This window comes from Pseudarthrobacter sp. LT1, assembly GCF_035621795.1.
GTDB lineage: Bacteria > Actinomycetota > Actinomycetes > Actinomycetales > Micrococcaceae > Arthrobacter.
In genome coordinates, this window is record NZ_CP141830.1 from 3,524,780 (window position 1) to 3,581,524 (window position 56,745).

Below are 56,745 nucleotides of genomic sequence, written 5' to 3' on the forward strand. Positions count from 1 at the left end.
TGCCGCTTGGTTACTCCCGCACCACCCGGATGGTGCCCAGGGACGGATCGGCCGGATCGGGCAGGACCATCCCGGCCTTCAGCCCCGATTCCAGGTACTCAATGACGGCTTCGTTGATCCTTTCGCCGGGAACAACCACCGGGATGCCGGGCGGGTAGGGCGTGATCTGCTCTGCAGCGACCCGTCCCACGGCGTCCCGGGCGGGCACATCCTCTCGGGGACCGAAGAAGGCGTCCCGGGGAAGGGCAACCGTCTCCAGTTCCAGGTCCGAGGGCGAGGGCAGGGAAACCTCCGGCGGGGCCGGAAGTGACGGGGCGGCGTCGATAAGGGCCCGGAGCGCCGCCAGCAGCCGCTCTGCCGAGGCGTCGTCGTCGGCCATGGACATGGTGGCCATGATGCGGCGGTGGTCGCTGAGCCCCATGTCGATCCGGCAGTTTTCCCGCAGCCAGTCCGCCGCCTGGTAGCCGCTGATCCCCAGCCCCGAAAGGTCCATGAGGATCTGCAGCCGGTCCAGGTCGTGCGAGGATTCCTCGGCGAGGAGCTCGTCCTCGAGCACATGGATCCCGGGGAGCGCGTCGATGTCGCTGCGCAGCCTCCTGGCCAGGCCCAGGGCATTGCCAAGGAGTTCGGTCCCGTGCTGGACCATTTGCCGGCGCCACCCGTCGATGGCCGAGTACAGGATGGCGTTGGGGCTGGTGGTCATCAAGAGGTCCGCGCACTGGGACAGGTGCGCGGTGTCCACGAGGTCCCCCTGGACGTGGTAGACGGAACCCTGCTCAAAACCGGCGCCCATCTTGTGCACCGATACCACGCAGACGTCGGCGCCGGCGCTCATCGCCCAGGTGGGCAGGTCCTCGTGGAACGGCAGGTGCGCGCCCCAGGCCTCATCAACGATCAGGGGCTTCCCGCGGTCGTGGCAGATCTTCGCGATGGCGGCGATGTCCGCGCACGTGCCGTAGGGTGTGGGGCTGACGATCAGGGCGCCGGCCGCGTCCGGGTAGCGTTCCCACATCTCCTCCACATCCGCGGGCGACGGTGGGTGGGCGATATGCAGGTTGGGGTCCCAGCGGGGGCGGATCCAGCGGGGCTGGATGCCGGAGAACACCAGTCCGGCCGTGATGGATTTGTGGGCATCGCGGCTGACGAGCAAATCGCCTTTGCCGGCGGCCACGGCAATGACGGCTGCCTTCACGGACAACGAGCTGCCGCAGGTGGAGAAGAAGGCCTGGTCCGCACCCACGGCATCAGCCATCAGCTGCTCTGCCTTCTTCAGGTATCCGCCGGAAGAAGAGCGGTCGTCCAGGCCTGCCGAGGCGAGGACGTCCGCACGGAAGGTGTCGGGCCCGAGGATGTCCCGGACGCGGGGATCCGCGCCGCGGCCCTGCCGGTGGCCGGGCGGGGTGAAGCCGTAGCGGTCCAACTTGTGATAGCTGTCCAGTGCGTCCAGCAACGGCGCTTCGTTGTGGTCCATGCTGTTGTTCCTTTCGTTGGATCGGTCAGTAGGGTCGTGGTACGGGGTTCAAAAGGGCGCGTACGACGGCGGCAGTACCGTGCGGCGGCCGGGCTAAGCTCCGGTGAGGGTCGTCCAGACGCCCACGGTGCCTGCCACCACCATGACTGCCGCGGTGAACCAGCCCAGCGTGGCGGCGAGCCTGCCGTTGCGGTACTCGCCCATGATGGCTTTGTCCCGCGAGATCAGCATGGTGACCACCAGGAACGGGGCGGCGGCAATGCCGTTGACGGTGGCGCTGAAGACCAGAAGTCCAATGGGGTCGGAGGAGAAGAAGCTGATGAGGACACCGGCCACAATGCCCACCCCCAGCAGCGTGTAGAACATGGGGGCGCGCCGTGGGCTGAGGTCCAGGCCCCAATCCCTGCCCAGCAGGCCGGCCAGCCCCGCTGCCCCGGAGGCTGCGAGTACCGGAACGCCCAGGATGCCGGTGCCGATGAAACCGGCGGCGAACAGGATGGTGGCGGCCGGCCCCACGACTGGGTCCAGCGCCTTGGCTACGTCGGCAGCCGTATTCACCTCGGTGCCTTCCCGGCCCAGGGTTGCTGCCGTGGCCGCCATGATGGAGAACATCACCAGGACCGAGAAGACCATGCCGATGAAGACGTCGGCGCGGGCCTTCCGGAGGGTGTGGGCGGCGGCGGCAGCGTCAGGCCGGTCCTTCAGCCCCACGGCCTCGTCACCGCCGTGCTCCTCGGCCCGCAGTTCCTGGACCCGGTGGGCACTCTGCCAGAAGAACAGGTACGGCGAGATGGTGGTGCCCAGCACGGCGACCACCAGGCCAAGGTATTCAGGGGCGAAACTGAACTTCATGCCCAGCATGCCTTCAAGGACGTCGGGCCAATCCACGTTGGCGACGAACAGGACCGCGACGTATGCCAGCAGGGTGAGGCACAGCCATTTGAAGACCTTCGCAATGACGGCAAACGAACCGCTGATGAGCGCCACGGCAATCCCGATCCCCGCTATGGCGCTCCACAGGTGGTCCGGGCCGGCGCCAAGCATTTGCATGCCCTGCCCGATTGCCATGAGGTCCGCTGCGGCATTGAGGATGTTGCCCACCAGCAGGGCGATGATGAGCACGGCGATCACCACCCGCGGGCGGCGGGTGAACTTGCGCCGGGCCAGCCTGCCCAGGCTTTCGCCGGTAGCCAGCGCGGTCCGGTCGCAGATCTCCTGGACCGCCATCATCATGGGCAGGACCACCGGCGCGGTCCACAGCATGCCGTTGGAGTAGGTGGCGCCGGCCTTTGCATAGGTGGCAATGCCTGATGGGTCATCGTCGGCGGCACCGGTCACCAGGCCGGGGCCCAGGAGGGAACTGAAGCGGCGAAGGAGGGACTTGCGCGCTTCGCCAGGGGCCGTGCCCCCAATGTTGGGTGGCCCGGTGGTTTCGGCCTTGCTCATCCGGTCTTCTCCGCTCGCGATCGGCTGCCAAGCCCCCCACTACTAAGCAAGCTTAGGATTTGTAGCCCATGGTAGGGCATGAATCTGGGAAGGCAGCTTCAGGAAAGGCGGCTCAGATCCATTTGTTGTGCTTGAACGCCAGGTAGAGGGCCAGGCCCATGGCCACCATCAGGCCCAGCGCATAGGGGTAGCCGTTGGTCCAGGCCAGTTCGGGCATGTTGGCAAAATTCATGCCGTAGATGGATGCCACCAGGGTGGGGGCGAACAGGATGGCAGCCCACGAGGAAATGCGCTTGACCTGCTCGTTCTGTTCAAAGCTGGACTCGGTCATGCGCTGCATCTCGTCATTTTGCCGCTGTGCCACCAGGGCGGCGTTGACGGCGAGCGCGTTCTGGAGCAAAGCGCGGAACGAGGCCACCCGTTCGTTGAGCCGGATGACGTGGTCCAGGACATCCCGGTAGTGGTCCCTGAGTTCTGTGGCCCGCTCGCGGTCCGGAGTTCCGGCGATGAGGGCCTGCAGGATTCCCGCCAGCGGGCTCGTGGCCCGCTGGAAGGTGATGACCTGGCGGGACAACTCGTAGATCCTCCGGGACACGTCGGGGTCTGCGCCGAAAAGGTCGTCCTCGATTTCGTCGATATCGTTTTCCAGGCCGGCCACCACGGGCTCGTATTCGTCCACCACCTGGTCCAGGATGCCGTACAGCACGGCATCGGGTCCCAGGGCCAGGAACTCCGGCATGGCCTCCATGCGGCGGCGGACCTTGGCCAGGTCCGGCGACTCGGCGTGCCGGACGGTGACCACGTACTCATCGCCGACAAAAACGTGGATCTCGCCGAAGTCCACCTTCTCGACGTCGTCCCGGTACCGCGCCGGCCGGAGGACCAGGAACAGGCACTCCCCGTAATGCTCCAGCTTGGCCCGCTGGTGGCCGGCGAGCGCATCCTCGATGGCCAGGGCGTTGAGGTCGAATTCCTCGCCCACGGACTGCAGTTCTTCCGCGTCCGGCCGGTAGAGGCCGATCCACGCCATCCCCTCGCGCTGGCGGAGCAGGAAGTACGTCTCGTCAAGGTCTTCCGGATCCTCGGTGCGCAGCCCGTTCACGTAGACGGCGTTGTCGATGATGGTCACGGCTCCCCCTCCCGCTCCCGTTCCCATTCGTCCAGCAGTGCCGGCATCCGTGCTTTAAGGAAGCGGTAGAACCTGGCCATCTCCGCCACCCTGGCGCGTGCCGGGGAGCCCTCCGGAAGTGTTTCCGCCGTCGAATCGGTCAGTGCCGCCAGCTTCTCGTAGACGGGACTGTTCCGCATGGACACCACGTACCATTCGTCCTCATGCAGGGCATAGAGGTCGCGGCGGCTGCCGGGCTGCGAGATCCGGTGGACAAAGCCCACGGTCTGAAGGTACCGGACGGCGCCGGACACCGCGGCGGCGCTGGCACCCAGCCGGTCCGCGAGTTCGGCGGCCGTGAGGCTCCCCTGCTCGGAGGACACCAGCGCCAGCAGCGTCCGGGCGGGCATCTTGGGGAACCCTGCTGCGGCGAACGCCGCTGCAGTCCGTTCGGCCGCGGCGGCGGTGGAAGCCGCGGCGGCCAGCGTGTCCCTGGCAGCCGCCACCTCTGCGCCGGCACTCATGCCGAACCCACCTCCCGCCGCCGCATCACCGCAACGGCCAGCGCGGCGGCAATGGCGGAAATCAGCAGCATCCACCATGCTCCGCTCCAGTCAGTCGCGTCGCCGCGGGGCACTGGTGTGTGGGCGAACGGCGAGAGGTCGCGCAGGCTTTGGTCAATGCCCAGCATGGCCCCGAAAATGCCCAGCATCACCCCAAGGGCCAGCAAGGCCCAGCTGGCGGCGATGGTGGCGGCGGGCCACAGGACAAACACCAGCGCCGGCACCGACAGGTAGATCAGTGCCGCCGGCAGTTGGGCGGCGGCGGTCTGCCAGAGGGCGTCGGCAGGCATGGATTCATCGCCGGTGCCGGTGAGGGTGGCCCACGCGCCCACTCCGGCCAGGCCCACCACCAGCACCACGGCGGCCCCGCCGAGCAGCAGGTAGCCGGCCAGCCACCGGACCCGTCCCACCGGGGCGGACAGCATGAGTTCAGCGGTCCCTGCCGCTTCCTCCTGCCGCAGCCTGATCACCGCCTGCAGGGCGCACGCGGCAGCCAGGACCCCGGCCATGGAGAACAGCACCGAGACCATGAGCTGGGTCAGCGAGGTTCCCTGCGACTGGAGCATCGCGCGCAGCATCGCCGTGATGTTGGTGTCCGGGGTGTCGACGGCGGCAATCGCCTTTCCGAGCGAGCCCGCCAGCAGGCCCAGGGCCAAGCCGCTGAAGCCCCAGCCGGTAATGGAGCCCGCCTGCAGCCGCAGGGCAAGGGCCACGGGACTGCTCAGGCCCCGCCGGGCAGCTGCCCGTCCCGGCAGCGCTCCCCAGACGCTGGCGCCGCTGTCGGGCGTGCCCAGGAGGAACCACGCCGCCGCGAGGCAGCCTGCACCCAACCCCACCGGCAGCAGCAACGGCCAGCCACGGTTGCCCGAGTACGCAAAGGTCTGCTGGCCCCAGCCGATGGGTGAGAACCAGCTGACTGCCCCTTCGGTCATCGTGGTCCCGCTGGCGCCGGGCGTCCCCGTGGCGTCCCCGATCCCGCGCAGGACGTAGGCCAGGACCACCAGCGCGGCGGAGACGCCGTTCGCTCCGCGTGAGGTCCCCATGAACTGGCACACCAGCAGCCCCACGCCCAGGAAAGCGAGGCCGACGGCGCCCGTCGCGCAGCCGGCGAGCAGGGAACCCTGGGGCTCCAGGCCCTGGGACATGAATCCGGCAAAGACTGCGAGCGCCACCAGGATGTTGGCCGTGATGCCGTGCAGCAGGGTGGCGGTGTTGGGCAGCAGGCGTCCGGCAGGTGTGGCGGCCACCAGTTCGGCGCCGCCGCTTTCCTCGTCGGCCCGGGAGTGGCGTACCGCCAGGAATGTGCTCATCAGGCCTGCCAGCAGGGCGAGGAACGCGTAGATCAGGAAGAACGTGAAGGCCCCCTGGTCTGCGCCCCGGGGCAGGCCGCGCAGCATCAGGATGGCGGGGGTGGCGATGGCCACCTGAAGGATCTCGGTCCGGCTCGCCACGTTGCCGTAGGTCTGGGTGACGGCGGCGGCCGCGAACATGGCAAACGCACCGATGGCCACCACCCAGCTCAGCAGCTGCCAGCGGTCCCGGCGTACCCGCTGGCCCCACAGGACCAGGAGAACGCCCATGTCAGCTCCGCCCCCTCGCGCCGAGCAGGTGGTGCCGGGAGCCGGGGGTGGACTCGGAAGGCGTTTCGGCCGGGGCGTCAGCGCCCAGGGAGGTATCCCCGTAGTGCCGCAGGAAGAGCTCCTCAAGGGACGGCGGGACGATGGTCAAGCCTTGCACGCCCAGGGCGCCCAGGGCGGGAAGCACCTCTGCGATCCGGTCCGAGTCCGCGCTGAACCGGACCCGCCCGGCGTCGAGCGTCAGGCCATGCACCGCACCCAGCCGGGCCAGGGCCTCCGGGTCCAGCCCGTCCGCGGCGAAGGAGACTTCCGACCTGGTGAGGTGCCGCAGCGAGTCCAGCGTGCCGCCGTCGACAATCCTGCCTCCCCGGATGATGCTCACGCGGTGGCACAGCACCTCCACCTCGGAAAGGATGTGGCTGGACAGCAGCACGGTTGCTCCGCGGTCGACGGCGGCGAGCAGCTCCCGGCGGAAGACTTCCTCCATGAGCGGGTCAAGGCCGCTGGTGGGCTCGTCCAGCAGGTAGAGCTCGGCTTCGGTGGCGAGGGCGGCGATCAGCGCAACCTTCTGCCGGTTGCCCTTGGAGTAGGCGCGGCCTTTCTTCGCCGGATCGAAGTCGAACACCTGGCACAGGTGGTCCTTCCGTCGGCGGTACGCGGCCCCATCAGCCGTGCCGCCGCGCAGCCGCGAGAGCAGGTCGATGGTTTCACCGCCGGAGAGGTTGGGCCAGAGCCGGACGTCGCCGGGCACGTAGGCCAGGCGGCGGTGCAGTTCCACGGCCTGGGTCCAGGGCTCGTATCCCAGGACGGTTGCAGAGCCGGAGGTTGCCCGGGCCAGGCCCAACAGGACGCGCAGGGTGGTGGACTTTCCCGCGCCATTCGGGCCAAGGAATCCGTGGATCTCCCCGCGCTGGACTTCCAGGTCCAACCCGTCGAGGGCCCTGACGTGCCCGAAGTGTTTGTGCAACCCCACTGTTTGGACAACGGTGTTCATGGTCCAAGTCTTAGAAGTTTTCACAAGTTTGTGAAGGTACTAAAGTCCCAGCTATGACCCCCGACAGATCCGTGCCAGGCGCGCAGGCCACCCGCTCGTCAACGGCACCGCTGTATGCTGCGGGCTTCGTCACGGCTTTCGGCGCCCACAGCATCGCGGCGGGGCTGGGCGCGCAGAGCGGGAACATCGGCCTGACCCTGCTGAACCTCGGCATCCTGCTGGCCCTCTACGACGTGGCGGAGGTATTCCTCAAGCCGGTCTTCGGCGCCCTCAGCGACCGCATCGGCGCCAAACCCGTCATCGTCGGCGGCCTGCTCGCCTTCGCAGCACTGTCGCTGATTGGCCTCGGCGCCGCCGACCCGTTCATCCTGGCCCTGGCCCGGCTGGGACAGGGGGCCGCAGCGTCGGCCTTCTCGCCGTCATCGTCCGCCATGGTGGCAAGGATGGCCCGCGGCGGAAAGGCCGGGACCTACTTTGGCCGGTACGGGTCCTGGAAGAGCCTTGGCTACATCATTGGCCCGCCGCTGGGCGCCGTCCTGATCCTGGCCGGCGGGTTCCCCCTGCTGTTCGGCACGCTGTCCGCGCTGGCGGCCGCCACGGCCGTCTGGGCGCTGGTGTCGGTGCCGCACCTGGCGCCGCTGCCGCGCAAGCGGTACACCGTGATGGACCTGGCCCGGCAGGTGGGCGAGCGCCGTTTCCTGGTCCCGACGCTGGTGCTTGCCGCTTCGACGGGTGCGCTGGGTGCCGCCGTCGGCTTCCTCCCGGCGCTGGGCACGCGCCACGGGCTGGACGCATTCGCCGGCACGGCGGCGGTGAGCGTCGTGGCGCTGGGCTCGGTGCTCACCCAGCCGTGGATCGGAAGGCTGCGGGACCGGCACGCCGTCAGCGACAACAAGGGCACGACGGCGGGCCTGCTGCTGATCGCCGCCGGCATCGCTTTGGTGGCGGCCGCCCCGGGAGTGGTCACCATCTTCGTTGCGGCTGCACTGATTGGCTCGGGTATCGGCGTGGCCACCCCGCTGGGGTTCGCGCACCTGGCCGACACCACGCCGCCGGAGCGGATGGGCCGGACCATGGGCTCGGCAGAGCTGGGCCGCGAACTGGGCGACGCCGGCGGACCCCTGCTGGTGGGCGCCATTGCCACGGCCACCGCCCTGCCGTTCGGAATGGGCGCGCTGGCACTGCTGGTGGCCGCCGCCGCCGTCCCCCGGCTGGACCCGGTCAAGCCCACCGCCTGAGCGGCCTTCCAGCTTTTTGTGTCACCCTTAACCGCGATGACTTCTTCACGGCAACTCTCCACCAGGACTCCGGCACGGCCTGCCCCGGGCTCGGCGTTCCTGTTTGTGCTGTCCACGGTGGCGTGCATTACCGGGCTGGTTGCCACCTACTACTTCTTCGTCCAGACCACCACGGGCCAGTTCATCGATGAGTCCGCGCTGGTGGAAGCGGTGCAGATCCATGGGCCCGCGGGGAAGGCCGCCACCCAGTTCCTTGACTGGCTGCCCACCATTTCCCTGGTGATGGCCGCCGTCGTGGTCCTGTTTGTGACCGTGATCCGGCGGCACTGGGCGGAAGCCGGGATTGCGGTGGCCGCGTGCATCGGCGCGAACGTCGCGACGCAGGTGCTCAAGGATCTGCTGCCGCCGCGCCCGGACAAAGGCGTGCTGACCCTGGAGCTGAACTCGCTGCCCTCCGGCCACACCACCCTGGCGGCGTCCGCTGCCGCCGCGGTGTTCCTCATGGCGTCCCCGCGCTGGCGGCCCATGGCCGGCTTCATTGGCGGTTCGTTCGCCATCGCATCCGGGGTGTCCACCCTGATCAACCAGTGGCACCGGCCCGCGGACGTGGTGGCGGCGTTCCTGCTGGTGGGCGCCTTCATGATTCCGGCGGGCTGGCTGATCCTCCGGCGCGGGTCCTGGAACGAGTGGGACGGGTTCGGCGACCACCTCGGTTCGGCCCGGATCTGGCTTACGCTGCCGGTGCTGATCGGGCTAGGTTCGGCCGGGGTTGCGGTGTACTCGCTCATCCGGATTGCGCCCAGCCCGTGGCAGGAAGCCAGCACCACCAACTACTTCTGGGCCGGCATCTCGCTGATCGTGATCGCGGGATACCTGGCCACGGTGGCCACCACGTCCCTGTTCGCGTACGCCGCACGGCGGCAGGGCGCGTCCAGGCGGTAAGCGTTCACCTGGGGGGATCCCGGGAGTCCCGTCCCATGCTTTCCCCCATGGCTGCGGCAAGCTCAATGTCGTCGAGGTACCGGGCGGCAGGCCGCCCCGTGGCCTCGGCGAGCCGGTCCAGCGTGGCGAGGTGCTGGCGCGCCAGCTCGACGGCCAGCTCCTCCACGATGCTGGGACCGTTCCGGACAACGAGGTCGCTGAGGTACGCCCGGAGGCTGCCGGCCGGGCGCCCCTTGGCTTCAATGTCCGCGGCAACCAGCCTGGTAAGGGCAGCCGCGGCGAGTGCAGGTTTGTCGCTGAAGAGCTCCACGTTAATCCCTCTGTGGCGATGGGCTGCGATGGCAAACGCCCGCATGCGTAGCTACAATCTAGCGTTCCCGCGCCTGCCCCGTAAGGGTCGCGAGTCCTGGCTTAAAGGCTGGCACCGGCCTCCGCCCGGGCGGGCACACCGGCCCACGTTTCGTGCTCCGGCACGTTGTGCAGCACAGCGGAACGCATCTCCACGTTGGAGTAGTCCCCCACCGCCAACCCGTCCCCTACCCCTGCGTTCATGCCGAGGTGCGCCGCCCGGCCGATCCGTGCGCCCTCTCCTACGGAAACGCCGGGGAAAAGCGTGGCGAAATCACTGACCCGGACACAGCACCCCACGTTCACCTGCGGCTGCAGCAGCACGTGCCGGCCGATATGGGCCTGCGGAGCAATCGTGGCGTTCCGCATCACAATGCTGCCCGGTCCGATCCAGGAATCCCTTGGTACGCGCACATCCGGATCCACCACGGTGGCGTACCGGTCCTCGTGCACACCGAGCATTGCCAGCCGGTCAACCACGGCTTCCCTGTCCCGCCCGGAGGGGAGGCAAACCGTAAAAAGGGCCTTTTTGAAGGTATGTGCGTCCGAGAGCGAGCCCATCACCACTGTGCCGTCGATGGATGTACCCAGCAGTTCCGGGTCATCGTCCAGGATCCCCAGGACGTCGTATTGCCCACTGACCCGGACCGCCGCCAGTACTTCCTGCGCCAGTCCGCTCATGGCCAGCAACATCAACTCGCTCAAAGTGCGCCTCTTCCAGCCCCTGCACCGTTGCAGGAATATCGTCCGGCCCGTTCACCTGCTGCTTGATACCTGGCTGTCTCCAAACCCTATGCCGGACTTGGACGGCAGGAAAGGTTTCCCGGGGCAAAATTCAGGATGGCGCCCCGCGTTAGCACGATCAGGCGTCCTGCCGGGAAGTCTTGCGGCAACCTTGAGGAATTGGAGTCCCCCGCCTTGATCGGCGCGGTGAATAGTTGCAGGTGCCAGGGCGGCGTTTTGAAGTGGGCGCCGCCCGGCACTGCCCCTCGCGCCTTTTCCGCTGCGCGATCCTGTGTCAGGGATCGAGGCGCTTTCGCAGGAGGCAAAATTCGTTTCCTTCGGGGTCCTGCAGGACGTGCCACTGCTCGTCACCGGTCTGCCCCACGTCGGCCGGCCGGGCACCGAGGGCCAGCAGCCGTTCCAGTTCGGCGTCCTGGTCCCGGTCCACCGGGTTGACGTCGATGTGCAGCGGAAGCCGCCCCACCCGCGGGTTGCTGCTGGCGCTCAAGATGATCGTGGGCTGCAGGCCGCCGAACCCGGCGTCAGCCGGCCCGATCTCAATCATGCCGTCCTCCCTGTCCAGTTCGACATAACCAAGGACGTCACTCCAGAACCGCGCAAGCAGTTCCGGGTCGTCGCAGTTCAGGACCAGTTCACTGATTCGGCATGACATGGTGCCAGTGTACGGATCGCCCCACGCCACCGGCCGTACGGACACGGGGGAAGGCACGACGGCGGCACGCACCTTCGCTGGCCCTGCAACCCGATGATCCGTCCCCGGCACGCCTGCTCCCCTCGACGCGGAGATGCATTGGCGACCCGCATCCTGCCTCTCGCGGCCCCCATATCCGGAGCCCAGGGGAAGCGGCGGGTCGGACAGGAATATGCGCGTCGCCAGGGCCGTTCCCGGAACAGCCATCCCAGCACCCCCACTTCGCCGGCACGATCCAACGTGCCCAAAAACCCAAATAGCCAGCTCGGCGGGAGACGGTGCCACTGCATGGGGGGATGCAGCGGCACCTTCTTCCGCCGAGCTGGCGGGTGGAAACCTCAGGCGCAATAGATCTTCTTAAATCCCGTGCCGATCTCCAGGCTCACCTTCACGGATGCAGTGGCCTGGGCACCGCCTGCGAACGTGGCCACGATCCTGACCCCCGCCGGGGTGGTGGTCTAACTGAGGACCACTTTGCCCCGCCAACCTCAGGAAGCGAGGAGGAAAAACGTCAACAAAAGCTCAAGTTATGTGAAAATTCAACCCTCCTCTGACCTGCGCTTCTATCGCAAATGCTGCTCTTGGCGCCTCCCCTGCCGGGCAGCGCGCCAGCTACTGTTGCCGGCCCAGTTCGGCGTCAAGAATGTCCAGGGCGTTGGCGCGCATGGCACTGAATGCCTGGTCCGGCCGGAGGCCTGCTACATCCCGCAGCCAGACGTATGGTTCAATTCCTGCAACCGCACGAAGCCGCACGGCAAGGGCGGCGATGTCGATCCCGGATCCGGCGGCTTCCAGCGGAGACAGGGCGTCGCGGTACCAGCCCACAGCCCGGCCCCCGCGAAGAGTGGGGCGGGTGGTGCCCGGGGTAAGGGACAGCCGCAGCGATGCCCGCAGCTGCGGTTCCCAGGTCCGGATGAACTCGAAGTGCGCGTCCAGGGTGCGCACCAGGCGGGCACGGACGTCCGACGGCGGTTCCTCGCCGAGCAGCGACGCCAACCCGGTCTCGGGGAGGGCCGCGTGCAGGAGGGCTTCCTTGTCCGGGAAGTAGCGGTAAGCAGTCGTCCGCGATATCCCGGCAATGGCGGCGACTTCCGCAACGGACGGATCCTGCCCGTCCTTCAGCAGGTCCCGGAGCGAGGACACGAGCTCTTCGCGGGTGCGCGACTTCTGCCGGGTCCTGCCGGTCTCCAGATATTTTTCATTGTGGCGTACGGACACAGGGCTTATGATACAGACGTACCGTTATGGTACGGATGTCCCATAAAAGACTCACCGAGGGGTTTCCCGTGGCCGATCCGATTGCAGTGAATCCGCAGCACTACCGGCTCGTCTTCGAAAACGACCGGGTCCGCGTCCTCGAGTACAGCGACGGCCCCGGAGACACCACCGGCACCCATTCCCACCCTGACAGCGTGATGGTCACGCTCAGTTCCTTCGCCCGCCGCCTCCGCTCAGGAGACCGGGAAGCGGACGTGGAGCTGCAGGCAGGGCAGGCCCGCTGGCTCGACGCGCAGGAACATTCCGGGACGAACACCGGCTCCACGCCCACACACTGCCTCTTTGTCGAGCTGAAGGAACCCCGCCGGGAGAACCCGGGCGTGGATGAATCGCCCGCCCACACAGGCCGCCTTGGTCCTGCTGATTCCTAGCCGCCGGAAAGCCCCCTACGACCGATCCCCTGTCAGCAACAGCCTGCACCAGGCATCGGTCAGCCACTCAGCGAACTGCCGGTGCCCCCACCCCCGCCGGTCCACCAGGAGCACCCAGTACTCGGGCCCACTCATACTCCAGACCGCATCGGCGAGTTCGGCCGCGGGGCGGTCCGTTCGCAGCTCCCCGGTCGCAGCGAGGTCCTTAACAAAGAGCAGCATGTTTGCAGCGCGGCGGTCGGAAATCTCAGTCCACAGCGCAGCGCAGTCGGGATCGGTGCCGGCGGCGTCCCGCAGCGCCAAATAGACCGGCGCGAGGCGGGGCTGGATGCCGGCCAGAGCGTGTGCGTAGATGGAGATCTTCTCGGACGCCGCCTTCGCCTCCCGCAGGCGGCCCACGTAATCGCGGCGCTCCGCGGGTACCGCCTGGCCGGTACCCGAGATCGCTGTTTCCACCACTTCACGCAGCAAATCCGGCTTCCGCCCGATGGTCGCATAGATGGTGTCGACGGCGACTCCGGCCCTCCGCGCAACGCCAGCCACCGTGGTGGACCGGTACCCCTCCCCCACAAAGAGCTCGCGGGCGGCGGCCAGCACGGCATCGCGGGTGGCAGCCGCCTGCTCCTTCCGCCGGGGCGAGTGGTAGCGGCGTGCGGGGGCATTGACTTCACTCATCGCCGGGCCTAGCCTTAATTCATCCGAATGTCATTCGGATGAATTGTAGCAGGAAGTCCCGGACAGCAACGCACGGCATCCACGCAGCGGAACAGGGGCGGAAGGGCAGGACACCATGTCAGAGCATTTCGACACCGTGGTGATCGGCGGCGGCCAGGCAGGCCTGGCCATGGGCTACCACTTGTCCCGCGCTAAGCGTTCGTTCGTGATCCTTGATGAGAACCCCCGGACCGGAGACAGCTGGCGCACCCGCTGGGACTCCCTCAGGCTCTTCACGCCGGCCCGGTACGATGCCCTTCCCGGAAGCCGCTGCCCCGCCCCGCCCTGGTCCTACCCGTCGCGTGAAGAGTTCGCCGATTACCTCAGCAGCTATGCGGAGAAGTTTGGGCTGCCGGTCCGGAACAACGTCCGGGTCAACCGCGTCAGCCACAACGGAAACAGCTTCACCATCGAAGCTGGCGGCCAATACCTGGAAGCCGGCAACGTGGTGGTGGCACCCGGCTGGGACAGAACACCCAAGGTGCCGGCCTTCGCGCAGCAGCTCAACCCGGACATCAAGCAACTCACGGCGGGAAGCTACAAGAACCCGAAGGACCTGGCGCCGGGTCCCGTCCTGGTGGTTGGGGCCGGCAACTCCGGCGCGGACATCGCCCTGGAACTCGCCCCCAACCGCACGACCTACCTCTCCGGCCGGCACCCCGGCCAGATCCCCTGGCCCATCGATGCCGTGGCGGCCCGGCCCCTCACCCTCGCTGTCTTCTTCGCGTTCTCCCACGTCCTCAACCTCAACACTCCCGCCGGCCGGAAGGCCCGCCCGCAGATCCTTGCGCACAGCGGGCCACTGGTCAGGGTGAAGAACCGGGACCTGGTGCGTGCCGGCGTCGAACGCGTTCCCAGGACGGAAGGCGTCCGGGACGGCCGGCCGCTGCTGGCTGACGGACGAACGCCGGATATCGCCAACGTCATCTGGTGCACTGGCTTCCGGCCGGACCTGGCGTGGATTGACTTGCCGGTGTTCGGCCCGGACGGGGAGCCGGACCAGGAGCGCGGGGTGGCCAAAGACCAGGCGGGACTGTACTTCCTGGGAGCCACGTTCCAGCAGTCGCTGGCATCCTCCATGGTCCACGGCGTGGGCAGGGACGCAGCCTTCATAGCCCGGTGCATCGCCGCCAGAGTGCCACGCGGATCAGGGACAACGCAACTGCCAGGGGACGTCAGGCCGGAAGGTTCAGCTGCTCCACAATGATGCGGGCGGTCGCGGGGTCCCCGAGGATCCGAAAATGCCCGGCCACCGGCAGCTCGATGTTGGTGGCGCCGGGCAGGACGCTCCCCTCCGGAATGTGCGGATCGAACGGTCCGTAGAGGGACGTGATGCGGCTGTTGATGGTCAACTCGCGGGACATCTGGAGGGTCAGGGCGTTCCGCGGCGAGAAGATCCGAAGGCTGGGCAGCAGCATGTACCGGGCGTAGCGCGAGCCGGAAAAGGGCGAGCACACAGCGATCATGCGGTCGATCCGGTGCTCGGGATCCAGGGACAGCATGGTGTACTTGCCGATCAGGCCGCCCTTGCTGTGCGCCACCAGGATGGCATCGCGCAGCCCCGCCTCCTCCAGGTGCTGGGCCACCAGTTTGGCGGCGTCCGGCACCTTCAGCTTGTTGCGCTGGAGCACCGTGACCACATGCACCGGATGCCCGGCATCGTGGATGGCCTGGATGAGCGGCATCATGAACTGCCAGTTTTCGTACACGCCGGGGATGATCACCACGGGCGGCCGGGTCCCGTTGCGGAAGGACGCCGGCTGCACGCGCGACAGGAATCCGCGGACCTGCCAGCCTGCGGCATACACATAGTCCTGCGCCCACCACACAGCCTTCTGCAGCGGACTGATGCGGGCAGCGGCGCCGGGATCACTCATGAGTCGAGAATAACCTCGGCGGGGCGCCTACCCACCAACCGGGCCCGCAAACACGCCTCAGTAGTTGCGGCGGTGCTTCAGGCGGGGAATCACGACGGCGAACACGGCCGCCGCAGCGAAGCCCAGGACACCCGTGGCTGAGATCCCCGGGCCCAGGGAGGCGAGGGCCGTCACCCCGGAGAGGAGCACTGGTCCACCGGTGGAGCCGGCGTCCGCCATGAAACGCCAGAGGCCCAGGAACTGTCCCCGGCCGCGGTCCGGTGAGAAATCGGCGCCCAGGGTCATCACCAGCCCGGAACTGATGCCGTTGCCAAACCCGATCAGCAGCGCGGCCAGCAGCAGCCCCACAAATGACCCGGTCAGCGGGATCAGGAGCAGCGCCGTCCCCATGAGCAGCGTGGACGGAACCGCCACCCACTGCCGGCCCTTGCGGTCCATGAGTTTTCCCGCCGGGTAGAACACCAGCATGTCGATGGCGCCGGACAACCCGTAGATCAGGGACGCTGAGGTGGCATCCATGCCAAGGTGGTCGGACCAGAGCGGGATTACCACCTGCCGGGAGGAACGCAATGCGCTGAGCAGCAGGATGCCGATCCCCAGCGAAAGGAACACGCCGGCATGGGATACAGCGACGCTGCGGAGCGTGGGCTGGGGGCCCGCGTCCGCGCCCAAGTGGACGTCCGGCGTCGTGAGGTCCGGGATGGTGAGGGACAGCAGCGCGGCGGCCGCCATGGCCACCGCCCCCACCCAGTAGGCGCCGGCGATGCCGAAGAACTGCATCACCGCTGCCCCCGCAAACGGGCCGATGAACACACCGATCCGGTTGACGCCGCCCAGCGTGGACAGCGCACGGGCGCGGAATGCCACGGGCACGGCCTCGGTGAGGTACTTTTGCCGCGCCAGGCCGAAGACCGCGCCGGACATCCCGACGACGGTCATCGCCACTGCAAGGAGCCACAGTCCGTTGGGGGCCAGGGCGGAGGTGGCGGCGGCCGCCAGGGCCAGGCCGGCAGCGACGGCGGCGCCCACGATGGACCAGCGTTCACCGAAGCGCAGGGTCACCAGGGAAGCGGGCAGGTTGAAGAACCAGGACCCCAGCCCGATCAGGGTGACGATCAGGGCGGCCACCGCCACCGAGGCGCCCCGGTCGCGGGCGGACAATGCCACTACCGGGAGGATGGCGCCCTGCCCGATTCCGAAAAGCAGTGTGGGGCCGAAGGCGGCCACCGCAATACTGCGCAGGCTGAAGGGCTCGGTGTCATCCGGGGAAGTCATCGGATTTATCCTATGACCGCCGGATCCGCACCCCCTGCATCGCCGGCCGTCCGCGGCGCCTCCGGTTCTTAGCGGGCCCGCGGCTCCAGCCCGGCAAGGGCACGGAACAGATTGACCAGCTCAACAATGGCGCCGATGACCGAACCCACGATCCCAACAACCAGGAGCACCCGCACCACAACAGGCCAGCCGGACCAGCTGGTGCCGAAGTCGAACGGGAAGACCTCCCAGAGGCGCATCATGGCGGCCACGCCGATGCCCATGACCACCAGGTTTCCCAGCGCCAGGAGTGCCCTGGCGTGAATCACCGCGCAGACCAGGTTCACGATGATGCCCGCGATCAAGGATGCATTAAGGAGGTCCAGGGCGCGGGGCATGTCCGCCGTCAGGAACGGCAGCACCCGCCACCCGGGCCAGACGTTGATCCCGTACAGCAGCAGGGCGTTGACTATGGCGGAGCCAATGCTGCCGCTCCGGCTGATGGTCCTGTCCGCCATGCCCCTCCTCCGAGGTCGATGCGTTCCCATTGCCGGCCCGGATGGGCATCGATTGCTCCGTATTTGTCCTTTTCGGGAGTCAAAACGGCAGTTACCCAGCAATCGGTGCCGGGAATGGGTCCTCCGGGCGTCAACGGGCGCGAAACCAGAGTCGCGCAGGGCACGCCGCTGCGGGAAGTGCCGAAGGTCCCACAGAGCCCGGGCTCAGTAACCCGCCAGGACCTCGGCGGCCTTGCCGTCCGCCGCCGCGTTGACCAGTTCCTCTGCGACGATATGCAGCTTGGTGTTGGCGTGCTGGCTTCGCGTGGCCAGGACCTGGAAGGCGGCCTGGCCATCCACTCGGCGCAGCGCCATGACAACTCCCTTGGCCTGCTCAATGAGGGCCTTGTGCCCGTACGCACCCTCGATCGCTTCCTCCGCCGCGTGCTGGGACTCGATCCGCAGGCTCTGGGTCACGTCCACCATGAACCCGCGGACATACTCCACCTGCCCCGACGGCTCTGGAACGGCCTGGACTGCGGAGAAGACACGCCGTTCCCTGCCCCGGACGTCTATGACCCGGTGGAGCAGCGCCCCTTGGCCTCCGCCGTCCAGCAGGTTCGTCCAGAGGGCACGGACCGGCTCCCGGTCCAGCGGGTGCTTGTGGGCCATGAACAGTTCCCAGGTAGGCACCACGTCGCCTTTCTTGAGCCCGTGGATGCCGTACATGCCCTCGGACCATTCCATCTTTCCGGAGGGAACGTGGAGCTTAAAGGTCCCCGAGGGACACTGCGCAGAGGGCTGGAGTGGAAAGAGATACGTATCCAGTTTTGACCACATATTGACCTTCCGAAGTCAGGCGAACCCAGCCGGGTGCACGGAACCCACCATAACTTTACTTGCCGGCCAGATGTCACATTCCTCGGGCAGGCTCCCCAAAAATGCGGGGGTCACAAAGGGCCCGGCGAGGAGTAGCGTTCGCCTTATGGGGTGCTGAAGCGCGTCCCAATCCAAGGGGAGGTCAGTTCATGGGTGAAGTATGGATCCGCACGCTGGGCAACGGGCTGGTCCGGGCAGACCGAGTCACCGAGATTTCATCCACCCGAGGGTCCTTGCACGAGGACTCCGGGTATTCACTGAAGGTCATCGTGGACGGCAAGGGCCACGTACTGATTGACGACGGCGGCCTGCAGGGTTCGCTGCCCGAGCGGCTGGAATATGCCAGGCACATGGAGGATGCCCTGCTGCTGGCAATCGACGAGGCGCGCGAAAGCGACGCGTCCATGGTGATCTCGTACGAGCCGGAACGCGAGCGCTGGTCATCGGCCCCCGTTTCCGTATTAACGGGAAGGCTCCCCGAAGTCGTCTGACCTGGGGAGCCTTCCCGCTGCACCATATTCAGCTGTGGGTCGGCTCCTCCACCAGCGCCGTGGCGATGCTTGCGGCGTCCTCCAGCGCGGCCAGGAAGCGCTCGGCGTCCAGCGCGGCGGCGCAGCCGGTGCCGGCGGCGGTGATGGCCTGCCGGTAGCGGTGGTCCACGGCGTCGCCGCAGGCAAAGACGCCGGGCAGGTTGGTGCACGTGGTGGGCGCATCCACCTTGATGTAGCCTTCGTCGTCCAGGTCCACCTGGCCGGCCACCAGTTCCGTGCGCGGCAGGTGGCCGATGGCCACGAAGATGCCGGTGGCGTCCTGGTGCCGGGCCTCACCGGTGCGGGTGTCCGTCAGCGTGACGCCGCTGACTTTGCCGTCGCCGTGAATGGCGGTGACGGCGGAGTTCCAGGCGAAGCGGATCTTGGGGTTGTCCTTGGCGCGCTGCGCCATGATGCGGGAGGCGCGCAGTTCGCCCTTGCGGACGACGACGGTGACGGACTTTCCGAAGCGGGTCAGGAAGGTTGCTTCCTCCATGGCGGAGTCGCCGCCGCCCACCACGATGATGTCCTGTTCGCGGAAGAAGAATCCGTCGCAGGTGGCACACCAGGAGACGCCGTGCCCGCTGAACTTCTTCTCCTCCGGCAGACCGAGCTCCTTGTAGGCGGAGCCGGTGGCCAGGATGACGGCCTGGGCCTCGTAAGTCTCCCCGCCGCCGGTGACCACGCGCTTGACGGGACCTTTCAGGTCAACGGACGTGGCGTCGTCGTACTCAATGCGCGCGCCGAACTTTTCCGCCTGCTGCTGCAGCCCGTCCATCAGTTCGGGGCCCTGGACGCCGGCCGGGAAACCCGGGAAGTTTTCCACCTCGGTGGTGTTCATCAGCGCGCCGCCGGCGGTGACGGAACCGGCCAGGACCAGGGGGTTCAGTCCGGCACGGGCGGCGTAGATGGCGGCGGTGTAGCCGGAGGGGCCGGAGCCGATGATGATCAGCTGTTCTTTGCTCATTGCGTGTCCTTCGGTGGCGGTACTGCGGGGCGTCCGCGGGCTGCGCGGGCAGGAGTTGGGTGGTCAGTAGTTCTTTGCGTGCCCTGATCACCCCGTCCGATTCTTTCATTGCCTGGCAGGCCAGGGCCAAGCAGCGGCCCGGGCTGCCATCCGCCGATTCCCAAAGTGATAGGAAACTGCGGTCGATGTAATAAACGTCACTGTGTTGCGCACATCACATTGGTTGCCTAATCTAGTTGAGGCTTAAGCAAACAGGCCATGCAAGAAGCTGCAGCGTCGCAGCCAATGCCGGGGAAGGCTTTACATCTTGAACTCAAAGCTGAACATCATGGTCCGGGTCGATCTGGACCACAGCAAGGCCCAGGTGATTGCAACGGGGCATATCACCATCCACAGCATCAACGCCCTCTATGTAGTGGCAAAGCGCGCCAACTCCCTCAAGGGAGGCTTGGACCTGGAGCTCGACGTCTCCAGCGCCTGGGTGGATCAGGAGGCACTGGACATGCTCCACGCCGCTTCCAAGACAAGGCAGCTGCCCGCAATGATCGATCCGGACCAGGCGCCCTGCACCATCAGCGTGCTGGCCGACCGGCGGCATCCACGCACTGCGCCGGCCCGCCTGGCCGCATAGGACTCCCGGCCGCTCGCCGCGCCCACGCTTCGGGCCAGAGCAGGCCGTCAACCTCTTCTTCCACCGCTCCAACAACCCGAAGTGCAGCTGCATCTGAACAGACGGATGGCTGCACTTCGGGGCTGTTCGGAGCCCGGGCCCCCAGCGGGACCCAAAACTTACATCAGCCGTGGTCCGCCACCCAGGAATTCCCGGAGTTCCGCCGCGCTCAGGCCGGCAGCCCTGCCCAGGGCCCCCTCCCCCGCGCCGTGTTTCGAGGCGTTCCTGACTGCATTCTCAAACTGCTCCTGCGCAGCGTCGAGCTCCCATTGAAGGCTCTCCACCCTTGCCGAAGCCAGTTGGACTGCTTCCAGCGGATCGCCGGCCGGACTGCCGTCCACGGTGTAGCCGCAGGTACAGGACCATTCCAAGGCACCAAGCTCAAGTGGCGCCCACCCCAGGGAGGCGATCGGAACCGGCCCGGAGGTCATTGCCACGCCGCAATGGAAAGGTGCGGCCGGCCCATCAAGCTCCATGGCCGGCGCCGGATCGTCCATCAGCGCGGGCACTGTGGACTTATCAAACGCACTTGGTGCAGTCGGCTGGAGCTGGAATTCGACGTGGGCCTGGACGTGGATCCGTTGTCCCGCTGCCTGAGGTTCAAGTACTGCAGTCATGCGATCCGCCATCCGATAGTTATCAAACAATGTAGCTAGTCTAACTAGGATTAGCTCCTTGTCTACCGCCGACCCACCCCAGCAGCGGCTTCCACCGCATCCACGGCCTCACGCATGCAGCTCAGGAAGTGCAGCACCGCTTTGATCTCCTCCGCCGACAGCGACTCGGCGGCCTCAAGCATGCGCTTGTGCATCTGGTTGAGGTTGTGCCGCACCTCCTCCTCGGCACCGGGCGTGGGCCTGAGGATGACAGCCCGCCGGTCGGAGGGGTGGGGTTCCCGGATCACATGGCCGGCTGCCACCAGCCGGTCAACAAGGCTGGTCATGGACGCGGAGGTGATGCCTAGGCGGGCCGCAAGCTGGGTGGGGCGGATTCCAACGCCGGCAGCTTCCGCATCGATCAGGTACCGGAGCGCCAAAAGATCGGTCTCCCCCATCGCGGCGGAGGAACGGGTGCGCCTTCTCATGGCGCTTTCAGAGGTCCGGAACTCCCTGAGGGCATTGATGACGTCAATAGGACCGGGCTGCGCGCCCTCGCTGGGTGGGTACCAGTAGCCTTCGCTTGCACCGTGCGGGTTCATGCGAATTCCTTCGATATCCTACTTGCTTGGCCGTCTAACAACCCTATGGTAGCCCACTTGCTGCGGCGGTTGCTCCACACGGCGACGGGCGAACGGGTACCCGCGGAAGCCTTGGAGGAAAAGTAGAGTACCGGCTACTCGTGCCGCTGCCCGGCGCGCCCAATAGGTTTTTGTGCAACCCCCAGGCAGCACGGCCACGGGGGAATCGCAGATGGGGGTGCAGGGTGGCTTTTGGCCCGGCAGATAATAAGGGGCCCGACCGGCAAGGGTTCCTGCTGGATTTAGTGACAGGGGCCGACGGCGAGGCAGAGTCCCTGCAAAAACTCGCCGGCGCAGCGGCCCGCTGGATGAGCACCACGGCAGGCACGGCGGTTGAGTGCGCAGCCGTGCTGCACCGGCAAAGGTCCTGTACCGTCACGGCCGGAAGCACGGCGGGCACCGCCGCCCTTGCAGCCACGGAGGATGAGCACGTGGACGGCCCCACCGCATTAGGCTCCGCCCTGGCCGCTCCAACAGTGATCGGCCAGGCCGGCGCACGGTGGCAGGCCTACCGGCGGCGGTTGCTGGAGCATGGCCTCGGCGCAGCCCTTGCCCTCCCCCTGGAACTGCAGCCCGGCTCGTCCGCAGCCCTCGTTTTCCTGGGCCCGCCCGACTACGGTTTCCCCACCAGGATCCTCGCTGACGCGGCATGGTTCGGCGAGGTGGCATCACAGAGCCTCAAACTGGCCCTCGACGTCCACGGCGTGATCCGTGCGGGCGACAACCTCAAGCAGGTACTGGAGAGCAGGACCAGCATCGATGTTGCCTGCGGAGTGCTGATGGCGCAAAACCGTTGCTCCTACGCCGAAGCCTTCAGCAGGCTCGCCGGCACCTCAAGGAACCGCAACCTCAAGGTGCGCAGCGTGGCGGACGGCATCCTGAAGGCGATGCCCAGTGGTGCGCCCAGAACCCGTTTCGAACCGCCGGCGATTGCCTAGGACTGCAGCGAACCTTCCTTGTTGTCCGCAGGAGTTATGCCTGGTGCCGCGACCGCGCCCTGATGAGTCCGGCCGCCACGAGTCCTGCACATCCGAGTGAAGCCAGCATGCCGCCGAGAGCCGCGATGTAATCGGTGATGGTCATTGTCCTGCGCTCCTTCCGTCCTGCCTCCGTACTGCCTGATGCGCCAAAACTACGCGGCGAAACTCAGTGTTCGCTGAAGAATCGCCAGCAGCTTTGGTCAAGATCCGGTCACGGGACATGCGGAAATCCACATGGTTTCGGCCGGCAATCTTTCCTTTATCACGGCGTTCCGTATTATTCATGCATGTGGACTAAACAAAGCCAGAGTTTCTGCCCCACCTGCGGCAGGACCACCAATCACGTCACCCACTTCCAAAAGGACGACGCCGGTTCCCTGGTTGCGGACGTCCGCTGCGCTGAATGCCCCGAGGTGGCCGGAGCGGTCGCCTAGGAAGGTTCGTTCCCCGAGGACTGCAGTCCAGGGCGCACGGCATGAGGACGGACGACGGCGAAAATCACCATGGCGGCAGCCTGCACTGCCGTGACGGTGACGGCCACGGCAGGTCTTGAGTACTCGTACAGCACACCGATGAGGAAGCTCCCGGCCAGCCAGGCGAGGCCGTAGCACGCAGTGAACATTCCATAGGCACTCCCCCGCCGTTCCACCGGAGCAAGCCCCGCCACGCCTGCCCGCATGGTGCTTTCCTGGACGCCCATGGCCGCTCCCCACACCAGAACCCCTGTGACCGCGAGCGCCGTGTTGTTGCTGAAGCCCAGCCACGGCACGGCCGCCGCGAGGACGGGCAGGACCAGGAGGACTTTCAGCCCCACCCGGTCAAAGAGCCAACCGGAGGCCAGGGCGGCCACGGCGTCCACCCCCATGGCCGCGGCGTAGAGAACGGGGACCGCCGCCGGCGGGAGGAGACCGGTGGCCACCAGGTGGAAGGACAACAGCCCAAACGTGGCATATCCGAACATGGTCAGGCTGCTGAACGCGGCGTACAGCCAGTACTGCCGGGGCATGGGAACGGGCTTCACGGAAGCGGGGCCAGGGCCACCCCCACCAGCAGCGGCCCCAGCAGCGCTCCCACCTGGTCCAGCGCCTCGTGCAGCGCGAAGGCCTTGCCCTGGCCCAGCGCCGAACCTGCCTCGGCCAGCATGGTGTCCTTCGCCGGGCTCCTTACGGCCTTGCCCAGCCGCTCCGCCAGGACCAGGAGGCAGGCAACCCACAGCGCGTCAGTGATTCCCAGCAACGGCACGGAGACGGCCGTCAGCGCGTACCCGCTGATCGCCAGTGCCCACCGCAGCCCGGGCCTGTCCGCCAGCCGCCCGAACACCAGGCGAAGGACCAGGGCCACAGCCTCCCCGGCACCGGTGACCACGCTGACCAGGAGCGCGGACGCGCCCAGCGCACCGAGGAACGGACCGGTCACACTTCGGGCGCCCTCGTACACCATGTCCATCAGCGCGCTGATGAGTCCGAAGACCAGGATGAAGCGGATGGCGGTCATGGGCGCCGCGGGGCCCCTCCCGGCGGCGCTAGCGCTGGTGGGCATGCTCCCGGACCTGCTTCACTGCACGATCAGCCACGGCACCGTTCTGCCTGGCGCCGTTCAAGCGGGCGCGGCCCAGGCGGATGCCGCGGCGGGCGGGGGGAACAGTTCCTTCCGGACGGGTCACGGCAAGGATCACCCCGATCCCGGCCAGGGAGGAGACCATGGCTGAACCACCGTAGGAGATGAACGGAAGCGGCACGCCGATCACTGGCAGCAGCCCGCTGACCATGGCGATGTTGATCACGGCCTGGCCCAGGATCCAGGTGATCACGCTGCAGGCCACGGTCCGCGAGAACGTGTCCGTGGTGCGGGCGATGGTCTTGAACACGGCGATGGCCAGGATGGCGAACAGGCCCAGCACCAGGAGCGAACCGGCCAGGCCCAGTTCTTCGCCGAGGATGGAAAAGATGAAGTCGTTGTGGGCTTCCGGGATCCAGTTCCACTTCTGCCGGCTCTGCCCCAGGCCCACGCCGAACCAGCTGCCGGAGGCCAGGGCGTAGGCGCCGTGCTGCGCCTGGTAGCCCATGCCCTGCGCGTCCTCCTCGGAGCCCATGCCCAGCCAGGAGGAGATCCGGCCCATCCTGTTGCCGCTGGTGGCTGCAAGCACCAGGGCGCCCGCCGCGCAGATCAGGCCGGCCACGGAGAACACCTTCATCCGCACGCCGCCGTAGAACATGGTGGCAGCGAGGATCATCATGATGATCATGGTGGTGCCGAGGTCGTGCCCCAGCGCCACGATGCCCATGATGAGTGCTCCGGCTGGCGCGAGCGGGACGACGGCGTGCTTCCACTGCCCCAGCAGGGCCTGCTTCCGGTCCAGGATCCCGGCGCCCCAGACAATCAGCGACAGCTTGGCGAACTCGGACGGCTGCGCGGTGAAGCCTCCCACGCTCAGCCAGTTCCGGTTGCCGTTCACGGACATGCCCAGCGGGGTGAACACCAGCACCAGGGCAAAGAGTGAGCCGATCAACATCCCCCAGCCCAGCCACCTGATCCGCCGCACGGACATGCGCGCCAGCACCAGCATGATCACCACGCCGGCCACGGTCCACATGGCCTGCTTCAGGGGAAGATCGTACGGATTGTTTCCTGCCGCCACGGATTCCACAGACGACGCCGATGCCACCTCCACGAGTCCGATCGCCGAGAGCGTGAGGACCACCGCCAGGATCAGCGGGCGGAGGCGTCCCGGGGAGTCGTCCTCCAGCCAGACCGCCAGTTTGCCCAACCCGCGCCGGGCAGGACGGCCCGTCCCGCGCTGCTTTTGTCCTGTATCCATCTGTCCGTTCCTCAGCCTGCACACCAGGGCTTCCCCCATGGCCGGGCCCATCTCCGGGGCGGGTACCGCCGAGAAGAAAGAGTACGCCCCCGCACACCGGCGGAGGCGCCGGGACACCCGCCACCGCCACGGTTCTGGGCGAATTGCCAGCTTGGGCGTGTAGCGTAGCGGAAACCTGTCCCCTCCCGAAGGTCATTTTGTCGTGTTCGGTTTCAGAAAATCCCCCGGCCCGGAACAGGAAGCCGCCAGCCCCGCCGCCTACCCAGGCCAGGGCAAGCTGTACGCCGCAAGTTCCCGCCGCCGTCGGCCCTTCCGCCGTGCCCCGCGCTGGGTCAAGGCCGTCACCGCACTGGTGTCGGTGCTGCTCCTGGGCGTCCTGGCGTTCGGCGGCTACTGGGCCTGGCGCCTGCAGTCCAACATCAGCACCTCGGAGCTGACCGCCGGAGGCCAGCGCACCGAGGGCGCCGTGAATGACAGCACCGACAGGCTGCAGATCCTGGTGCTGGGCTCGGACACGCGGGAAGGCAACAACAGCCAGTTCGGCACGGCGGACCAGTCCTCCGGCTATGGGCAGTCGGACGTGATGATGCTGCTGGACATCTCGGCAGACAACAAGCACGTCAACGTCATCAGCTTCCCCCGTGACCTGCTGGTGGACGTGCCGGCGTGCACGGATTCCAAGACCAACCAGAAGTATCCCGAGCAGAAGAGCGCCATGATTAACAGCGCCATGGCCCAGGCCGGCATCGGCTGCGCCGTGGACACGGTGAACAAGCTCACGGGCCTGGAAGTGGACCACTTCATGATGGCTGACTTCAACGCGGTGAAGGAGCTCTCCAACGCAGTGGGCGGCGTGGAGGTCTGCGTCACCGCTGCCGTCAACGATCCCGATTCCCACCTGACGCTGCCCGCCGGCAAGTCCCAGGTGCAGGGCGACCAGGCGCTGGCGTTCCTGCGCACCCGGCATGCCTTCGCAAACGGCGGGGACCTGGGCCGCATCCAGGCCCAGCAGGGCTTCCTGGCGTCACTCAGCCGGAAGCTGAAGTCCGAGGGCACGCTGGGCAACCCGCAGAAGACGCTGACCATCGCCGATACCATCACCAAGAACCTGACGGTTGATTCCGGTCTGTCCTCCATCCCGTCGCTGCTCACCATCGCCAACCGGCTGAAGAACATCGATCCCGCCAACATCAACTTCATCACCACCCCCACGGTGCCGTCCCCGCAGGACCCCAACCGGCTGGCTCTTGATGAACCGGCGGCGTCCAACTTCTTCGCCGCCCTGCGCAACAGCCCGGACCTGAGCCAGCCCGCCCCCGCGGCGCCCACGGAGACGCCCGCAACGCCCGCGGCGCCGGCGTACGACAAGTCCCTGCAGCCGGTCTCCATCGCCAACGGCACCGGGGTCACCGGCCGGAGCACCGCGATTGCCGGTCTGCTCTCGGATGCCGGTTTCACCAAGCTGACCAAGCTGCAGGCCCAGGCGCAGAGCCAGACCATGGTCTACTACTCCGCCGGGTTTGAGGACGTCGCCGCGGATGTGGCGGCGCTGTTCGGCCTGCCCGCCACCAGTGTCCAGCAGGTGGCGAACATCCAGGGCGTGCAGCTGTACGCCGGCACGGATTTTGCCACCGGCACCAAACCCGCCGCACCGCCGTCGTCCGCTGATTCCTCCGGCAGCGTGGTGGTGCAGACCGGCAGCGACCAGACCTGCCAGTCAGCCAACCCCACCGGCTACTAGGCCGTGGTCCGGGCAGGCTCGAGCAACTCCATGATCCGCGAAATATAGCTGTCCAGGCTGAGCTTCTCCTCCCACAGTGCGTGAATCTCCGCCTGTCTGTGCCGCGTGGCGTCGGCCAACTCCCGGAGCTGGGGAAGAATGGGCTGGTCCGGGTCGCAGAGGGCAACGCCGGGATCCAGCACGTATTCCCGCATGCCCTCATTGGGCGTGACTGCCACGGCAATGCCGCTTTCAACTGCCCCCACCAGGACCATATGCCCTGCCGCCCTGGTCCCCCGCGCCAGCGGAAGGAACACCACCGATGCGGTACTGAGCAGCTCCCCGAATTCCTTTTGGCTCACGTAGCCCGGGCGCCTCACCACGTTTCCACCGCGGCGGCTTTCACCGGCCGGCCCGCCGGTGGCAATCGTCAGCCGGACGGGCGTGGTGCTCGCGAGCACTTCGTCCTCCAGGGCCCGGATGGCCAAGGGGTCGCGGTCCGATGAGCCGCCCACAAATATGTGGAAACCCTCGTCGGACTGCTGCTTCGGCGGATAGCGCAGGGTGTTCCCGTACAGCACACACCAGGCGTTGCCGCCGTCGGCATTCCAAGGCACGGCCTCGGACTGGGACATGGTGATGACAGGCGCGTCACCGATGAGCCGGCGCAGGATCTTCCAGCTCCGACTGGAGGGCTCGGCATAGATCCCGGTGACCACGAAGTCTTTCCTGCCCGTGAGCCGCAGCGCGGCCCCGATCCACGGGTTGGTGGCGAAGTAGGGCCCCGAGACGGACGGCTGGAGGGTCTTCAGCGCCAGCACCAGGGCATCGATTCCAATTCCCAGGACCCTGGAGCCCCAGCGTTTGCCGGTGATGGCCGCGCCCTCGTACTGGCAGATCGCCTTGATCATCGGATGGCTGATCCACGCGGCGTCAGCCATGGCCGAGGCTGGACCAAGGGCCAGGAAAGTGTATGGAGCCAAAGGTCATGGCCTTTCGTGCGGTGCCGCGGACGGCTCTTCCGGGACTCCAAACCTAATAACCAGCCTCCGGCTGCACAAGAACATCACCCGTCTCCTGTGGATGACCGCAGTCCGCCCACATCCTCCCGAACTCCCCAGCGGCGGGAGCCCTTTTGGCTAGGACATCCGGGCAGCCGGCTCGAGTTCCGCGCTGCGCCCGCCTTCCTCGCCACGGCCTTCCGCGTTGGGGCGTTCGATTGCGGGATGTTCGACGGCGGGCTCCAGCTTCCGGTTCGCCCAGAGCCGGAGCGGCCGCTCAACGAAACGGAAGGACGCGTACGCCAGCAGCACGGTGAAGGCCGCGGTCAGGGCGATGCGGAGCGGAAGCGCCGGAATGAGGGGCATCAGCAGCAGGTAGACCGGCAGGTGCCAGAGATACATGGCGTAGGACAGGTCACGGCCCGGGCGCGCCAGCCAGGGGTGGCTGAGGATACGCGACAGGAAACCGGCAGGCTGCAGGACCAGCGAGCCGATCAATACGGCCGAGATCAGCGCGAGCGCGGTGGGGCCCACGGTCCAGAACGTGTTGAACCAGGCGCCGGGGGTATCGGGCTCCTTGAGCAGGAACAGCGCGGCCACCAGGGCCAGGCCGGCAAGCGGGGCACCCCAGCGGGCCCCCGATGCCATGGCGTTGTGCAGCCGGGAGCCCTGCCGCACGGCGGTGAACAGAAGGGCCAGCGCGCAGCCGATCAGCAGTTCGTCGGCCCGCGTGTCCGGGCCGTTGTAGATGCGGTCCAGCGGCTGCCCCGCGTTGACCAGCAGGAACCGGTTCAGCAGGAAGGCTGCGGCCAGGGCCACGGTGGCGATGGCTGTGGTGCGGACCTTCCAGAACCGGAGCATCACCAGCAAGAGCAGCGGCCACACCAGGTAGAACTGCTCCTCCACGGCCAGCGTCCACGTGGGGCCCAGGGTTTCGCCGGCAATGGAGTCACCGAACATGCCAAAGTGCGCCAGGTTCATCACGTAGCCGGCAGCGGGAAGGACAAACTCCGCCTGCCCGCCCCAGCCTGAGTCGGGAAACACGACGCCTGCCGCCACGATCACGGCGCAGAGGGCCAGCAGTGCCGGCCAGAGGCGGGCCAGGCGCTTGGCGTAGAAGACGCCCAGGTGCAGCCTGCCGGTGGCGATCCGTTCCTTCATGATCAGCAGCGTGATAACAAAGCCGCTGAGCGTGAAGAACACGTCGACGCCGATGGAGCCGCCCGGCATGGACTCGGTTGCCGTATGGAAGAAAAACACGCCGGCGACGGCGACGATCCGGAGCCCGTCCAAAGCATGCTTGCGTCCGGCGAGGAGCCCTGTTCCGGGCGCCGCCGGGCGTGCTGTTGCTGACAAATTTCCGCTGCTTGACCTCAAAACCACTCAGCAAGCATATATAACGTTTCCATAACTGCGCTGGACGGCAGCTGGGCGGCGGCTGGCAAGAGAGGGGGCGGAGCGCCCTTGTGAAGGCTGGCCGCCGCTTCTACATTGAAGGCATGGTGGACCAGGACATGGCAGAAGACCTCGAAGAGCTTGTGGATCTCATCGCCGGGATGGAGGACATCAAATCCGTCCTCGACGATCTGACCGGATACGCGGCAGCCACCATGACCAGCACCACGGGTAGACCTATTGAGTGTGCCGTCACCCTGCACCGCCGCAAGCGTACGGTAACCATCGGCGGCAGCAGCGGGCGGGCGGTGGTGCTGGACCGGATTGAACAATCACTGGGAGACGGGCCCTGCGTCGAGGCCCTCGAAACCGGGGTTCCCGTCCTGCTGGATGACGTGTCCTCGGACCCGCGGTGGCCTGAGTACTGCACGGCCCTTTCCGCCGCCGGCGTCGCCAGCTCGCTGGGCGTACCTATGAAATTGGATTACGACGCCGGCGCGGTCCTCGACTTCTTCGCTCCGGCCAGCGGACTCTTCAGTGAGCGGGCGGTCGCCGACGCGGCAAGGTTCGGCGACATGGCGGGCAAGGCGCTCCGGCTTGCCGTGCGGATCGCGTCAGCGGAGCAGCGCGCTGAAAACCTGAAAGCCGCCATGGACACCAGGACCGTCATTGACTTGGCCTGCGGGATCATCATGGCGCAAAACAAGTGCAACAAGGACGACGCGTTCGAGCTTCTCCGCAGCGCCTCCAACAGCAGGAACCAAAAACTCAATGAGCTTGCCGAGGGGCTGGTGAACCGCTTTTCCGGCCCGAAGGATGCGAAGGCGCACTTCGACGACTGAAGAGTCCGTGGCCCGGGGGCCAGCGACGCTGCTGGTCCCCGGAGTGTAAGACGGGATGTGGCCCACCCCCGAAAATTGGATACCCTGGGCCACATCCGCGTCAGCTTCACGGACGGTCGCATGCCTGGGAATGTTCGGCCAATCGCCCGGCCGAAGGGGCGGGGTGGCGCTGGAAAAGGGTTCCTCAAGCGGCAACAGATGGGCCGCCTGCCTGACCCGGGGATCAGCCTAACAAACGGGTGCCGCCTGGCAATAGGGGGCGTTCCCGCAGTTTTTGGTCAATTTCCCGCGATTAATGCATCTGTGGCGCCCGCACGGCTCATGAACTCTTCACCGGACCGGCTTGCCGAACCAGGTGCCGAGGGCCTCGGTGAGCCCGTCCGCTGAGCCTTCGCCCACCCAGGCTACGTAGCCGTCGGGCCGGACCAGGACTGCCGTTGGTGCGGCAACGGTGCCCAGCACGGGAAGCTGCCACGCGTCGTCGTACGTTGCCCTGACATGTTGCACGTACCCGGCCCACGCGCCAGGCTCCAGCCCCGGGCCACCGAATTCCAGCAGCACCGGCCGCGCCCGGTGCAGTAACCCGTACACGCTGGTTGGCCCGGACCCAGTGGCGATGTCCAGGTCCGGCATCCGGCGGCCCAGCAGCGGGTGGCCCGTGCCCACGTCGTAGGCGACGTCGAGCCCGGTGATCAGTGCCGCGATCGGTGCCCCTGCACCATCAACGCGGAGCACCTCGCCGAGCAGGTCGCGCACGGCCTCCTGCCGCGGATCGGCCTTCTGGAAGAGGGACTGGGCCATGGTGTACTTGAGCGCCCGCTCCCCCGCCGGGTGGCGCTCCGCGTGGTAGCTGTCCAGCAACCCGGCGCCGGAGATGTCCTGCAGCACCTGCCCCAGCTTCCAGCCCAGGTTGACGGCGTCCTGCAGCCCCAGGCCGATGCCGAGTCCGCCCGTGGGTGAATGGACATGGGCCGCATCACCGGCCAGCAGCACCCGGCCCTTGCGGTAGGACTCCGCCTGCCGGGTGGCGTCCGTGAAGCGCGACAGCCACGTGGGGCTGTGGACCCCGAAGTCGGTGCCGAACACGTCGGTCAGAGCCTGGCGCAGCTCCGCCAGGGTGGGCTCGGTGGCCGGGCCAAGGGAGGCTTCGGTCACCACCACCCGGACCAGGCCCCCACCCATCGGGTACAGCCCATGGATACCGCGCCCGTCCACCTTCCCCTGCTGGATAGGCTCCCCCGCCACCTTCACCTCCGCGATCAAGCTGCTCCGCGTCGCGTCCGGACCCACCATCGGAATACCCGCCGCCCGCCGCACCATGCTGCGCCCACCGTCGGCACCCACGACGTAGCGGGCCCGCACAGTTCCGCCGGCGGCAAGCTGGACCTCCACGCCGTCGTCGTCCGCTGAAACTCCGGTGACCTCCACGCCGCGCCGGATCTCCACGCCCAGTTCCTCCACCCACTCCAGCAGCAGGCGCTCGATGTGGTTCTGGAACAACGCCAGCGTGTACGGGTGGCGCGTGGGCAGCCCGCCCAGGTCCAGCTGCGTGTTGCCAAAGGAGGCCGTCTGGACGGTCTTGCCCGTGGCGAGGAACTGCTGCGCGATGCCGCGCTGGTCCAGCAGCTCGATGCTGCGCGAATGGATTCCGCCCCCGCGCGAGCCGGCCAGCTCCTGGGAGGGGCGCCGCTCCAGGACAACCGCATCCACTCCCGCCAGCCGGAGCTCCCCCGCCAGCATCAACCCCGTGGGTCCGCAGCCCACAATCACTGCATCATGCATACCCTCCCCGTCCCCCTCCTTGTCATGACCGCCAGTATGCGGTAGCCCCGGGGTCTTGCGGCAAGGCCCCGGCGCCGGGGTACCTTGGAAATGGAAGGGATCCCGGCGGCGCCCATCCCACGTTTCGCCGCGGACATTCGAGGCCTGCCTTCCGTCCGCTGGAGGCGTCATGACATCTATCCGCTCTAACCTAAGTGCCCTTGACCGTCGTCCAGGGACGGGACGAGTTGTGCCCGCCGTGTTACTGGCGGTGTGGATCCTCCTGGCAGGAAGCGTTCCCTCTACGGGAGCCGGCGGACAACACCCTGCTGCCGCGGTACCCCGCGCTGCGGACAATGCGGTCCAGGCCCAGGGCGGCCTCCTTTTTGGCTTGGGGTCGCAGGCGTACAGATCGCTCGAGAACCGCCTGGTCCAAGAGGCGCCGGTCAGCATCATCACCAGCTGGTTCAGCTTCCGCACTGACATGGAGTTTTTCGATATTTACCGGACGGCTGTGACCCCGCAGATCTATGCGGCGGGCAAAGCAATGCACCTGGTGATCTGGGACGGCTACCCGCGCCCGGGCGCCCCGGGCGGAAGCCCGGATGGCATCGTGCAGACCAAGTACGGCCCGGTCTGTGGCGAAGCATACCCCTTGTCCCGCGAGTTCCAGGCGGACATGGTGCAGCTGGCGAAGAACACCGGGGGTGCTGCGTCGGGGCCGCCGCTGTACGTCTCCATGTTCACTGAGTTCCAGACGTATCCGTGCCGGGAGGACGGGAACTACTGGGACACGGGGCAGGCCTATTACCGGGCCCTGAAAGACGCCTATCTGGAGGCAAAGGACACCTTCCACCAGTTCGCCCCCAATTCGCGGGTGGCCCTAACGTGGGGTGGCTGGGCCGCAACGTTCGACGACCCGGCCCGCGGTGGAGGCCGGTCCATGCTGCCCCACTTCAAGGACGTCATGGATGACTCAGACTTCCAGTCATTCCAGGCAATGGGCAATCACGAAAATGTGGAACAGACCACCTGGATGGTGAAAACGCTGCACGGGTACGGAAATGGCTTGTCCCTCCTGGCGCACTACAATCCGGACAACAACTCGCTGGCAACGTACGACGCGGACATGGTGGGGTTTTTCAACGATGCCAAAGTCGCTGAACTAAAGGCGAACGGTCTGTTCGGATTCAGCTTCATGGGGGACTCGATGCTCGGCAGCAGTGAAGCCCGGTACCAGCAGGCCAAAGCCGCCATCATCAAATACCATGAACCCGTTCCGCCCTGGCCGCCGGCGTGAGCGCCCCCTTGAGATTTATTGTGTACTCCTGTCGAATTGTGCGTCCCGTCCGCGTCGTATGGGTAGGAGCCTGCTGAAGGGCTCTGCACAACGGCAAAGGAGCATGACATGTCCAAGTATTTGATCCTGATTTACCAGGACGAGGCCGTGGCCCGGCAGGCCGAAGGGGAATCCATCAGCGCCAGCTACCAGGAGTTCCAGCAACGGCGCGGTGCATCCCTGCTCAGCGGCGCAGCGCTGCACCCCTCCTCCACAGCGACGTCCGTCCGCCGCGACGGGGACGGCGGGTTCCTGGTCACGGACGGCCCGTTCGCCGAGTCGAAGGAAACCCTGGGCGGCTACTACCTCATCGACGCAGCTGACCTCGATGAGGCGCTTGAGATCGCCAAGGAAGTTCCGGCCGGCGTCGGAGTAGAGGTGTGGCCCGTACGGGTGGCCAACTGATGCCGGAGGCCGCCAGCCCGGAGGTTGCCGCGGCGGTCGCGGACGCGCACCGCCGCGAGTGGGCCTTCGTCCTGGCGGCCACGGTCCGCGTTGCCGGCAGCATCGATGCCGCCGAGGAAGCCGTCCAGGACGCGTACGCCAGCGCATTGGCCACCTGGGGCAGGAGCGGCATTCCCCGGAACCCCGGGGCGTGGCTCACGGTGGCGGCGCGACGGCGGGCCCTGGACATGCAGCGCCGCGCGGCCACAGCGCAACGGGCGCTGCCCAAGCTGCTTGCGCGGGAGGATCACGACGGCGGTCTGCCGGACATGGCGCCTGAAGAGATCCCCGACGACCGGCTCCGGCTCATTTTCACCTGCTGCCATCCTGCCCTGGCACTCGACGCCAAGGTGGCCCTGACGCTGCGGCTGCTGTGCGGGCTGTCCACCGCCGAGGTGGCACGGGCGTTCCTCGTCCCCGAGGCCACGATGGCGGGCCGCATCACCCGCGCAAAGAAGAAGATCGCAGCGGCCAATATCCCCTACCGGGTGCCGCCGGCAGCAGAGCTGCCGGAGCGGTTGGATGGCGTGCTGTCGGTGCTGTACCTCGTGTACACCACCGGGCACACCGCCCCGTCGGGAGCTGACCTGATGCGCCGGGACCTCGCTGACCGCGGGCTGGAACTGGCCAGGATGCTGCGCGTCCTGCTTCCCGGGGACCGCGACGTGGCCGGACTCCTGGCCCTGGTCCTGCTCACGGGGGCCCGCAGGGACGCCCGGGTCGATGACCGGCATGACGTGGTTCTCCTGGAGCACCAGGACCGGTCCAAGTGGGACCGGCAGGCCATCGCGGAAGGTGTGGCGCTCCTGCGGGAGTCGCTTGCCGGACGGCCGCCGGGGCGTTTCGCGCTCATGGCGGCGATCGCAGCCGTGCATGACGAGAGCACGTCCTGGCTGGACACCGACTGGCAGGAGATCCTGGGTCTCTACGACCTGCTCATGGAGAGGTGGCCTTCCCCGGTGGTGCGGCTCAACCGGGCCATCGCCCTGGGCTTCGCGGTGGGTTACGCGGAAGGCCTGGCGGAACTTGATGTCCTGGGAGGCGACCCGCAGCTGGCCCGCTACCCGTATCTGGCTGCCGCCCGTGGGGATTTCCTGGTCCGGCTTGGCCGCCCGGAGGAGGCACGGGTGGCGTTCGAGGAGGCGCTGATCCTCACGGCCAACGACGCTGAGCGCCGGTTCCTCCATGGCCGTTTGAGCGCGTTGGGCGATTGACCGCCGGCGCATCTCAAGGTCCGCTCCCGCGTCCGCTTTGCCAGTAGTCCAAGTTTCGCGCCTCCGCGCCAAAAAGACAGGTACCACCTCTTATATCGAGGCCTGCAGACGCCAACCTAGGCTGACTTCACCGCCAAGGTAGCAACACTGGAACTACAAGTCGCCATCGCAGCACACCTGCCTGGAAGCGAAGACTGCGACTGATCGGGAGCAACCATGTTTTTTGACGTGCAACGGCTGCGGCCCGGCGGCTCACTAGCCCTCGGAAATGCGGCAGACAGCCCCACTATCGTCCCCAGCCAGACCGGCTTCGCATGGCTGATGCCGCCGCAGGACGGGGAGAAATACTCCTACCTGCGCACGCCGCAGCACCGCTGGGTATTCTGGCTGTCTGCGCTGGCCATGGCCGGCTTTGCGGTCAGCTTCGTCGGCCTGGCCACCCAGTCCTACTGGACCCTGGTCTTCCTTCTGCCGCTCGTCCTGCTGGTCACCGAGCAGTGCCTTAGCCTGCGGACCTCCACCTACCGCCGGCGCATTTCAATCGCTGACCACGCGGCCACCGTCGAACTGTGGGATCCCACCCAGGTGCCGAGTATCGACGTCTTTATCCCCACCTGCGGGGAAGATCTGGAGGTGCTGGCCAACACCGCGCACCACGTCAGGAACCTGCAGTGGCCGGGCGTGCTCCGGGTCCACGTACTGGACGACGCCGGGCGCGAGGAAGTGCGTGAACTCGCCGTTTGGAGCGGCTTTGGATACATGGCCGGGCCGGGCGACGCCTTCAAAAAGGCCGGCAATCTTCAGTACGCGTTCGAACGCACCTCATGTGATCATGTGGTGATCTTCGATGCGGACTTCGTGCCGCGGCCGGACTTCCTGCTGGAGCTCGTGCCCTACCTCGACGATCCCACGGTGGGCATCGTGCAGAGCCCGCAACACTTCTACACCCACAAGTCGATGTCCTGGCTGGAGCGGTGCGCCGGAGCCACCCAGGAGATGTTCTACCGATTCATCCAGCCCTCCCGGGATGCGGTGGGCGGGGCAATCTGCGTGGGCACCTCAGCCGTCTACCGCCGCCAGGCGCTGGAGGCAATTGGAGGTTTCCCGCAGATCGGCCACAGCGAGGACGTCTACACCGGCCTCCATATGAAGGAGCAGGGGTACCAGCTCAAGTACGTGCCGGTGCTGCTCTCCCGCGGCCAGTGCCCTACCGACATCGATTCGTTTATTTCCCAGCAGTACCGCTGGTGTGAGGGGTCGATGTCGCTCGTGGCGGCGGATTCATTCCACGACACCCCATCGCTGACGCTGCCCCAGCGGATGAGCTTTTGGTCAGGTTTCCTCTATTACATGAGCACGGCGATGCTGGCGCTTCTCGCACCCATTCCGTTGATCGTCATGGCGTTCTTTTTCCCGGCGAACATCACGCCGATCAACTCCCTGCCCCTCCTGGGCGCGGTTGTGCTGTGGCTGATCGTGCTGCCAATGGTTTCCCTGGGCCGGTGGCGGCTGGACGTGCTGCGCGTGCAGGCAATTTACGGTTTCGCCCATCTCTTCTGCATCGCCGATATGTTCCGGGGCCTGGTGTCGGAATGGGTTCCCACCGGCAGCGCATCGGCGCAGATCCCCGCCGCCCGTCGGGTACGGTCCTTCATGGGTCCTTACATCCTGGCCACCCAGTCTCTGACCCTGGTGGGTTTGTGCCTGGGCGTGAACCAATACGGGATCCAGCAGTTCTGGGCCACGATTGTCCTCTTCGTGCTGTCGTCCTACGTGTTCGTTCCGGTGGGGGTCATGGCCATGGGCCGGGGACGCTCCTCTGCAGCCGAGCCAGCCCCCGTGGCGATGGTGGAGAGCCGGTGAGCACCGGTGTCGCCGCCCGTCCCACGTGGCGGGCGGCGCTGGAGTCGTTCCTTCCGGCCGCCAAACGGCCCAGCGCGGACAGGTACATCCGGCGCATTCCCATCGCCCTGATCCTTTTGGTGCAGGCGGTCTCGGCGCTCCGGCTAAGCAACACCGCATTCCAGGACGAAGCGCTGTATCTGTATACCGGCGACTGGATCCTGAAGTCCTGGGCGGACCCGGACGTGGTGGTGTACACGCACCCGGAGTCATTCTTTTCCGGTGCACCGATGCTCTACCCGGTGCTGGGAGCACTGCTGGACCGGCTCGGCGGCCTGGCCTTGGCCCGCTTGTTCTCCACGGTCTGCATGCTCAGCGCAACGGCGGCGGTCTACTGGGGGACAAATGTGCTTTTCGACCACCACGCCCGGCCACGCACCGCGGGTATCTTCGCCGCTTTCGTCTTCGCCCTCTCTGCGCCGGTCATTTTCCTGTCCAACTTCGCCACCTTCGACGCCCCCAGCTTCGCCCTCATCGCCTGGGCGGCCGCGCTGAGCATCTGGTCCAGCAAGCGCAACCGTTCCACTTTGTGGGGCTTGTCCATCGGGGTCCTCTGCTCCCTGGCCGTGCTGCTGAAATACTCCTCGGCCATCGACGTCCCGTTCGTCATGCTGCTGACCCTGGTCGTGGGGTGGGCGGTACGCTCCACCCGGGCGAGGGCGGTGGCCCGCGGCGCGGCTGCCGGGCTCACCGTGCTGGTCCTGCTGGTGGGCTCGGCGCTGACCTGGGGGTCGGCCCTGCTGGCGGGCCTCCAGAAGACCACCACGGACCGGGCCGCCATGGTGCACGAGACTCCTGTCCTCACGTTGGTAAGCCAGGTCGGGGTGTGGGCCGGTCTCACCTTCGCCCTCATGATCGCCGGCGGCATTTACCTGATGCGCCGCCAACCGGTCCTCGCGGTGCTGATGCTTGCCGGTACCATCGCAGCCACCGGATACCAGATCTGGATGGGTGAAGCGGTGTCCCTGCACAAGCACCTCACCCTTGGCATCATTTTCGGCGCACCGCTGGCCGGGGCAGTGCTCTCGGCCCTGGTACGCACCGGACGGAAGGTCACAGTTCTGCTCGTTGCGGCGGCGTGCTACGCCGTGCTGGTAGCGGGGCTGATGCAGTCCGAGAAGCTCTTCCACGTGTGGCCTGCCACCACTCCCCTGCACAACACGGTGGAGTTCGCCGTGGACTCCATGCCCTGGATCCGCACGCTGGCTGAAGTCCCTGAACCGTTGATGTATTCGTTGGAGGACAAGACCGGGCCCTGGCAGTGGACGGCCACGTATGACGGTTCGTTCTTTTATGACGACCCCGATGAAGGCCACCGGGTCTTCCAGGGACTGGAGGCCTACCAGCACGCGCTGGAGGACAACTACTTCCAGCTCGTCGTCCTTGACCGGAGCACCCCGATCGGCCAACAGCTGCAACCGGAGGAGTTCGGCTTCGCACAGACTGACACGGTCACCGATGCCGCCTCCGGCCACACATGGCGGATCTACCAGAGGTTTGACCACATCCCCCAGTGAGTGGATCCCCAGGTAACTGGGCGTGGCGGCGGCGCGCCGCAGAAGCCGGTGCACAACAAAAGGGAAGGCCCCTCCTAGGAGGGGCCCTCAACGTAGTGGTCATTTGTCTTCTGGTATCGGTCAGCGGTGATGCGCAATCCCCCTTCCCGGACGCCCCCGGCGCCCATCCGGACTATGACGCGTTCCACTTTAATAAGCCGCTGCCAGTGCGTAAAGACCCCTATTGAAAAAAATTAGGCACGACGACGGCGGGCTGGGCCGAGCGGGGGAAGAAGGCTGGCGACAAGGGAACCTTTGTTCTATACCTAATAGAACAAAGGTAAGAAGGTGAAGTGCGTTGATCCTCAACGTCGATCTGGCCGCTGATGTGCCGCTCTACCAGCAGATCCGGGACCAGATCGTGGAAGCAATCGCACACGGCGCACTGACCGAAGGCAGCCCGCTGCCGCCCACCCGCACGCTCGCCGCCGACTTCGGCATCAACTTCCACACCGTCAACAAGGCCTACGATCTCCTTCGCCAGGAGGGGCTGATCCGCCTTAGCCGCGGTACGGGGGCTGTCGTAACCGCGGCGGCCACCGACCAACTCCTTGCGTCTGACTGGACCGCGAGGGCCAGGACGCTCCTGGCCGAGGCCGTGGCCCGCGGTATGCCCGCCGACGAGGTGCTCCAGGCCTGCCGGACCCTGCTCGATTCATTTGATGCCGCGGATCAGGAGGACACGTGATGATTGTTTCCGCCGTTCTGGGCTTTGTACTGCTGGGGCTGGTTCTTCTGCTGGCACTGGTGCTGCCGTCCGTCACCAGCAACACCATCCCCTTCGGAGTCCGGATCCCGTCCCGGTATGCCGCCGATCCGGTAATCACCGGGCAGGCGCACTTGTACCGGCGCCGGGTCCCGCTCTGCGGGGGCATCATTGCGGTGGCCAGCATGGGCAGCGTGGCGGTGACCGGGCAACCCTTGCTGCTGCCGTTGTCAGTGCTGGTGCTCGTGGCCACCTGGTATGGCTGCTTCTTCCTGGCCCACCAGGAGATCCGGGCAGCGAAGATTGCCGGCGGCTGGTTCGAAGGCCTGCATCAGGGCATTGCCGTGGACACGGAACTGCGGACCAATCCCCCGCGGTTCCCCTGGCTCTGGTTGGCACCGGCCGCGGTCATCACGGCCGCCACCGCTGTAATCGGGATACTGATGTACCCGTCCATGCCCCAGACCCTGGCTGTGCACTTTGGCGCCAACGGTGTCCCCAACAGGATGGAAGCAAAGTCGGTTGGCTCGGCCTTTTCCCTTGTCTTCCTGCAGCTGGGCCTCACAGCATTTCTGGCGGGCATTGCGGCGGCCATCGTCCGCAGCAGGCCCGACCTTGACCCGGCCCGCCCCATGGGATCCTCGCGCTGGGCCCGGCACTACATGTCTCTGGGCGCCAAGGCCCTGCTCGGGCTGGTGGCCATGATCGATCTGGGCCTGTTGGGCTCGTCGCTGCTGATGTGGACCGGAACGGTTACCCGGTGGGCGCCGCTGGTGATCGTAATCCCGGTCCTGGCTTCCGTGGCGGCAACCGTCGCGGTCCTGGCCAGGAACAACAGGGACCGCAGTGAAAATGGGGAGGACACGGGCCTGACCCACCGTGACGATGACAGGTACTGGCGCGGAGGCCTGATCTACATCAATAGGGAGGACCCGGCGCTGCTGGTGCCACGCCGGTTCGGTATTGGCTGGACATTGAACTTCGGGAACCCCAGGACTGCGATGCTGCTGGCTGGAGTAATTGCGCTGACTGGTTTGGTGATCGCGCTCCGCTTCGCCGCCTGACCGAGTAGGGCGGCGGTGCGGGGCCTGCTTTGCGCCGGCCCTTACTGGATCAGGTAGTGGCGTTCCTCGGCAACGGGCGCTTTGAACGCCCCCGGGAAAACAGACTTCGACAATGCCTTCAGCCCGATCGCCGGAAGCAGCACGGCGGCAGCACCGAGGGACAGGGCCGTCCAGCCCAGGTTTTCGAGGGCGCCGAGCGTTGATGATTGAGGAGCAGCAGTAGCCAAGATTCTGACCCTTTGTGAGACCGGTGGAGGGCGAATTACTGTTCAGAACGCCGGGCCGGGCCCTCCCAGGTGTCCAGCGGCGCGTCAGCAGTTACCGTCCAAGGTTACGGCACGCGTACCCGGCCGCGTAAAACCCGGCTGCTGCGCTAGCCATCCAGCGCCGCAGCGTTGCTGCCCTGCGGCACCACCACATGCACGGCATTGCGCTCGATGGTGAAGTCAGTGGGAGTGGCGGTGGCGATTTCGCCGTCGAGGTTAACCGGCAGGGGTGGCTGCGTCACCAAGCGGACGTGCCGGGTCGTCAGGTGGTACACGCCGTCGCGCTCCACAAAGCTGCCATCTTTAAGCAGCCGTGCGATCCGCACATGTTCCCGGAGCGGCGCCCCGGGAATGGCATACACGTCCAGGATGTGGTCGGCTATGCCTGCCGTCGGCGAAACCGCGTTGCCGCCCCCGCAATGCCTGCCGTTGCCGACGGCCACCTGCAGCACGTCCGGCAGCTCAAGCGTTCCGTGGTCCCCGTCAGGGAATTCGAGCCGGGCGCGGAACGGCTTGTGCCGGGAATAGGCGCGTACGGCCGCAACCCCGTAGGCCAATGGCCCCAGGTACCGCTTCAAGCGGGGGCTGAGGCTTTCCGTAACTCCAACCGCCAGTCCCACCGACGCAACGTTGAGGAACGGCCAGCCGTTCGCCCGCCCCAGGTCAATATCCACTACCTTCCCGTCGGCGAGCGCAGTGCACGCGGCGTCCAGGCTGCCCGGAATTTCCAGGGTGCGGGCAAGGTCGTTTGCCGTTCCCAGCGGAAGAATCCCGAGCACTGTTCCCGTCCCCGCCAGCTGGCCGGCGGCGAAGGACACCGTACCGTCCCCACCTCCCACCACCACCAGGTCGTGCCCGCCGGCAACCACCCGCTCGAGTGTCCCCGGCAGTTCACTGCCCTGCCGGACGTGATGCACAGAGGAAATGGGCAACCCGGCCTTTTGCAGCTTCTCCACCGCCAGGTCAGGTACCGCCGCCCGGCGCGCGCCGGCATTGATCACCACGGCAACGGAGTCCGCGTCTCGGGCAGCCTTCATGGGGACCATCCTAGGTTGATGGAGCTGGGAGGTCCCTGCATGCGCAGCCAGCCACGGGCAGAGGTGAGGCGTACGACGACGGCACGCGGCCGCCGTCGTACGCCCACCTCTTTGAGTGGCCCGCCGCTAGATATCCGCCAGGAGTGATGTGGGGTTTTCGATGGCGTCGGCCACGAAGCGGAGGAAGCCGCCGGCCGTTCCGCCGTCGCAGACCCGGTGGTCGAAGGTCAGGGTCAGTTCGGTGACCTTGCGGACGGCCAGCTCCCCATTGACCACCCACGGCTTGTCGATGATCCGGCCTACGCCGAGGATGCCCACTTCCGGGTGGTTGATGATCGCCGCTGAGCCGTCGACGCCGAACACGCCATAGTTGTTCAGCGTGAACGTTCCGCTGCCCAGCTCAGCCGGGGTCGCCTTGCCATCCCGGGCCACCTGGGTGAGCCGGCGGATCTCCGCATCCAGCTCCCTGGCGCTGAGCTTCTCGGCCCCGCGCACGGAAGGCACCACCAGGCCGCGGTCGGTCTGCGCCGCGAAACCCAGATTGATCCCGTCGAAGGCGACGATCTCCTGCGACCCGTCGTCGGCTGTCTCAATCCGGGTGTTCAGTTCCGGGAACTTCTTCAGCCCCGCCGTGACGAACCGGGCGATGAAAGCCAACAATCCGGGGACCTCCACACCGTTGGCTTTCAGTCCCTCGCGCAGCTCCATCAGGGCCGTGGCGTCCACGTCCACCCACACCGTTGCTTCCGGAATCTCGGACCGGCTGCGGGCCATGTTCGCGGCCACGGCCTTGCGCACGCCGCGGACCGGGGTGCGGGCGGAGACGGCAAGGCCCGTCCGCGCGTCGCGTCCCTGGGCTTCGACGGACTCAACGGGACGCTCCGGCGCTTCCACCGGCTCGGCAACCGGCGTGGCTTCCGGCTTGGCTTCCGGCGTTGCCGCGGGCGCAGTTGTCCGCAGGGCGGCCTCTACGTCACGGCGCATGATCAGCCCGCTGTCGCCGGAACCCGCAATGTCCCCGAGGTCCACGCCATGCTCCCGAGCCATCCGACGGACCAGCGGAGAGATCACGGCGCCAAGCTTTCCGGGCACCCGGGTGCGCAGGAGCGCGAGCTCGTCCTCCTTGGACAGGCTGACCGGCGTGGTCTCGGCAGGATCAGCCACGGCTACGGAAGACTTCCGGGAACGGGTGCGCCGGGCAACACCATGCCCACCGGGAGTGCCGTAACCGATCAAGACATTCCCGGACCCGGCCTTCTCCTCCTCACGGTAAGCCTCAGCTTCCGTCGACTCCGGCTTCGGCTCGACAAGCTCGGTCTCCGCCGGCTCCACCTCGGGCTGGGCCGGCGAAGGGGCGGGGGCGGCATCATCCGCGGCAACCACAGAGCCAAGGGGCGTCACCGAGATCAGCGGCTTCCCCACGTCCAGGGTCTCCCCCGGCTTCCCGTGCAGCTCGGCCACGATCCCGGCATATGGCGACGGCACCTCCACGGCGGACTTGGCGGTCTCCACCTCGGCGATGGGCTGGTCGACGGTGATCTCGTCACCCACAGAGACATGCCAGGCCACCAGTTCGGCTTCGGTGAGGCCTTCACCCAGGTCGGGCAGCAAGAATACGCGTGGTTCGCTCATGGTCAGTTCTCCCACTGAAGGTCGTCAACGGCGTCGAGGATGCGGTCCACGCCGGGCAGGTAGTACTTCTCGAGTTTGGGTGCCGGGTACGGGACGTCGAACCCGGTCACGCGGCGGATGGGGGCGGCCAGGTAGTGGAAGCAGCGTTCCTGGACGCGGGCCACGATCTCGGAGGATACGGACGCGAAGCCGTGTGCCTCGGCGATCACCACTGCCCGGCCAGTCTTCCGCACCGATTCACACACGGTTTCATCGTCGAACGGGACAATCGTCCGGACGTCGATCACCTCCAGGGAGCGGCCCTCCAGCGCAGCCGCTTCGGCGGCGGCGAGCGCGGTGGGCACGGACGGACCGTAGGCAATCAGCGTGGCGTCAGTGCCGGGACGCGCGACGGCGGCCCGCCCCTCCGAGCCAACGCCCGCCGTCGTGCCTTCCGTGTGTTGGCGGCGCAGCTCGCCCAAGTCCACCGAGTCCTTGGTCCAGTACATCTTCTTGGGCTCCATGAAGACCACGGGGTCATCGGAGTCGATGGCCTCGCGGAGCATCCGGTAGCCGTCCGCCACCGTGGCCGGGGTGTACACCTTCAGGCCGGCGGTGTGCGCGTAGTAGGCCTCGGAGGAATCGCAGTGGTGCTCCACTCCCCCGATGCCGCCGCCGTACGGGATGCGGATCACCATGGGCAGCTTGACCATGCCGCGGGTTCGGTTGTGCATCTTGGCCACGTGGCTGACGATCTGCTCGAAAGCCGGGTAGGCGAACGCGTCGAACTGCATCTCAATCACCGGGCGCATCCCATTGATGGCCATGCCCACGGCCATGCCCACGATCCCGGATTCGGCCAGCGGTGTGTCGAAGCAACGCTGCTCGCCGAACGTGGCGGTGAGGCCGTCGGTGATGCGGAAGACACCGCCCAGCATGCCCACGTCCTCACCGAACACCAGGACGGATGAGTCCGCGGACATGGCGTCGGCGAGCGCCGTGTTGAGCGCTTTGGCCATGGTGACCGGCTGCGGGCCGGCGGCCTCGGCGGACGCCGCTGCGGAGGCTGCGGCGCGGGCGGTGGCGGCGGAAACGTTGCCGTTGGCCTCGGATGAGGTGGTGATGGTGGGGCTCACTTGCCGGCCTCCTTCGAATCAGTGGATGCAGCGTCGCGGGCCAGCTCGTCGGCGAGCATGGCGGACTTTTCTTTCAGCTGCGGCGTGGGCTGGGTGAAGACGTGGCGGAAGAGTTCCTGCGGGTCCACCGGCACGTCCTCGCTGAGGCCTTCGCGCAGCTGCGCGGCAACAGCCTCGGCGTGCTCTCGGATCCGTGCCTCGCCGTCGTCATCCAACAGCCCGCGGCCCGTCAGGTACGTCCGCATCCGGTTGACCGGGTCCTTGGCCCGCCACTCCGCAACCTCAGCGCTTTCGCGGTAGCGGGTGTCGTCGTCGGCGTTGGTGTGGGCCTGCATGCGGTACGTGTTGGCTTCCACCAGCAGTGGGCCGGAGCCTTCGCGGGCCAGCTTCACGGCGCGGTCCAGGACGGCGAGGAGCGCCACGACGTCGTTGCCGTCCACGCGTTCGCCGGCCATGCCGTAGCCCACGGCCTTGTGCGCGAGCGACGGCGCCACGGACTGGTGTGCCAGCGGCACCGAGATGGCGTACTTGTTGTTCTGGACGAAAAAGATCACCGGCAGGTGGAAGACGGCGGCGAAGTTGAGGGCTTCGTGGAAGTCGCCTTCGCTGGTGGCGCCGTCACCGCACATGGCCAGCACCACGGTGTCTTCGCCGCGGAGCTTGGCCGCGTGCGCCACACCGACGGCGTGCAGCAGCTGCGTGGTCAGCGGGGTGCATTGGATGCCGACTTTGTACTCGAGGGGGTCGTAGCCGCCGTGCCAGTCGCCGCGGAAGATGGTCATCACCTGCACGGGGTCAACGCCGCGGGTCATCACGGCCACGGCGTCGCGGTAGGTGGGGAACATCCAGTCGCCGTCTGAGAGGCACAGGGCGGCGGCCACCTGGCAGGCTTCCTGGCCGTGGCTGGAGGGGTAGACGGCCATGCGGCCCTGCCGGACCAGGGCGGAGTTTTGGTCGTTGACGCGGCGGCCGACGACGAGTTGTTCGTAGGCTGCCAGCAGTTCCTTGTCGCCGGGCACGGGGTATTCGTGGCCGGGCTGGGTGCCCTGCTCGCCCGTGGGCTTGAGCCGGCCGTCCGGGTCCACCATCTGGATCTGGTGCCGGGCGGGGAGCATGTAGTCCTCCACCGTGATGCCGAACTTCTTCACAGCCTCCGTCAGCGCATTCTCTGCTGCTGCGGTGCTGGTGGTGTCCGGCGCGGTGTGGTCTGCGGAGATCGTCATTGGTCCGTCCTTCGGTAGCCACTATTCCCTCCCAGTATTGTCCTGAGGGAGGTTTCGTATCCAGCACCTGCGCGAATCGTGGAGAAGCTGCTCAAAACTGCCTATTATGGGAGACGGTTTGTAACTGTGACGTGGATTACCGACGGGAGTCGTGGACAAAATGCCGGGCAAGGATGCTGCCGCTGAGGTTCCGCTGGACGAGATTGACCGCCGCATCATTGCCGAGCTCACCCGCGACGGCCGGATGTCCGTCACGCAGGTAGCGGACAACGTACACATCTCGCGGGCGCATGCGTACTCGCGCATTGCCCGGCTGACGGGCGACGGGGTGCTGACGCGGTTCACGGCGCTGGTGGATCCCATTAAGGCGGGACTCAAGTCCTCCGCCTACGTGACGCTGAAACTTAAGCAGGACTCCTGGCGTGAGCTACGCGACCAGCTGGGGGCGATTCCGGAGGTGCACCACATCGCACTGGTAGGCGGCGATTTTGACGTGATCCTGCTGGTCCGGGCCGTGGACAACATCGACCTTCGCCGGGTCATCTTCGACCAGCTGCAGACCATGCCTGGAGTCCTGGATACGCAGACGTTCCTGGTGTTCGAGGACGTGGATACGCGGTAGGAACGGGGTCGCGGGGGCAGGACTCATTCCGGGTAATTGCTGTCTCATGTACTCAAGATTTCCTCAATGTGAGCGCTCCATAGCAGTGCCGGGGCAGCGGCCGAAAGCCGCTGGGGGCTACTACTTGGGTTGGCCCTTTTCGCCTTGGATTGTCGCGGAGCCCAGAGAAATTTTGGCGGCAGGGCGACGTCGGGAACGCGGGTAGTGGCAGCGCTTACCGAGTACCCGGCTTCTTGAGGTTTCAGAAACTCAAGTACCGGTACGTGTTGTTGCGCCTATTTCGCTCCGGCAAATATTGGGTCATCGATCCACCGGAAGGCACCTGGATGGAGCCACCAATGGGGGAACGGGTTCTCAATCACACATTCAAGGAGTCTCTCCATGCGCAAGATGACCAAGAAGAACAAGATCGCCGCTGTTGCCCTGTCTGCGACGCTGCTGGCAGCCGGCGGCGGTGCCGCATACGCCTACTGGAGCACCACGGGTTCGGGTGGCGGTTCAGCTGTCGCTTCGTCCGGCACCACGACGTCCACTATCAAGATCACTGCAGACTTTGCGGACGGTTTGACGCCTGGTGCCACCGAGGACATCACCTACACCGCAACCAACCCGAATTCCTCAAGCACCACGGTGACCTTGGACAAGGCCGTGGTCAGCGCTGACAACGGGTGTGACGCCAGCTGGATCACTGCCTCGGTGCCGACCAACACCACGACTATCGCCGCCGGAGCCACTGAGACGCTCGGTGCGGGCAAGCTGGTCTTTGCTGACACTGCCGGAAACCAGGATCTCTGCAAGGGCGCCAAGATCACCGTAGCGGTCACCAGCCACTAGGCAAACAGCGGGCCGGGGGCGGTGTGAATCCGCCCCCGGCTTGCCGTCATTTGCACCGAAGAAAGAGGGGGCACAGGGTGCACGAGCAGGACGGGCATGCGCGGCGTCGCAAGCGGATGGGTATCAAGGCAGCGCTGGCGGCGCTGGTGCTGCTGCTAGTGGGTGCCGGGTCGTTGATCGCGGCGGCAAATAATCCAAAGCCCGGCATTACGGTGCAGGTCTCCCCCGCTAGCCAGTCCGTCCAACAGGGCCAGCAGGCGTCCTACACGGTGATACTGACCTCCACCGGCGGATTCAGTGGCGCGGTGAACCTGGCCGCCGCGGGACTTCCGGCAGGGGCAAGCGGCGCCTTCACGCCGTCGTCCGTCACCCTCACCTCCGGCTCCACCGCAACGGCCACCCTGAACGCCACCACCGCCGCGACCACGCCGGCGGGCACCAGCTCAATCATCATCACCGCGGCAAGCGGCAAGGTCTCCGGCAGCGTGACGGCCAGCCTCACGGTGAACTACAAGATTTCCAGCTCGTTCTCGATGACTGCCCACCCGGACTCGGTCAGCATGCCGCCGGGCGCCACCGCCGTGTACACGCTGCAGCTCAGCCGCAGCAACTTCACCAGCCCCGTCACCTTCAGCGTCCTGGGCGGAATGCCGGCCGGTGCAACGGCGTCGTTCTCGCCCAACCCGGCCACCGGGAACTCCACCACTCTCCAGGTGGCCACCACCAGCGCATCCCCCACCGGGTCCTCCAGCCTGTACCTGGTGGGCACCGGCAAGGACTCCTCCGGGAAGGCGCAGTACACCTACGCAAATGTCCAGCTGGTCCTGGACTCCACGATCAAACAGTTCGGCATCTCCGGGAACGTCCCCGGAACCCTGTCCCCCGGCACGTCGGCCGGACTGAACCTGCAGATCAGCAACCCCATCAACAAGCCGCTGTCGCTGACCAACCTCTCGGTCGCCGTCGCGGGCGTCACCAGGAGCGCGGCCGCCGTGGCGGGCAACCTGCCCTGCACGCCGGCCGACTTCACCGTCACCCAGTACAGCGGGCCGTACCCGCTCGCCGTGCCGGCCACGGGCGGTTCGCTCCAGGGGCTCAACGTCGCCCAGACTGCCTGGCCGCGGGTGGGAATGCTGGATACATCCACCAACCAGGACGGCTGCAAAGGCGCCACCCTCCAGCTCAGCTACTCAGGATCAGGACAGGGGAACTGAGATGACCAACACCAGCAGAGGCCGGGGCCTCAAGGCAGCCGCCCTCGCCGGGCTCCTGGCCACCGCCGGCGCCGGAACCGCCTACGCCTACTGGACAGCGTCCGGAACAGGGGCAGGATCCGCAGCCGCCGCCACCATGCAAACCGTCACCGTGGACGCCCTCGTCGCCAGCGACAACCCGAAGACGGTTCTCTATCCTGGCGGCAGCGCCGACGTCGTCCTCCGACTGAGCAACCCGAACCCGTACTCGGTGCAGGTGTACAGCGTCACCGGCAACGGCCCCGCGGTGGCCGACGCGTCGCACCCCGGCTGCACCACCACCGGCGTCAGCTTTACCGGAACCGCCGCGCCGCTGTCTCCCGCCACGTACGTTCCCGCTAATTCGTCAGCACTCATCACCCTCCCCGGAGCGGCCACCATGGATACCACCTCGCTCGCAGCCTGCCAGGGCGCAACGTTCAGCGTTCCCGTGACGGCGGAGGTCCGGAAATGAGCCTCGCACTCCGCAACGCGTCCCTCTTCGTCGGCCGCCGCCCGTCCCGCAGGCTGGCCTGGATCATTACCGCGGTCCTGCTCCTGCTCGGCTCGGGCACCGCCGCCTACGCGTTCTGGGCGTCCACCACCAGCAGCAACAACGCGGCCGCAGTAGCCGACGCCCTGACGCCGGGCTCCAAGCCGGCCGTCAGCGCCAACGGTGCCGCACTCTCGGTCACCTGGGCCAACGGGACCACCGTCAACGGCCGTCCCGCCACCGGCTACACCGTTGCCCGCTACTCAGCAGCCACCGGTGGGACCGCCACCCCGGCCACCGGCGGCTGCGCGGGAACCGTCACCACCCTCACCTGCACGGAGCAAAACGTCCCGGGCGGCACCTGGTACTACACCGTCACCCCGGCCATCGCGCTCTGGACCGGCGCCGAGAGCCCGCGCAGCAACGGCATCAGCAGCGACGCCATCGCGCCCTCATCATCAGCCACCGTTTCGCCCACCCCGAACGCGGCTGGCTGGAACAACACCAGCCCGGTCAGCGTCACGGTCACGGCCGACGACGGCACGAACGGTTCGGGCGTCGCCTCCATTACCTACGCGGTCGACGGCGGCGCGCAGCAGACGGTCAGCGCGGCCGTCGCCACCATTCCGGTCACGGTAGACGGCACGCACACGGTGTCCTACTTCGCGACCGACAAGGTGGGCAACGCCGGGTCGGCGCAGAGCCAGACGGTAAAGATCGATACCCAGGCTCCCGCGGCTCCCGTCTTCGCCACCGTTCCCGCCTACGTAAGCCAGGCGACGGTTACCGGAGTGGCTGTCAGCGGCACCGCTGAAGCAGGGGCCAAGGTTAACCTCGTAGCCAGAGATGGCGCGGGGCATTCAGTGCCGGCGACGGCCACCGCCACGCTGGGCTCCTGGTCCGTCACAGTTGACCTGACCAGCCTGGACCAGGGCACCGTTGCCTACTCGGCAACCGCCACGGATGCCGCAGGCAACACAGGCACCGCCAACACGGCCACGAGCGCGAAGGACACCGTCGCCCCTTCCCCGGCGGCCGGCGTGAGCGTGCCCACCTACGTCTACACAGGCAACGTCTTATCCGTCCCCGTCACCGGCAGCGCCGAAGCCGGGTCTACGGTGACTGTAAGCGCCGCCGACACCGTCGGCACCACCCCTGTCACGGGCACCGCCACTGCTTCCGGAACGGGTGCCTGGTCGCTGAACCTGAACCTCGGAACCCTGGGCCAAGGAGCAATCACCTACACCATCAACGTCGCCGACCCTGCGGGCAACACCAGTAGCGCTGTCACTGCATCGGACACAAAGGACACCGTGCTGTCCCTAAAGCTCAGTCCCCTGCCGACGATCTTTTCGGGCAACGTAAAAAACTACCCGGTCAGCGGCACCACCGATTCCGGTTCCACCGTGAACCTAACGGTCACCGACTCGGCCACGGGCGTCCCGGCAACCGCATCGGGCTCCGCCTGGACCACGCCCGCATTGGACCTCTCCAGCCTCCGGGACACCTCAACAAGCAATCCAATCGTCACGGTGACGGTCACAGCCACTACGAGTGACGCTGCGGGCAACACCGCTTCTGTCAGCGCCACTGTCACCAAGGACACCACCGCGCCGTCCGTCACGGGCGTTGTCCTCGCCAACGGCGGGCCGAAACAGAATTCCGCGGACAAGGGCGACACCCTAACCATCACATACTCCGAGGCCCTGGACCCGGCGAAATTCTGCACCAGCACCAGCGGTGCCACCACCTTCAACGGCATCGTAACGCTGGCTGACAACAACCTGAACGACACCCTCAGCTTCTCAACGACCGAATGCACGGGACTCAGCATCGGCAACATCTCGCTGGGCGGCAACTACGTTTCGGGAACAGCCACATTTGGGCCCAACGCTAACGGATCCGGTGGGGCGTCCACTCTTACGTGGAACCCCACTGCGAAGACGTTCACCATCAAGCTCGGGAACTCTGCCAACGGCAGCACCCTGCAGAATGTGACCGCGGGGCAGCCCTCCTATGCGCCGTCGTCGAACCTCACTGACGTGGCGGGCAACACGGCCGTACCTGGACCGGGCAACTGGGTAAATTCAGGTTTCTGACGGTCCGGGCCGCAAGAGGAAGGCACCTATCCGTGGGCAGAACCGCCGCCCCAGTACTGGAAGCTGTCATAGCAGTGGCGGGAGCAAAATGCCGCCGATGGAGATTGGGGCAGGGCCATCCCGCAATACCTGCACTTTGGCTTGGATCGCAGGATCTGCTTCACGATTTTCAGCATGAAAGAACGGTAGGCGCCCGCTCCGCAGACGTGACCAGTAATTGATACTTCAATCCAGATTGCCGCCATACCTGCACGGCTCCTTCCGCGTCGGCGGCCTTGAGGAACTTGGGGCTACCTTGATGGATTCCTGAGCGGATCCAAGCCCATCCTTGAGGCAGTCCGGGCAAAGTGATGCCGAAGGGACGGAATGCAGCCTTGCTGCAACTGGGTGCTGGGGCCCAGTTCACCGCCCACCGTCGGCTAACGCCGATGGTCTCGGACGCCTGGCGGCACCACCAGTGGGGTCGCCAGGCACCAACTTCACGTGAACCACAGGCGAGGGGCCGGCGGCGGAGGCCAAGGATCAACGTCGATCCGAAAAAGCCGTCGGCCCCCACACAACACACCGGGCGCGATGCCAAACCATTGACTGGAGTGCATCCGGGCGCCGGGACGGCAGCCTAACCAGGCGCCGTCACTTGCGACAGATGCACCGAGTTTCAGCGGAAGCGGTCACCCTGCAGTCCACCCGATGACTGCAGGGTGAGCCCTTCAGGAACACGGCGCGCCCTGGGCTTTTCCCGCCGATGTCCCAAAATATAAGCTGCTGCCGGGGCACCATCATCCGTCCGGCAGCAACCAACGTACCCCGGTAGCGGAACCTCGCAGAAGGGTTGGCGGCACCCGATCGGCGCCGCCGGCTACCCAATTCCAAAGGCAAATTGCCAGCAGGGGCACGGCCGGTAAGCCCCCACACCTACCCCGCGCCGGAGGTGCCAGGGGTTCCCAGTCCCCGTAATCAGCATTGATTCCGGAGTTGGGTAGTCAACGGATGACGACGGCACGCCCCGGAGTGGGCGACGACGGCTCCTCACTTCCTGCGGCGCAGCACGATCACGATGTACAGGGCGACGGCGACGGCCACCAGTGCCCCTATGCTTACACCTGCGCTTTGACCATCGAGCACTTCACAACTCCTTTGCTGTTTCACGTCGCTGCCGGCAATTCAGGATAGGACGTTCCGCGCCTGCGGCCACTCCTTAACGCGCCGCGAGACCTCTTCAGGAAGCCTTAAGGACCTTTGCTCAAATCATTGGATATTTATTAATCGATTCAATGGTCCGTTCTTGATTTAGGGCCTTTATTGTCGTGTCCGGGCCGCTCCTTCCCGGAGCGGAACGCGTTCCGCGCACCCAAAAGCTTCCGGGTTTCCCCGCAGGGGACCACCCGGGTTTGACCGGGGCCGGCGGCGGTGTGTGCCCTCCTGAGACCGGGGCACATCCCCCCAGTCGCCGTCGGCCCCCCACTTGGCCACAATCACACCCCTTACGCTTCACGACGCTGCCGTCACCGCTGCCCTGGGCGCGGCTGACCAGCCGCGTGTTCCCAAGGCAACAGGTTTCGCAGCTCCCGCCTGCCGCCCGAAGGAAGACATGACGTCACTGAAACATCTGCTGCAAGACACCTATGCCCGCCAAATGTTCGTGTTCGTTGTTGTGGGCCTGGCCCTCTCCGCCATGGTGCCGTTCGGCAGCAGGTTCCTTACCGGCGACTCGCCTGTCCTTGTCCTGGCGGCAGCAGTGCTTCCCCTGCTGCTGGCCGTAGCGCTCATCGTCACTCCCCGCGTCTCCAAGGCAGACCAGCAGGCCGCAGGCGGTTCCCAGGAACGCCTGGGCGCAGCCTTGCTCCTGTACCTGTCACCGGTGCTCCTGCTGAACGCCGTCTACCCGCTGGTGAGTCCTGCCATGGCAGGCATCGACGTTGCAGGGGTACCGCTGACCTACGTGGTCCTGGCTTCGTCGGTCACGGTGCCGTGGCTGGCCCAGGCTGCATGCCTCCCCATCTACCGCGTGCTCGGTGACCTCATGGAGGAGCGCAACCTCGGGGACATCACCCGCCGGTTCTGCCAGTTCTGGCCGCTGATGTTCGTCCAGTCCCTGCCCCTGGTGGCGGTGTTCGCGGTGCCGCTGTGGCTTGCTACCGGCTGGTCCTGGGACGCCATGATGCACTACGTGGTCCTGTGCGTCCTGCACCTGCTGTTCGTGCAGTCGCTGGTTCTTGCCAACGTGGCCAACCGCCGCGGCCTGTGGGCTGCCGCCTGGTCCGGCTACGCCGCTGCACTGTTCCTCGCTCCTGCCGCCTGGTGGCTGCCGCCGCTGGTCGGAACCGCCACGCAGCTCGTTGCCATGCGCTCGGGCCTGCGCCACCTGAGCATCTCCAAGCACCTGGGCGCACGGGTGTTCGGTACTGACCTGGTCCGTGGCCTGCTCATGGGCGCGGTCCTCTGGGCTGACAAGTATGCGCTGTTCCTGGTGACCGGCGGCGCGTTCCAGGTGGTGGCTGTTTTCGCGGCCATGCTCCCGGCAGTCATCGCCTACAACTTCTACTTCGTCCACCTGGCGCCCGGCGTGGACCGCGCCCTCGGCAGGCTGCACCACGACATCGCCACCGCCCCGGTCAGCGTCCTGAAGGGCAGCTCCAGCCGGCTGGTCCGCGTCCTGGACCGCTCGGTGGTCCTCACCGGAGCCATCGCCGGGCTGCTGACCCTGTCGGTGTCGCTTGCAGTGTCCGGCCTGGACCCGGCCAACACCGTGCTCACGGTTGCCTCGGCCCTGGCCTCGTGGTCCTTCATGATGCTCACGCTCCTGAACTACGAGCTGGACTTCATCGGCGAGAAAGTCACGCCCCAGATCCTCGGGGCCGTGCATCTGGCCGTCTGCATTCTCGCCTTCGCAGGCGGAGCCCACCTGATCGGCACATCGATGCACTCGGCCAGCTACCTGATCCTGGGGGCCGCTGACTTTGTCCTCATCGCCGTCGGCTGGACGCTCTACAAGCGGCACTGGAGCCAGCCCGAATACACCCTCTTTTGGCGGCACGCCACCACGTGGTGACGCGGCTCCCGCCAGCACCGCACGTCCCTCAGTCAGTCCGAAACTCTTGAGCCTCCAGAACACCAGATGAGGAAACAACCATGTACTCGACCCTTAAGAACCTAAAGACCCGCTGGAACAGCAACCCGGCCCCGTCAGTGCTCCTGGCCGGACCGGCAGCCGCCCCGGCACCCATGGATGCCGGGAACCGGGATGTCGAGTACCAGGACGTTGACGTGGCCATCGTGATGGAGTCCACCTACCCCTACCTCAAGGGCGGCGTTTCGGCAGTGGTGCACGACATCGTCACCCACAACCCGGACCTCAGCTACGGCATCATCCACATCACCTGGGACTCCAGCGCGCCCCTGACGGACCTCTACGGCATGCCCGAGAACGTCCGCTGGGTCCGGACGGTCTTCCTCAGCATGGAGGAACACCGGCACGACTACATGGCGGTGACCGTCAAGGACCTGGGCATGGACTCCAAGCAGCGCGAAGAGCTCTCGCACCGGCTTTTTGACGCCATCTACGCCCTGTCCGAATACGGCGAAGTGGAGCCGCTGTGGGACCTGATTGACGAGGGCCTGAACAAGCGGACCCGGCAGTACCCCCTGTGGGCCCTGCTCGGTTCCCGGGAATTCATGCAGGCGCTGCAGGATCGCATGCCGCAGCTGAACCTTCCGCTGGCCGAATCCTTCTGGGTCCTGCGCAACTTCTTCTCCCTGGCGTACGCCATCACCGGCGAGACCATGCCCCGCGCCAAGGTCTACCACGCACACACCACCGGGTACGCCTCGCTGCTGGGGGCCGCCGCGGCGCGGGACCACGACACCGCCTTCCTGCTGACCGAACACAACCTGTATGTCCGGGACACCGTGAACACCCTGCTGGACCGCAACATGGCCCTGTCCATCACGGCCGACGATTACCGGCTCTTCGACGTCACCGCGGAACAACGCGCCTGGATGGCCTGGTGGACGGAAATGGGACGCTTCTGCTACCCCAGCGCCCGCCTGATCACCTACCTCTACCCCAGCGCCATCACCGAGGCAGCCCGCCTGGGAACGGACATCGACAAGTCCGTGGTGGTGCCCAACGGCATGGTCATCGAGGAGTTCGACGGGAAGTACCGGGCCCGCCGGCAGGTCCTGGAAAACCTCCGGCAGGACTCCGCAGACCACGTCTGGCGCCTGGTCTACATCGCCCGCGTGGTGCCCATCAAGGGGCTGCTGGACCTGCTTTCGAGCATGGAGGTCCTCACGCAGCGCGGCTATCCGAACCTGCACCTGGACGTCCTGGGCCCCACCGAGCACGTGCCCGAATACTACGAGGCCTGCCTGGCCAAGATCGAGGCCCTGGGCCTGCAGGACAAGGTCACCATCCACGGCACCGTCAATGTCCGGGAAATGCTTGACCAGTTCGACCTGCTGGTGCTCCCCAGCTACAACGAGGGCCAGCCCATCGTCATCCTGGAAGCCATGGCCGCCGGCATTCCCACGGTGGGCTCCGATGTTGGCGGCGTGGCCCAGCTCATCGCCGATGACCTGCTGACTACGGACGGGAAGACCATCGGCGCCTGCGGCGAAACCGTGACACCGGGCAACGTGGTGCAGATGGCGGACGCGGTCCAGGCAGTCATCGGCAACCTGGACGCCTACGGCGAGTATGCGGCCAACGCCCGCACCCGCGTGCAGGAGTTCTTCCAGATGCATGAGGTCATGCGGTCCTATAATCAGATCTACCGCGCCCTGGGCGACCTGCCGGTCGTGGAATCGGCTGCTGCGGACGTAACAGCGCTGGACATGGCAACCGTGGACGAACTGCCCACCGAAGCCCTCACCGTGGTGCCGCTGTGACCGGAGTGGGTGCGTGGATCCGCTACGGCGATCCCATCTCTCCGGCGCAGATCGACTTCGCCGCCGAGCACTACCGCGCGGCCATCCTCCAGCCGTGGGAGCTGGACGCGGCGGCCGAGCTCAAGCGCCGCCGCCCGGACATGACGGTGCTCTGCTACAAGTGCCTGTCCTCCACCCGGGCGTATGAACCGGGGCCCGTCTTCAGTTCCGGGGTGACGTACCGGGAGGCAGAGGACGACGGCGGCACATGGTTCGCCACGCGGCTGGACGGTGCGCGCATCGAGTGGAACGGCTACGGCGGCCACTGGCAGATGAAGGTGTGGGACCCGGAGTACCGTGCCCGCTGGGTGGAGAACGTCACCAGGGAGCTGGCAGGCTCCCCCTTTGACGGCGTGATGGCGGACAACGACGTCTTTGACGACTACTACGGCATCCGGCCCCCGGTGCAGGACGCGGCATCCATGGCCGACTTCCGGGAGGGCCTGGACAAGCTCGTCCATGCCGCGGGTGCGGCATTGAACGGTGTGGGCAAGGTCCTGGTGCCCAACATTGCCGAATCCCGGCGCCTGCCGGGCCGCTGGGATTCCCACGCGGCGTACGGCGGCGGCTTCGAGGAGGTGTGGCTGGGCTACGGCCCGGCAAACCTGTTCGATCCCCGGACGGCCGAGGCGCAGCTTTCCCAGGCAGACGGGCCCGGCCTTTCCATCCTGCGCGTCCCCACCGATGGCGACGACGCGCACCCCAACTTCCGGTACGGCCTGGCGGCGTTCTGGATCTTCGGCGGCGGAGCGGGCTCCTACACGGCAACCGGCCACGACGACTACAGCCGCACCCAGCACATCGAGGAACTGGACTGGCCCCTGGGACATCCCGAGGGGCAGCCCCAGGGCCGGCGGCATGTGTGGCAGCGGACGTTCAGCGGCGGCTGGGCGGCCGTGAACTTCAACAATGACGGCCGCAGCCGGCGACGCCTCAAAGTCCCGTCCGGGCTGGTTGATGCCGCCGGGCAACCGGCACCCCACCATGTGGTTTTGGCTCCGCAGAGCGGGGTTGTCTATCAGCGAGGGCAGAGACATTAAGGTTCTAGTTACCGGCGGCGCCGGGTACATCGGGTCCCACACCATCCTCCAACTGCTCGAGGCCGGGCACGACGTCACGGCGGTG

55 protein-coding genes (1 of these 55 running past the window's edge) are annotated in these 56,745 nt (G+C 66.7%); 26 read left to right on the top strand and 29 right to left on the bottom strand.

What is annotated here, in order from left to right:
- Positions 1-10: 10 nt before the first annotated feature.
- The 6 genes from VIK36_RS16555 to VIK36_RS16580 all read right to left on the bottom strand — a co-directional run bounded on the left by VIK36_RS16555 (position 11) and on the right by VIK36_RS16580 (position 7,159).
- Entirely contained in the window at positions 11-1,471 is a 1,461-nt protein-coding gene (locus VIK36_RS16555) for an ornithine decarboxylase (RefSeq protein ID WP_324642787.1), read from the bottom strand.
- A 93-nt stretch (positions 1,472-1,564) separates the two neighbouring features.
- Positions 1,565-2,917, bottom strand: coding sequence for an Nramp family divalent metal transporter (locus tag VIK36_RS16560; protein WP_324642788.1), 1,353 nt, complete (start codon positions 2,915-2,917; stop codon positions 1,565-1,567).
- A gap of 112 nt (positions 2,918-3,029) precedes the next feature.
- Positions 3,030-4,046: a magnesium and cobalt transport protein CorA gene (locus VIK36_RS16565; protein WP_324642789.1), complete on the bottom strand. Its 1,017-nt coding sequence runs from the start codon at positions 4,044-4,046 to the stop codon at positions 3,030-3,032.
- Positions 4,043-4,549 carry a GbsR/MarR family transcriptional regulator gene (locus tag VIK36_RS16570; RefSeq protein WP_324642790.1) on the bottom strand — a complete coding sequence of 169 codons (507 nt, stop codon included), beginning with the start codon at positions 4,547-4,549 and terminating at the stop codon, positions 4,043-4,045. Before VIK36_RS16570 ends, VIK36_RS16565 begins: the two co-directional genes overlap by 4 nt.
- Complete coding sequence (locus VIK36_RS16575; RefSeq protein ID WP_324642791.1) at positions 4,546-6,168, bottom strand: hypothetical protein; 1,623 nt, start codon at positions 6,166-6,168, stop codon at positions 4,546-4,548. Before VIK36_RS16575 ends, VIK36_RS16570 begins: the two co-directional genes overlap by 4 nt.
- Position 6,169: 1 nt before the next feature.
- The gene (locus VIK36_RS16580; RefSeq protein ID WP_324642793.1) at positions 6,170-7,159 is read right to left on the bottom strand and encodes an ABC transporter ATP-binding protein; all 990 of its coding nucleotides are present in this window, start codon (positions 7,157-7,159) and stop codon (positions 6,170-6,172) included.
- 53 nt (positions 7,160-7,212) lie between these two features.
- Between VIK36_RS16580 and VIK36_RS16585 the strand changes: the two genes are divergently transcribed.
- Both VIK36_RS16585 and VIK36_RS16590 read left to right on the top strand, forming a co-directional pair.
- Positions 7,213-8,397, top strand: coding sequence for an MFS transporter (locus VIK36_RS16585; RefSeq protein WP_324642794.1), 1,185 nt, complete (start codon positions 7,213-7,215; stop codon positions 8,395-8,397).
- A gap of 36 nt (positions 8,398-8,433) precedes the next feature.
- Positions 8,434-9,339 carry a phosphatase PAP2 family protein gene (locus VIK36_RS16590; RefSeq protein WP_324642795.1) on the top strand — a complete coding sequence of 302 codons (906 nt, stop codon included), beginning with the start codon at positions 8,434-8,436 and terminating at the stop codon, positions 9,337-9,339.
- Positions 9,340-9,343: 4 nt separating this feature from the next.
- Here the strand turns inward: VIK36_RS16590 and VIK36_RS16595 are convergent, their stop codons facing one another.
- From VIK36_RS16595 to VIK36_RS16610, 4 genes are all read right to left on the bottom strand, one after another.
- Positions 9,344-9,649 (bottom strand): hypothetical protein, encoded by a 306-nt coding sequence (locus VIK36_RS16595; protein WP_324642797.1) that lies wholly within the window; start codon positions 9,647-9,649, stop codon positions 9,344-9,346.
- Positions 9,650-9,750: 101 nt separating this feature from the next.
- Complete coding sequence (locus tag VIK36_RS16600) at positions 9,751-10,392, bottom strand: acetyltransferase (protein ID WP_255172991.1); 642 nt, start codon at positions 10,390-10,392, stop codon at positions 9,751-9,753.
- Positions 10,393-10,705: 313 nt separating this feature from the next.
- Positions 10,706-11,083, bottom strand: coding sequence for a VOC family protein (locus VIK36_RS16605; protein ID WP_324642798.1), 378 nt, complete (start codon positions 11,081-11,083; stop codon positions 10,706-10,708).
- 651 nt (positions 11,084-11,734) lie between these two features.
- On the bottom strand, positions 11,735-12,340 hold the full coding sequence (locus VIK36_RS16610) for a TetR/AcrR family transcriptional regulator (RefSeq protein WP_324642800.1): 606 nt from the start codon (positions 12,338-12,340) through the stop codon (positions 11,735-11,737).
- 68 nt (positions 12,341-12,408) lie between these two features.
- On the opposite strand from VIK36_RS16610, the gene VIK36_RS16615 reads away from it, so the two are divergent.
- Entirely contained in the window at positions 12,409-12,771 is a 363-nt protein-coding gene (locus VIK36_RS16615; protein WP_324642801.1) for a cytoplasmic protein, read from the top strand.
- A 15-nt stretch (positions 12,772-12,786) separates the two neighbouring features.
- On the opposite strand, the gene VIK36_RS16620 is transcribed toward VIK36_RS16615, so the two are convergent.
- On the bottom strand, positions 12,787-13,446 hold the full coding sequence (locus VIK36_RS16620; protein ID WP_324642802.1) for a helix-turn-helix domain-containing protein: 660 nt from the start codon (positions 13,444-13,446) through the stop codon (positions 12,787-12,789).
- Positions 13,447-13,561: 115 nt separating this feature from the next.
- Between VIK36_RS16620 and VIK36_RS16625 the strand changes: the two genes are divergently transcribed.
- Positions 13,562-14,692, top strand: a complete 1,131-nt coding sequence (locus VIK36_RS16625) for a flavin-containing monooxygenase (RefSeq protein WP_324642804.1) — start codon at positions 13,562-13,564, stop codon at positions 14,690-14,692.
- Here the strand turns inward: VIK36_RS16625 and VIK36_RS16630 are convergent.
- The 4 genes from VIK36_RS16630 to VIK36_RS16645 form a co-directional block, all read right to left on the bottom strand.
- Positions 14,661-15,362, bottom strand: a complete 702-nt coding sequence (locus VIK36_RS16630) for an esterase/lipase family protein (RefSeq protein WP_255172996.1) — start codon at positions 15,360-15,362, stop codon at positions 14,661-14,663. The genes VIK36_RS16625 and VIK36_RS16630 overlap by 32 nt on opposite strands.
- Before the next feature lie 57 nt (positions 15,363-15,419).
- A complete protein-coding gene (locus VIK36_RS16635) occupies positions 15,420-16,637 on the bottom strand; it encodes an MFS transporter (RefSeq protein ID WP_324642805.1) in 1,218 nt (405 codons plus the stop codon).
- 68 nt (positions 16,638-16,705) lie between these two features.
- Positions 16,706-17,134: a hypothetical protein gene (locus tag VIK36_RS16640; RefSeq protein WP_255172998.1), complete on the bottom strand. Its 429-nt coding sequence runs from the start codon at positions 17,132-17,134 to the stop codon at positions 16,706-16,708.
- Positions 17,135-17,338: 204 nt separating this feature from the next.
- On the bottom strand, positions 17,339-17,860 hold the full coding sequence (locus VIK36_RS16645) for a PAS and ANTAR domain-containing protein (protein WP_255172999.1): 522 nt from the start codon (positions 17,858-17,860) through the stop codon (positions 17,339-17,341).
- Between the two features lie 281 nt (positions 17,861-18,141).
- Between VIK36_RS16645 and VIK36_RS16650 the strand changes: the two genes are divergently transcribed.
- Positions 18,142-18,483 (top strand): hypothetical protein, encoded by a 342-nt coding sequence (locus VIK36_RS16650; protein ID WP_255173000.1) that lies wholly within the window; start codon positions 18,142-18,144, stop codon positions 18,481-18,483.
- 28 nt (positions 18,484-18,511) lie between these two features.
- On the opposite strand, the gene trxB is transcribed toward VIK36_RS16650, so the two are convergent.
- A complete protein-coding gene (gene trxB, locus VIK36_RS16655; RefSeq protein ID WP_324642806.1) occupies positions 18,512-19,489 on the bottom strand; it encodes a thioredoxin-disulfide reductase in 978 nt (325 codons plus the stop codon).
- Between the two features lie 307 nt (positions 19,490-19,796).
- Here trxB and VIK36_RS16660 point away from each other — a divergent pair, with 307 nt between their 5' ends.
- Positions 19,797-20,120, top strand: coding sequence for a hypothetical protein (locus VIK36_RS16660; RefSeq protein ID WP_324642807.1), 324 nt, complete (start codon positions 19,797-19,799; stop codon positions 20,118-20,120).
- 158 nt (positions 20,121-20,278) lie between these two features.
- On the opposite strand, the gene VIK36_RS16665 is transcribed toward VIK36_RS16660, so the two are convergent.
- Complete coding sequence (locus tag VIK36_RS16665) at positions 20,279-20,776, bottom strand: hypothetical protein (protein ID WP_324642809.1); 498 nt, start codon at positions 20,774-20,776, stop codon at positions 20,279-20,281.
- A 62-nt stretch (positions 20,777-20,838) separates the two neighbouring features.
- On the bottom strand, positions 20,839-21,357 hold the full coding sequence (locus VIK36_RS16670; RefSeq protein ID WP_324642810.1) for a MarR family winged helix-turn-helix transcriptional regulator: 519 nt from the start codon (positions 21,355-21,357) through the stop codon (positions 20,839-20,841).
- 284 nt (positions 21,358-21,641) lie between these two features.
- On the opposite strand from VIK36_RS16670, the gene VIK36_RS16675 reads away from it, so the two are divergent.
- Together VIK36_RS16675 and VIK36_RS16680 are read left to right on the top strand one after the other, a co-directional pair.
- Positions 21,642-22,334, top strand: a complete 693-nt coding sequence (locus VIK36_RS16675) for an ANTAR domain-containing protein (protein ID WP_324642812.1) — start codon at positions 21,642-21,644, stop codon at positions 22,332-22,334.
- A 329-nt stretch (positions 22,335-22,663) separates the two neighbouring features.
- Positions 22,664-22,810, top strand: a complete 147-nt coding sequence (locus VIK36_RS16680) for a hypothetical protein (protein WP_159631085.1) — start codon at positions 22,664-22,666, stop codon at positions 22,808-22,810.
- On the opposite strand, the gene VIK36_RS16685 is transcribed toward VIK36_RS16680, so the two are convergent.
- Genes VIK36_RS16685 through ftsW form a run of 3 tightly spaced genes read right to left on the bottom strand, consistent with a single transcriptional unit; the run spans position 22,807 to position 25,194 of the window.
- Entirely contained in the window at positions 22,807-23,382 is a 576-nt protein-coding gene (locus VIK36_RS16685; RefSeq protein WP_324642813.1) for an MFS transporter, read from the bottom strand. The genes VIK36_RS16680 and VIK36_RS16685 overlap by 4 nt on opposite strands.
- An 11-nt stretch (positions 23,383-23,393) precedes the next feature.
- Positions 23,394-23,915 carry an MFS transporter gene (locus VIK36_RS16690; RefSeq protein WP_324642815.1) on the bottom strand — a complete coding sequence of 174 codons (522 nt, stop codon included), beginning with the start codon at positions 23,913-23,915 and terminating at the stop codon, positions 23,394-23,396.
- Positions 23,899-25,194: a putative lipid II flippase FtsW gene (gene ftsW, locus VIK36_RS16695; protein WP_255173006.1), complete on the bottom strand. Its 1,296-nt coding sequence runs from the start codon at positions 25,192-25,194 to the stop codon at positions 23,899-23,901. The genes VIK36_RS16690 and ftsW overlap by 17 nt, the downstream gene beginning before the upstream one ends.
- 202 nt (positions 25,195-25,396) lie before the next feature.
- Between ftsW and VIK36_RS16700 the strand changes: the two genes are divergently transcribed.
- Positions 25,397-26,935, top strand: coding sequence for an LCP family protein (locus VIK36_RS16700; RefSeq protein ID WP_255173007.1), 1,539 nt, complete (start codon positions 25,397-25,399; stop codon positions 26,933-26,935).
- On the opposite strand, the gene VIK36_RS16705 is transcribed toward VIK36_RS16700, so the two are convergent.
- The gene (locus tag VIK36_RS16705; protein ID WP_255173008.1) at positions 26,932-27,897 is read right to left on the bottom strand and encodes a glycosyltransferase; all 966 of its coding nucleotides are present in this window, start codon (positions 27,895-27,897) and stop codon (positions 26,932-26,934) included. The genes VIK36_RS16700 and VIK36_RS16705 overlap by 4 nt on opposite strands.
- A 156-nt stretch (positions 27,898-28,053) precedes the next feature.
- Positions 28,054-29,271 carry an acyltransferase family protein gene (locus VIK36_RS16710; RefSeq protein WP_255173009.1) on the bottom strand — a complete coding sequence of 406 codons (1,218 nt, stop codon included), beginning with the start codon at positions 29,269-29,271 and terminating at the stop codon, positions 28,054-28,056.
- A 143-nt stretch (positions 29,272-29,414) separates the two neighbouring features.
- On the opposite strand from VIK36_RS16710, the gene VIK36_RS16715 reads away from it, so the two are divergent.
- Entirely contained in the window at positions 29,415-30,152 is a 738-nt protein-coding gene (locus VIK36_RS16715; RefSeq protein ID WP_324642816.1) for a GAF and ANTAR domain-containing protein, read from the top strand.
- A gap of 330 nt (positions 30,153-30,482) precedes the next feature.
- On the opposite strand, the gene VIK36_RS16720 is transcribed toward VIK36_RS16715, so the two are convergent.
- On the bottom strand, positions 30,483-31,934 hold the full coding sequence (locus tag VIK36_RS16720; RefSeq protein WP_255173010.1) for an FAD-dependent monooxygenase: 1,452 nt from the start codon (positions 31,932-31,934) through the stop codon (positions 30,483-30,485).
- Between the two features lie 229 nt (positions 31,935-32,163).
- Here VIK36_RS16720 and VIK36_RS16725 point away from each other — a divergent pair, with 229 nt between their 5' ends.
- The 7 genes from VIK36_RS16725 (at position 32,164) to VIK36_RS16755 (ending at position 40,138) form a co-directional block, all read left to right on the top strand.
- Positions 32,164-33,213, top strand: a complete 1,050-nt coding sequence (locus tag VIK36_RS16725; protein ID WP_255173011.1) for a hypothetical protein — start codon at positions 32,164-32,166, stop codon at positions 33,211-33,213.
- 108 nt (positions 33,214-33,321) lie between these two features.
- The gene (locus VIK36_RS16730) at positions 33,322-33,657 is read left to right on the top strand and encodes a YciI family protein (RefSeq protein ID WP_255173012.1); all 336 of its coding nucleotides are present in this window, start codon (positions 33,322-33,324) and stop codon (positions 33,655-33,657) included.
- On the top strand, positions 33,657-34,910 hold the full coding sequence (locus tag VIK36_RS16735; RefSeq protein WP_420716276.1) for an RNA polymerase sigma factor: 1,254 nt from the start codon (positions 33,657-33,659) through the stop codon (positions 34,908-34,910). Before VIK36_RS16730 ends, VIK36_RS16735 begins: the two co-directional genes overlap by 1 nt.
- Before the next feature lie 216 nt (positions 34,911-35,126).
- Positions 35,127-36,773 (top strand): cellulose synthase catalytic subunit, encoded by a 1,647-nt coding sequence (locus tag VIK36_RS16740; RefSeq protein ID WP_324642818.1) that lies wholly within the window; start codon positions 35,127-35,129, stop codon positions 36,771-36,773.
- Positions 36,770-38,329 carry a hypothetical protein gene (locus VIK36_RS16745; RefSeq protein ID WP_324642819.1) on the top strand — a complete coding sequence of 520 codons (1,560 nt, stop codon included), beginning with the start codon at positions 36,770-36,772 and terminating at the stop codon, positions 38,327-38,329. Before VIK36_RS16740 ends, VIK36_RS16745 begins: the two co-directional genes overlap by 4 nt.
- Positions 38,330-38,666: 337 nt before the next feature.
- The gene (locus VIK36_RS16750; protein WP_255173015.1) at positions 38,667-39,056 is read left to right on the top strand and encodes a GntR family transcriptional regulator; all 390 of its coding nucleotides are present in this window, start codon (positions 38,667-38,669) and stop codon (positions 39,054-39,056) included.
- Positions 39,056-40,138 carry a DUF1648 domain-containing protein gene (locus VIK36_RS16755; RefSeq protein ID WP_324645304.1) on the top strand — a complete coding sequence of 361 codons (1,083 nt, stop codon included), beginning with the start codon at positions 39,056-39,058 and terminating at the stop codon, positions 40,136-40,138. The genes VIK36_RS16750 and VIK36_RS16755 overlap by 1 nt, the downstream gene beginning before the upstream one ends.
- Before the next feature lie 41 nt (positions 40,139-40,179).
- On the opposite strand, the gene VIK36_RS16760 is transcribed toward VIK36_RS16755, so the two are convergent.
- The 5 genes from VIK36_RS16760 to pdhA form a co-directional block, all read right to left on the bottom strand.
- The gene (locus VIK36_RS16760; RefSeq protein WP_255173016.1) at positions 40,180-40,365 is read right to left on the bottom strand and encodes a hypothetical protein; all 186 of its coding nucleotides are present in this window, start codon (positions 40,363-40,365) and stop codon (positions 40,180-40,182) included.
- 146 nt (positions 40,366-40,511) lie between these two features.
- Entirely contained in the window at positions 40,512-41,441 is a 930-nt protein-coding gene (locus VIK36_RS16765; RefSeq protein ID WP_324642820.1) for a lipid kinase, read from the bottom strand.
- 126 nt (positions 41,442-41,567) lie between these two features.
- Complete coding sequence (locus VIK36_RS16770) at positions 41,568-43,073, bottom strand: dihydrolipoamide acetyltransferase family protein (RefSeq protein WP_324642821.1); 1,506 nt, start codon at positions 43,071-43,073, stop codon at positions 41,568-41,570.
- A gap of 2 nt (positions 43,074-43,075) precedes the next feature.
- Positions 43,076-44,188, bottom strand: coding sequence for an alpha-ketoacid dehydrogenase subunit beta (locus tag VIK36_RS16775; RefSeq protein WP_324642822.1), 1,113 nt, complete (start codon positions 44,186-44,188; stop codon positions 43,076-43,078).
- The gene (pdhA, locus tag VIK36_RS16780) at positions 44,185-45,411 is read right to left on the bottom strand and encodes a pyruvate dehydrogenase (acetyl-transferring) E1 component subunit alpha (protein WP_324642823.1); all 1,227 of its coding nucleotides are present in this window, start codon (positions 45,409-45,411) and stop codon (positions 44,185-44,187) included. Before pdhA ends, VIK36_RS16775 begins: the two co-directional genes overlap by 4 nt.
- A gap of 160 nt (positions 45,412-45,571) precedes the next feature.
- Here pdhA and VIK36_RS16785 point away from each other — a divergent pair, with 160 nt between their 5' ends.
- The 9 genes from VIK36_RS16785 to galE all read left to right on the top strand — a co-directional run.
- Entirely contained in the window at positions 45,572-46,033 is a 462-nt protein-coding gene (locus tag VIK36_RS16785; protein WP_255175637.1) for an Lrp/AsnC family transcriptional regulator, read from the top strand.
- A gap of 381 nt (positions 46,034-46,414) precedes the next feature.
- Positions 46,415-46,867, top strand: coding sequence for a hypothetical protein (locus VIK36_RS16790; RefSeq protein WP_324642824.1), 453 nt, complete (start codon positions 46,415-46,417; stop codon positions 46,865-46,867).
- Positions 46,868-46,944: 77 nt separating this feature from the next.
- Entirely contained in the window at positions 46,945-48,081 is a 1,137-nt protein-coding gene (locus VIK36_RS16795) for a hypothetical protein (RefSeq protein ID WP_324642825.1), read from the top strand.
- 1 nt (position 48,082) lies between these two features.
- On the top strand, positions 48,083-48,574 hold the full coding sequence (locus tag VIK36_RS16800; RefSeq protein ID WP_255173024.1) for a hypothetical protein: 492 nt from the start codon (positions 48,083-48,085) through the stop codon (positions 48,572-48,574).
- Positions 48,571-50,691 carry a beta strand repeat-containing protein gene (locus VIK36_RS16805; RefSeq protein WP_324642826.1) on the top strand — a complete coding sequence of 707 codons (2,121 nt, stop codon included), beginning with the start codon at positions 48,571-48,573 and terminating at the stop codon, positions 50,689-50,691. Before VIK36_RS16800 ends, VIK36_RS16805 begins: the two co-directional genes overlap by 4 nt.
- A 1,591-nt stretch (positions 50,692-52,282) precedes the next feature.
- Positions 52,283-53,743 carry a hypothetical protein gene (locus VIK36_RS16810; RefSeq protein ID WP_255173026.1) on the top strand — a complete coding sequence of 487 codons (1,461 nt, stop codon included), beginning with the start codon at positions 52,283-52,285 and terminating at the stop codon, positions 53,741-53,743.
- A gap of 80 nt (positions 53,744-53,823) precedes the next feature.
- Positions 53,824-55,581, top strand: coding sequence for a GT4 family glycosyltransferase PelF (gene pelF, locus VIK36_RS16815; RefSeq protein ID WP_255173027.1), 1,758 nt, complete (start codon positions 53,824-53,826; stop codon positions 55,579-55,581).
- Positions 55,578-56,660 carry a putative glycoside hydrolase gene (locus VIK36_RS16820; RefSeq protein ID WP_324642827.1) on the top strand — a complete coding sequence of 361 codons (1,083 nt, stop codon included), beginning with the start codon at positions 55,578-55,580 and terminating at the stop codon, positions 56,658-56,660. The genes pelF and VIK36_RS16820 overlap by 4 nt, the downstream gene beginning before the upstream one ends.
- A protein-coding gene (gene galE / locus VIK36_RS16825) for a UDP-glucose 4-epimerase GalE (RefSeq protein WP_255175638.1) crosses the window boundary here: on the top strand, positions 56,656-56,745 show its beginning. 939 nt of this gene lie beyond the right edge of the window; 90 of the gene's 1,029 nt are visible here — the first part of the coding sequence; its start codon is at positions 56,656-56,658; its stop codon lies beyond the right edge, outside the window. The genes VIK36_RS16820 and galE overlap by 5 nt, the downstream gene beginning before the upstream one ends.

What these genes read in the sequence shown, in the direction of transcription:
- VIK36_RS16555 (WP_324642787.1), bottom strand. Translation starts at nt 1,471, where the DNA reads ATGGACCACAACGAAGCGCCGTTGCTGGACGCACTGGACAGCTATCAC.
- VIK36_RS16560 (WP_324642788.1), bottom strand. Translation starts at nt 2,917, where the DNA reads ATGAGCAAGGCCGAAACCACCGGGCCACCCAACATTGGGGGCACGGCC.
- VIK36_RS16570 (WP_324642790.1), bottom strand. Translation starts at nt 4,549, where the DNA reads ATGAGTGCCGGCGCAGAGGTGGCGGCTGCCAGGGACACGCTGGCCGCC.
- VIK36_RS16575 (WP_324642791.1), bottom strand. Translation starts at nt 6,168, where the DNA reads ATGGGCGTTCTCCTGGTCCTGTGGGGCCAGCGGGTACGCCGGGACCGC.
- VIK36_RS16580 (WP_324642793.1), bottom strand. Translation starts at nt 7,159, where the DNA reads ATGAACACCGTTGTCCAAACAGTGGGGTTGCACAAACACTTCGGGCAC.
- VIK36_RS16585 (WP_324642794.1), top strand. Translation starts at nt 7,213, where the DNA reads ATGACCCCCGACAGATCCGTGCCAGGCGCGCAGGCCACCCGCTCGTCA.
- VIK36_RS16590 (WP_324642795.1), top strand. Translation starts at nt 8,434, where the DNA reads ATGACTTCTTCACGGCAACTCTCCACCAGGACTCCGGCACGGCCTGCC.
- VIK36_RS16605 (WP_324642798.1), bottom strand. Translation starts at nt 11,083, where the DNA reads ATGTCATGCCGAATCAGTGAACTGGTCCTGAACTGCGACGACCCGGAA.
- VIK36_RS16620 (WP_324642802.1), bottom strand. Translation starts at nt 13,446, where the DNA reads ATGAGTGAAGTCAATGCCCCCGCACGCCGCTACCACTCGCCCCGGCGG.
- VIK36_RS16625 (WP_324642804.1), top strand. Translation starts at nt 13,562, where the DNA reads ATGTCAGAGCATTTCGACACCGTGGTGATCGGCGGCGGCCAGGCAGGC.
- VIK36_RS16630 (WP_255172996.1), bottom strand. Translation starts at nt 15,362, where the DNA reads ATGAGTGATCCCGGCGCCGCTGCCCGCATCAGTCCGCTGCAGAAGGCT.
- VIK36_RS16635 (WP_324642805.1), bottom strand. Translation starts at nt 16,637, where the DNA reads ATGACTTCCCCGGATGACACCGAGCCCTTCAGCCTGCGCAGTATTGCG.
- VIK36_RS16640 (WP_255172998.1), bottom strand. Translation starts at nt 17,134, where the DNA reads ATGGCGGACAGGACCATCAGCCGGAGCGGCAGCATTGGCTCCGCCATA.
- VIK36_RS16645 (WP_255172999.1), bottom strand. Translation starts at nt 17,860, where the DNA reads ATGGAATGGTCCGAGGGCATGTACGGCATCCACGGGCTCAAGAAAGGC.
- VIK36_RS16650 (WP_255173000.1), top strand. Translation starts at nt 18,142, where the DNA reads ATGGGTGAAGTATGGATCCGCACGCTGGGCAACGGGCTGGTCCGGGCA.
- trxB (WP_324642806.1), bottom strand. Translation starts at nt 19,489, where the DNA reads ATGAGCAAAGAACAGCTGATCATCATCGGCTCCGGCCCCTCCGGCTAC.
- VIK36_RS16665 (WP_324642809.1), bottom strand. Translation starts at nt 20,776, where the DNA reads ATGACTGCAGTACTTGAACCTCAGGCAGCGGGACAACGGATCCACGTC.
- VIK36_RS16670 (WP_324642810.1), bottom strand. Translation starts at nt 21,357, where the DNA reads ATGAACCCGCACGGTGCAAGCGAAGGCTACTGGTACCCACCCAGCGAG.
- VIK36_RS16680 (WP_159631085.1), top strand. Translation starts at nt 22,664, where the DNA reads ATGTGGACTAAACAAAGCCAGAGTTTCTGCCCCACCTGCGGCAGGACC.
- VIK36_RS16685 (WP_324642813.1), bottom strand. Translation starts at nt 23,382, where the DNA reads ATGCCCCGGCAGTACTGGCTGTACGCCGCGTTCAGCAGCCTGACCATG.
- VIK36_RS16690 (WP_324642815.1), bottom strand. Translation starts at nt 23,915, where the DNA reads ATGCCCACCAGCGCTAGCGCCGCCGGGAGGGGCCCCGCGGCGCCCATG.
- ftsW (WP_255173006.1), bottom strand. Translation starts at nt 25,194, where the DNA reads ATGGATACAGGACAAAAGCAGCGCGGGACGGGCCGTCCTGCCCGGCGC.
- VIK36_RS16715 (WP_324642816.1), top strand. Translation starts at nt 29,415, where the DNA reads ATGGTGGACCAGGACATGGCAGAAGACCTCGAAGAGCTTGTGGATCTC.
- VIK36_RS16720 (WP_255173010.1), bottom strand. Translation starts at nt 31,934, where the DNA reads ATGCATGATGCAGTGATTGTGGGCTGCGGACCCACGGGGTTGATGCTG.
- VIK36_RS16730 (WP_255173012.1), top strand. Translation starts at nt 33,322, where the DNA reads ATGTCCAAGTATTTGATCCTGATTTACCAGGACGAGGCCGTGGCCCGG.
- VIK36_RS16735 (WP_420716276.1), top strand. Translation starts at nt 33,657, where the DNA reads ATGCCGGAGGCCGCCAGCCCGGAGGTTGCCGCGGCGGTCGCGGACGCG.
- VIK36_RS16740 (WP_324642818.1), top strand. Translation starts at nt 35,127, where the DNA reads ATGTTTTTTGACGTGCAACGGCTGCGGCCCGGCGGCTCACTAGCCCTC.
- VIK36_RS16755 (WP_324645304.1), top strand. Translation starts at nt 39,056, where the DNA reads ATGATTGTTTCCGCCGTTCTGGGCTTTGTACTGCTGGGGCTGGTTCTT.
- VIK36_RS16765 (WP_324642820.1), bottom strand. Translation starts at nt 41,441, where the DNA reads ATGAAGGCTGCCCGAGACGCGGACTCCGTTGCCGTGGTGATCAATGCC.
- VIK36_RS16770 (WP_324642821.1), bottom strand. Translation starts at nt 43,073, where the DNA reads ATGAGCGAACCACGCGTATTCTTGCTGCCCGACCTGGGTGAAGGCCTC.
- pdhA (WP_324642823.1), bottom strand. Translation starts at nt 45,411, where the DNA reads ATGACGATCTCCGCAGACCACACCGCGCCGGACACCACCAGCACCGCA.
- VIK36_RS16785 (WP_255175637.1), top strand. Translation starts at nt 45,572, where the DNA reads ATGCCGGGCAAGGATGCTGCCGCTGAGGTTCCGCTGGACGAGATTGAC.
- VIK36_RS16790 (WP_324642824.1), top strand. Translation starts at nt 46,415, where the DNA reads ATGCGCAAGATGACCAAGAAGAACAAGATCGCCGCTGTTGCCCTGTCT.
- VIK36_RS16800 (WP_255173024.1), top strand. Translation starts at nt 48,083, where the DNA reads ATGACCAACACCAGCAGAGGCCGGGGCCTCAAGGCAGCCGCCCTCGCC.
- VIK36_RS16805 (WP_324642826.1), top strand. Translation starts at nt 48,571, where the DNA reads ATGAGCCTCGCACTCCGCAACGCGTCCCTCTTCGTCGGCCGCCGCCCG.
- VIK36_RS16810 (WP_255173026.1), top strand. Translation starts at nt 52,283, where the DNA reads ATGACGTCACTGAAACATCTGCTGCAAGACACCTATGCCCGCCAAATG.
- pelF (WP_255173027.1), top strand. Translation starts at nt 53,824, where the DNA reads ATGTACTCGACCCTTAAGAACCTAAAGACCCGCTGGAACAGCAACCCG.